We start from the raw sequence: 57,671 nt of genomic DNA on the forward strand, positions 1-57,671 counted from the left end.
GCTCCACCGCTCGTATTGTTTTCTGCTCTTTTCGCAGGTGCTTTTGGGGCAGATTTAGGTGGGCCAGCTGGAAGCTATGTGACCGCTTTATTTGCAACAGAAATTGGAAAGCTTGTCTATAAAACAACACGGGTGGATATTATTGTCACACCATTTATAACGATTGCGGCAGGATTTATTACAGGAACCTTGATTGGACAGCCGATCAATTCTTTTATGGTTTGGTTTGGAGGTTTGATTAATTGGTCAACTGAACAGCAGCCTTTTTTGATGGGGATTTTAGTTGCTGTTCTGATGGGGTGGGCTTTAACAGCTCCTATTTCAAGTGTGGCAATTGCACTCATGCTCGGTCTTGATGGGGTTGCAGCAGGTGCGGCGGCGGTCGGATGCTCTGCGCAAATGGTTGGTTTTGCTGTTTCGAGCTATCGTGAAAATGGATTTGGGGGATTGCTTGCACAAGGGATTGGAACTTCTATGCTCCAGGTACCGAATATTTTAAGAAGGCCGATTATTATCCTACCACCGACAATTGCAGGAGCAATCTTAGCTCCATTTGCAACCGTTTGGTTCAACTTAATTAATAACCCGTCTGGTGCTGGAATGGGGACGAGTGGATTTGTCGGTCAAATTATGACGTTTGAAGCAATGGGTTTTTCGTGGCAGTTGTTTTGGATCATTCTTATGTTGCACATTATTGCACCTGCTCTCATTAGCCTCGTCATTTCAGAGTGGTTTCGCAAGCTTGGCTGGATTAAGGCTGGGGACATGAAGATTGTCTATGAATAAATATAATGGTTCTTTTCTAGATTGGAATTTTTGCTTTATTTCGCTTATGCTAATGACAATGAGAAAATAGGGAGGGATGGAAGTTGGATAAATTTATGGAGCGTGCGGTAGACCTATCATTAGAGAACGTTCGTGCAGGCGGTCAGCCGTTCGGAGCAGTGCTCGTTAAAGATGGAGAAGAAGTTGCTGAAGGTGTGAATGAATTGCATATCAAGCATGATGTAAGTGGACATGCTGAATTGTTAGCTATTCGTCGTGCTCAAGAAAAATTACAGACGAATAATTTACAAGGCCATATTATGTATGCGAGCGGCGAACCATGTCCAATGTGTTATACAGCTATGTTCTTTGCTGGGATAGAAAAGGTATATTATTGTTCATCGATGGAGGAGGCAGCAGAAGTTGGACTAGATGCGTCGACCATTCTTTATCATGACTTAAAGCATCAACGAGAAGATCGGAAAACGGTTGAAATGATTTCGATGCCATTAGAAAATGGACAGGATGATCCAATGAAGCTATGGGAAAGAAAGCAGAAATAAATAGATTTACTTTCTTGAGCACACGATTTTCCGTTTAATCTGTTTTAATTTGTTCCCTGTATTTATGGGCGGATAATGGAAGATAAGAGGTTAGGGGGACATGCATGATGCTATATGAAATATTGGTTTTTATTCATGTGCTTTCAGCTATAATTGCGATTGGTCCTGGGTTTATGCTGACATTTATCGTGACGAAGGCAAAGACGATGACAGAACTAAAGCATGCCTATGAAATTCGAAGTAGGATGCATGTAGTTGTTATGGTGGGTGGCATTTTATTGCTCATCACCGGACTAGGAATGGGGCTGTTGCATCCTTTTCTTTTTGCAAAGGGATGGTTTGTCGGAAGCCTTTTTTTATTCATCGTAGCTTTAGCTATGGGACCCTTCGTTTTATCTCCGCTATCAAGACCGATTAGAGCGTTGTTAGCAGAACATGAGGGAGAAGAGATTCCAACGGATTATAAGCTCATGTCAAAAAAGCTCTTTTTAGCGGAGCATGTTGAAAATAGTATGCTATTTATTATCGTTATATTAATGCTATGGAAACCATTTTAACATTGGAAAGGAACGTTTTTACAAAGTGATGTAAAGCGTTCTTTTTTATTTAATGATTTTTTTAAAAAAGTTTGAAACATCTAAAAAACGGGAACTATATATTGCAATCATTTATTGAACATGCTATATTCGATAACAATATATTTTGTTCAATTCACTAATTGTATTTCCGCTTAATAGGTTATAAAAGGGGGTTGAAGCAAATGAGAAAGGTATCATTGGAAGAAGTGTTTACACATCCGATAACACAGAAATATTTAAAACGTTCTGGGATAGCACATGCAGTTGCAGTAACAGAATACGCCTATATTTTTGCCAAGCGCTTTAATGTAAATCCTGATCATGCAACGAAAGCAGGTCTACTCCATGATATTGGTCATTATACATGGTATCGTGATGGCGAATGGGATTATGAGCTTTATAAGGAAAATGATATTCATGCAATTAAAGGTGCGAACCGAGCGCACAAGCTGTTAATTCGTGTTGGTGAAGATCGGCATGCGGCAAAGGAAATTGCGGTGGCCATTTTACTACACACAGATTCCTATTTACCAGAAGGACAGCTCGAGCTTAAACCATTGCAACGAATTGTTAGTCTTGCTGACGAAGCAGATGAAGAATCAGGTGGAAACCACCATTATCGAACAATCGAATTTCACGTCGCTTTAGAACGGATACGTGCCTTAGATAATAAAATTGAAAACGATGAACTTAAGCGTATCTCTCATTCTAAAAAAGAAATGGCTTAGGCTCATCGTTTTATTCATACATCCATCAATGCCGTATTTACGTTCTTTATCATTTGCGTGCGTTTAATTTAGCTTTTCTACGTATTCTTCAAGTGTGAGCTTATTGTCCGTGATTTCCTTTGCTGCTTTTTTACCAACAAAGCGGAGGTGCCATGGCTCATATTGATACTTTGTAATTTCCTCTTTTCCTTTTGGATAGCGAATAATGAATCCAAATTCGCTTGCGTGCGTTTGAATCCATTTCCCTTCCGGAGTTTCTCCAAATTCAATAATTAGATCAAAGCTAACAGCTGGGCTTGTAACATCCATCGTTAAGCCGGTTTGATGTTCACTTTCTCCAGGTCTTGCACTATATTTATTGGCGGCTTCTTCCCCGTTTTTGCTAACGTTCGCTGCAAAAATACTTTGTTGTCTTGTAAACGAACGATATCCGGATTGAGCAAATAAATCAACTCCTGCTTTATCTGCAGCTGCAAACATTTTCTCTAACGCTTCTGCCGCAGGCTTTCGCATTTGCTTTTTAGGGAGATCCTCTGAAAATGGAAAGCGAACAGCTGGTGTTACCAAATCCTCTGGAATAAATGTTTCAGGCAATGCATGTGATTTATTTACTAAAACGAGAATCTCATAAGGATTCGAAACTTCTACCTTTTTATCTGCAGTTAGCTCCGACTTTTTCCACGGTAAAGCCTTACCAGGTGTAATTGCTAGTTGATTAGCTAACACCTTCTCCAAAAGCTGCTTCGTTTTCAACGTATAAATTCCAGTAATCATTTCTTTACTTGTTTGCATTTGAAAATCAGTTATAGCCCAAACTGTTTCCGAATCATATACGTCTGTATTTTTTATAGCATAGCCTGCTTGTATGAGCACCTGCTGTAAATTTGATACTTGTTTTCCGGTATCTCCTTTCTGTAATTCCGAGAAAGGAAGCGTTGGTTTATTTGTTGTATCATCCTGTTTGTCAACTTGCGGGTTTTGCTGTGAATCTGGATTTTTAGGGGTAGCTGTTTCCGAAACGTTTTCCTTCGTATCGGTAGGCTCGTTGGGTGTCGCATTGCAAGCTGTGGCAATGAGTATAGTTAAAGCCATTAGAATGAAGGTGCGACAATACTTGTTGAACATAATCATTATCTCCCTGCTGTTGTTACGGTATCACCGTAAATCATACTTTTCTCTGACATGTAACTGGCAGTACCACCCTTTTATGAGGATAAGAGGGAAAACTGAAAGTCACATGTTCGATTGTATTCAACTAACAATCAGTGGATGAAAGAAGTCCCTTGATTGAAGTTTCATTGTATCTCTAACTTATATTTTCTCACATATATTTAGCTTTCTGCAATAGGCATAATTAGGCAAAAAAGAGTAGCTGCTTTGCATTTCTTTTGCCAGCGGGTTAAATTTAAATTATATCTAAAGGAAAAGGAAGGGAAGCTATGAAGCATTTTTATAAAAAGGGACAGGATGAACGAAAACCAACCTTGCTCTTATTGCATGGAACTGGCGGTACGGAGAATGATTTACTACCAATCGCCGAAATTATCGATCCAACTGCGTCAATTCTTGGTGTGCGAGGAAATGTATCTGAAAATGGAATGAATCGATATTTTAAACGAATTGCTGAAGGCGTTTTTGATGAAGAAGATTTGCTTTTCCGAACAAAGGAGCTATCCGATTTTTTGGATTATGCCGCTGAACAGTATGAATTTGATCGGAACAATATCGTAGCGATGGGCTATTCAAATGGAGCCAATATTGCAGGAAGCTTACTTTTTCATTATAAGAATGTATTACAGGGTGCTATTTTACTGCATCCGATGGTACCGAGAAGAGGTGTAGATTTACCGCTTATGAAGAATCTGCCTGTTTTTATTGGTGCAGGAAAGAATGACCCAATTTGCCCTGCGCAAGAAACGGAGGATTTAGCTGCTTTGCTTTCCGAAGCTGGCGCATCCGTTCAAGTATATTGGGATGAACAAGGACATCAACTGACAAGAGGAGAGATTATTGAAGCTGCGAAATGGTATAAGCGCTTATTCAAATAGCTAATGAATAAAAAAGGATTGTTAAGTCCTTGTGCATGAAGAGGGAGATGCACAACTCCGCTTTTTATTCATACATATATAGGAAAAAGTATGGGTGGGAATCGGAGTGACATCGAGTGAAGCTTCACGTCAGCAAGCGCACCAAATGAATTTTTCGTTATATACGATACTGTTCTTTTGGTGTGCACTTGTGATTGTCTCAAGCGTATATGTGACGACGCCACTTTACAATGTGTTTTCTCTTACATATGAAGTGGGTACAGCAACTTCTACGTGGGTGAGTGGAAGTTTTTCCTTTTGTTATGCAATTGGATTCCTATTTTTTGGGATTCTTGCTAACCGTCTTGGGAGTAAAGAGATCATTGTTCTAGGCCTCGCATTGCTTACACTCATCACCTTTATAATCGGATTTATCGATCATTTTGTGTGGCTCGTTATTTTAAGAGGGATACAAGGATTTGTCGCCGCCACCTTCGCACCAACAGCACTTGCATATGTATTTGAACTTTTTCCGGCTCGATTTCGGATCACTGCGATAGGTTTTATGAGCTTTGGCTATGTAACCGCAGGAATCTTCGGTCAAGTTATTGCTGAAATCGTAAACACCCTGTTTCATTGGCAAGCAGTATTTTTATTGTTTGGCTGTTTCTATTTTGTTACTTATGTTGCTGTAAGACGAATTCTACCGAAAACTGCGCATACGAGTAAAGAAGCAGGACTGCAACAATTTGTTCAGGGGTCGGCAAAAATTTTTCAGCAACGTGATTTTCAGTTATGCTATGGAATTACCTTTTTGCTCCTGCTTACATTTATCGGGATGTATACGGTCTTAGAGGCTACTTTAACGAATGCTCCCTATTTTCTGTCAGACCGGCAAGTATTATTTGTTCGGGCTATTGGGATTATTGGCATGGTGGCTTCGCTTGTTGCGAATCATTTTGTTCGTAGACTGGGGATTGTGCGAGCACTTCGAATGGCTATCGGAATTGCTGTGCTGGGACTGCTTTGTATGGGATTAGGACAAATAGCTGCAATCGTTGTTGGAGCAAGTGTTGTATTTGTCTTCGGTATTTCATTAGTATTTCCTCTTATTATGATGTACATCGGTAAAATAGGGGGAGAACATCGAGCAATTAGTAATGCATGGTATGCGTTTATTCTTTTCGTTGGAGCTACAATTGGTCCTCTCATCGCTGTTACATTAATGGAGATGGGGAGTATTTCCAGTACTTTTGTTGGTCTGGCTGCTATTTTATCAGTTGGCCTTGTTTTGTCGGCTTTGTTAAAAGAATAACGCAAATGCAATGGCATCCACGAAAGGTGAATGCCATTAATGAACCAGTGTTTATCGCCGCTTCTAGTTCTATTTTTCTGCATACAGCTTGCAAATTTCTACAACCGTTTGTGCTGCCTTTTCCATGTTATCTACTGAGATGTATTCAAATTTTCCGTGGAAATTTTCTCCGCCAGTGAAAATGTTCGGTGTTGGCAGTCCCATATAGGAAAGCTGTGAACCATCTGTGCCGCCACGAATTGGCTGAACAATTGGAGTGATGCCGATATTTTTCATCGCTTGATATGCAATATCTACGATTTCTTTAACAGGCTCAATTTTATCCCGCATATTATAATATTGATCTGTTAATTCAAGCTCTACACTTTTTTCACCATAGCTTTCTTTCATTTCTTGAACAAACCGTGTGATGGTTGTTTTTCGGTTCTTAAAGCTTTCTTTGTCAAAATCACGAATAATATAAGAAATGATTGTTTTTTCGACGTCACCATGAATGGAAGATAAATGATAAAATCCTTCATATCCTTCTGTATGCTCTGGTGTTTCCTGGTCTGGTAGCTTACTTATAAATTGCGCTGCCATTCTACCAGCATTCACCATTTTATTTTTGGCTGTCCCTGGATGGACACTATTGCCATGAAAGGTTATCTTGGCAGCGGCTGCATTAAAGCTTTCGTATTGCAGTTCGCCTAAAGGTCCACCATCAACCGTATATGCATAAGAGGCATTAAATCGCTCGACATCAAATTTGTGTGGACCGCGCCCAATTTCTTCATCCGGTGTAAATGCTACCCGGATTTTTCCGTGCTTAATTTCCGGATGCTTGATTAAATAATGCATTGCGGTCATAATTTCAGCAATGCCTGCTTTATTGTCAGCTCCTAGTAGTGTAGTACCATCCGTTGTAACCAATGTATGTCCTTTATAGCTAGGGAGCTCAGGGAAATCTCGTCCAGAAAGAACAACATGCAATGCTTCATTTAAAATGAGATCATTTCCATCAAAGTCCTCGACTACTTGTGGATTCACATTCTTCCCCGTGAAATCAGTCGCTGTATCTACATGAGCGAGAAAGCCGATTGTAGGCATTTCCTTTTCGGTGTTAGCAGGGAGGGTAGCCATCAAGTATCCATTTTCATCTAATGATACCTCTTTCATCCCGATTTCTTTCAATTGATCAACGAGTAGATGAAGTAAATCCCATTGCCCAGGTGAGGATGGAGTTGTTTCACTGTCTTCATTGGACTGTGTATCTATTTTGGCATACGTAATCAAACGTTTGATTAATTCTTGCTTCATTATGTCAGCTCCTTCTTCGTTATCAGCGATTATTTTCTTCATTTTATCATAATTAACGTAGAAGTATGTTTACGAACATCCCACTTCCATGTATGCTATTTGAAAATAACATAAAAAGAAGGGGTATGCATGATTCGGAAGATCCATGTAGAAGATGCAGAAGCGCTCACAAAGCTTATCCAAGAAGTAGAAAAAGAAAGTAGATTTATGTTGTATGGTGCCAACGAACGCGTTACAAGTGTAGCAAATCAGCGTAAATTGATCGTTTCTTTAGTTCAAGAAGAGAATGGTATGATTTTCGTTGCTGAAAAAGATACAAAGCTAGTCGGATATGTCATGGCAATTGGCAATAAAGTACCAAGAACAAAGCATCGCATGTATGTTGTCGCAGGAATTCTATCCTCACATCGAGGACAAGGAATTGGCACAGCATTATTTGAAAAACTTGATGCTTGGGCGAAAGAAGTCTGCATCCATCGTTTGGAGCTAACCGTCGTTACAGAGAATAAAGCAGCTGTAGCACTTTATCAAAAAATGGGTTATACCATTGAAGGAACAAAAAGAGATTCATTATCGATTGATGGTACTTTCTTTGATGAGTTTTATATGGCAAAATTATTGTAGGAAGATTTTAAAAATAAGGAGGAGCTACATGACGTATTTAATAAGCACAGATCGACTAAAGCGACGGATGAATAACAATACAGTGATTGTGGATACGAGATTTGAATTAGCTGATCCAGATGCTGGAAGACAAGCATATTTAGAGAATCATATCCCTGATGCTGTTTATTTAGATTTAAATCATGATTTGTCCGGAAAGCCGTTGAAGCATGGTGGAACACATCCGCTTCCTGATTTAGATCAATTTGCGCAAAAGCTCGGGAATATAGGGATAGATCATGACACAACCGTGGTTATTTATGATCAGGATAATCACATGTTTGCCCCACGGCTATGGTGGATGCTACATACGTTAGGCCATCGTAAAGCATATGTATTAGACGGAGGCTATGCACGGTGGGTTGCAGAAGGAAATGAAGTGACTCTAACTGTCCCAAGTCTAACGAAAAAACAGTTTGTGCCGCAAGTAGATGAAACGGCATTTGTTGATATTAAACAGTTAAAAGAAAAGCTAAAGGAAGATGACGCTATTTTAATTGATTCTCGATCAAAAGAGCGTTACCTAGGTCAAACGGAACCAATGTATCGTAAAGCTGGACATATTCCGGGGGCGGTTCATTACTTTTGGCAGGATGTGCTAACAGAAAAGGGGCGTTGGAAAAGTAATCCTGATTTAGCCCAGCACTTTGCAGCGTTACCTAAAGAGAAAGAAATTATCGTATCATGTGGCTCTGGTGTATCGGCAACACCGAATATATTAGCATTAAAGATGATTGGGTATCAAAATGTAACGCTTTATCCAGGCAGCTTTAGCGATTGGATTTCCTATGAAGAAAATGAAGTAAGAACAGGAGAAGAACATCATGGATAAAAAGCGCTGCGCATGGGTGACAGGGGAGCCAGTGTATATTGCTTACCATGATGAAGAGTGGGGGCGCCCGCAATATGACGATCAGAAGCTATTTGAAATGCTTTGTCTTGAAGGAGCTCAAGCAGGCCTTAATTGGCTAACAATTTTAAAGCGGAGAGAGGCGTATCGGGAGGCTTTTGCGAATTTTGATCCGTCAATCGTATGCAACTATAGTGCTAAAAAGGAAGATACACTCATGCAAAATGCAGGTATCATACGCAATAAGCGTAAGATTCATTCTGTTGTTCAAAATGCAAATGCGTTTTTTAACGTTCAAGCAGAATTTGGCAGTTTTCATGCATATATTTGGCAATTTGTTGGCGGTGAACCAATCGTTAATCATTGGAAAAATATCCATGATGTACCAACATCTACGAAAGCATCTACAGAAATGAGTAAGGATTTAAAAAAACGAGGTTTTTCTTTTGTGGGACCAACGATATGTTATGCATTTATGCAGGCTACAGGAATGGTTAATGATCACACAGATGATTGTTATTTGTCTCCTACAAATAACATAAAAACCTAAATGAGAAGAATAAGGCTGAGATATAATAGAAGCTATTGTAAGCATATGCAGTTTGAAATGGGATCGCTTTTACTACAGGCACAAGTGTGACAGTTCCAAATGCTTATAAGGCTCGTGCGTTCCCTTGGACAAGGAACGCACGAGCCGATACATCGTAAGCAGAAAAAACGATCTTTTTTATCAAGATTTCAACTGCTCACTAAATTCATTTATTTAATAAATAGAATCTACATCAAAGTTTCAACTAATTCATTTGAGTTTCTTGGATGAGACATTTTGATCTCATCCCCATTCTTTTTTACAGCTTGAATACGTTAACTTCTTCATTTAATTGCTCTGATAAATTTGCAAGCTCTTCTGCGCTATTGGACACCTCTTCCATAGAACTAGATGTTTGTTGCGCAGAAGCAGCAGCCTCTTCTACTCCAGCGGCAGATTCTTCTGAAACGGAAGCAATTTCTTCAATCAAATGATTCATATGCTCACTATTTTGTGCGATTTCTTTTAGATTTGTAGAAATATAGTTGATTTTATCCGTCATGGAAGAAACGGATTGATTAATCACTTCAAAGTTTTTACCAGTGTCTTCAATTTGATTTGTTCCTTCTTTTACAACGTTATAGCCCGAATTTAGAGAATGAACGACCTGGTCGGTTTCCGTTTGGATACGTTGAACGATCGTTGTAATTTCTCCTACCGATGATGCAACTTGTTCCGAAAGCTTTCTTACTTCATCGGCAACAACGGCAAATCCACGGCCATGCTCGCCGGCTCTTGCAGCTTCAATTGCTGCATTTAAGGATAATAAATTCGTCTGGTCGGAAATATCTTTGATAACAGATACAAGACTCGTAATTTCATTGGATTGCTTGTCTAGTCCTTGTACCATTTGTACGGATTGGGAAACAATGGCATCAATTTTTCGCATCTGATCCACGGATTTCTCCATCATGGTGGCTCCTTGCTTTGTAAGATCTAGAACCTCCTTCGAACTAGTAGCAACCTCAAGACCATTTTGCTCTGAATGATGTACCTTTTCTACAAAATCACGCATCGATTCAGAAAGATCAGCAGCACTTGTTGCTTGTGTTTCTGCACCGGATGATAGCTCCTCCATTGTCGTTGCGATTTGTTCATTTCCTTCTCGAACTTCATTTGCAGATAATTTAAGTGCATCGCTTCGAGACGAAACCGATTGAGAAGCAGATGTCACCTTAAGAAGAATGTTACGGATATTCTTCTTCATTGTGTTGACTGCTTCAGCTAGTTGTCCAATTTCATCTTTTCCTTCATAGTGCATGGATTCGATCGCTAGATTTCCGTTTGCTACTTCAGAGGTGATATCGACAACCTGCTTTAAATTAGCAGAGATTCTGCGGCTAATAAGAATCATTAGGATACTTCCTATGATGACGGCGATTGTATTTGCTATCGCCAATGTTATCGTGATAAGTGTTAAGCTAGCTTTTGTATTATTAACTGCTGTTCCTTGTTCTTTTTTGACAATATCCATAAGTTGATTTACTAAATCTACCGTTTCGGTTCGTAACTCAGAAGATTGATTTCGAATGGACATCGCCATATATTCTTGCTTATTTTCTACTGCGCTACTGATTTCACCGAAGAAAATATCATTGATCTTGGAATCATTTTCTTTAACCTTCGCAAAAATAACCTTTTCGTGCTCTGTTTTTAATTGAGGCTCTAATTTTTCTGTTAAACTGTTAAAGCTTTCCTGATAGGTTGTAAATGCCTCTACATACCGTTTGCTCCCTGTTAGCAGGTAATCGGATATTTGTACATCCTTTACTTGAATAAGTGCAGCCATTTCTGCCATGTCATTAACAAGTAAGCTTCGCTGATCAATTTTTTCAATGTTTGTTTCGGTACTATTAAGCTGTATAAATACAGTAGACCCTGCAACCATAAATAGGATGGCTACAATAAAAAATGCAGATAGATATTTTCTACCTATGCTCACGTTTTTTGCGAAATTCCTTTGTTTGAAGCGAACACGTTTTTCTTTTTGTGCTTTTTCCGTTTTTATCTTAGGTGTTTTAATTTTTCGACTCTTTTGTTTAAAAGCTTGAAATAGTTTTTTCATATAAATCCCCCAAAGTTTTATTCTCCCTTTCTTTAATATCGGCTAAATGAACTGATTATTTAGTCCTATTTAAAATTTTGCGATAATTATAGCGTTTTTATTGAAATCCCCCCATGTTTTCTAGTAAGATACATAATTGTGTGTTCAAGACAGAAGCGAATATCACGGAGCGTCCAAGGAGTTTGAGTACTTGAACGAAAGACGGAGACTCCTGCGGAAAGCGTCAGACTAGAGTGCAAAGTAATGGGTTTAAGTAATGTTTTTTAGAAACAGTGAGAAGCAATAGGTGAAAAATAGTGCCTCATCTTAATATGAGAGGAGGGATAGAATGGATACCGTCTTTTTAGAGGAAGAAAAAAGTAAAGAAGAGATAAAAAAATCACTTGATGATGTGGAACTGCAATTATTTCGTATGAAGGAGAGTATTAAAGAAATCGCTAAAAGAAATGAAGTGATTAGTATTGATCAAACGAGAAAGGACAGTTGGGTGGTTGTGTACGCGGATCGTGATGAAACGGTTTGCCAGTTAATGCTTCATGATTGTCAGCATCCATTTCGTGGGAACTGGGATTCTGCAATTCAAGCCGAGTTCCAGGATGCGCATACGATCCATATTGCAGATATTAAAGGGAAGCAAAATAGAGGCTATGGATCAGTGCTCATCAAACATTTAAAAGAGATTGCTAGAGAAGAAAATGTGCAATACATTACAGGCGATATTGCTGAACGTGATGCAGACCATTTTGATCGATTAACATATTTTTATAGAAAGCACGCATTTCAAGTAGATATTGACTATGAGGAACAGTGCGGAGAAATTCTTTGGAACGATAGTTGAGTAGTTTGAAGATTTTCGTAGTGCATACGTATTAATGTAGAATTACAATTGCGTTTGTTGGGCATTTCTGTGATAAACTAAAAGTAATTCTTTGGAGAAGGGGTGCATGTCATGAAATATGTTACATTAAATAACGGTGTGAAAATGCCACAGTTGGGATTTGGTGTTTGGCAGGTTCCAGATCAGGAAGCAACTCCGGCAGTAGAGAAAGCATTAGAGGTAGGCTATCGTTCGATTGACACGGCAAAGGTGTATGAAAATGAGGCAGGTGTGGGCAGAGCGTTGGCAAATAGTGATGTACCTCGTGAAGAACTCTTTATTACTACAAAAGTTTGGAATAGTGACCAAGGATTTAGCAATACATTAAAGGCTTTTGATGCTAGCCTTGATCGACTCGGACTAGAATATGTTGATCTTTATTTAATTCATTGGCCAACGCCTGAATTTGATGAATATGTAGAAACGTATAAAGCACTTGAAAAGCTTTATCACGATGGACGAGTGAAAGCCATTGGAGTATGTAACTTTAATATAGAACATTTACAACGATTAATCGACGAATGCGAGATTGTTCCAGCTGTAAATCAAGTAGAATGTCATCCGTATTTGCAGCAGCAGGAATTAAAGGATTTTTGCCAACAGCATGATATTTATTTAGAAGCGTGGAGTCCGCTTATGCAAGGTGGAGAAGTATTAGGCAATGGAACGGTGAAAGAGATTGCTAGTCAATATGGAAAGACACCTGCACAAATTATCATTCGTTGGCATCTTCAAGCAGACCATATTGTGATTCCAAAATCAGTAACCCCATCACGGATTGAGGAAAATTTTAACGTGTTCGATTTTGAATTAAGTGGGGAAGACATGGATAAAATTGCGAAGCTTAACCGAAATGAACGAAAAGGACCAGAACCAAACGACATGAATATGCGTTAATATAACTTGATTATCGTCTATAGCATTGAAAAAACCAGACAAGATTCGATCTACTGTCTGGTTTTTTCTGTAATCCTCTATTAAATAAGCATTAAAATAATTCGATAGAAACAATAAAATGCAAAGAGGAAAACAGTAGCTACTTTTAAATTGTTTCGTGCAACATATAAATAGGATATTAAAAATACACCAACATACATAAAGCTTGGACCTAGAGACGATAGCCAATAGTGTACTTGAATGTCCAAGATTTCCAGTGGAATCGAGGCAGCTAATAAAATTACTGGAATAATAAACGTTGCACCTAGCTTTTCCATAAAGTAATTTACAGTAAGTTTACTTCCTAATTTCTCAGCATACCATTTATAGACGGGTAAAAGTGCAGCTAAAGCGATGGCATAGGAAATGGCACGACTAAAATGATCAAAGTAATCCTCAAAGGAGGTAAAATAAGATGAAAACTCACCATATAATGTCATTGTGCCAATAAATTCGCTAAGAATAATTAAAGCAACGAATACAATCATGTTGATTAAACCAAACATATGATAGCCTTTATAATCATTGCTTAGAATTAAATCCGGTGTTTGTATTGTTTCTTTGACGAATTGGAAGTAATCTTTCGCAGTGTTGTTCTCAGAGGCCTTAGTTTCTTCTACTACGGAAGTATCCTTGTGATCTTGATTTGTTTGATTTTCCATGAATATTCCTCCCTGTTACTTTTAGCCCAAATACATAGGTTTACCTATTGTACCTTTTGTTGGAATATTTGTAAATAATTCAAAAGTAACAAATATTTTCATATAAAATCATTTTAAATTAGCATAAAAATATAGTATAGTAAAGCTAATATTGTTCATCCATTTTGAAAGGAGTGATGTTTTATGATTTTCAATAGCAAAATAAGCATGACGTTAACTTACATCAAAATGGAGGAACTGTTCGTATAAAAAAGACGCTTCCTCCATCCAATAGGGAGGAAAAAAATTGAATCCATTACACATGCTTGGATGGGACCAAGCAATATCGGTGCAAGATGAATCACAATTTGCGCGCGTTATTACTGTACAAAAAAATAGCTATCAAGTTTCCGATGGTGAAACAGAATATATTGCACATGTAAGTGGTCGTTTTTTAAATGAGGCAACAGATACATTAGATTTTCCAGCGGTTGGTGATTGGGTGAAAGTCCAAAAACTTAAGATGGAAAAGAAAGCAGTAATTACCGGGTTGTTAGCGCGTAAAAGTGCATTTATTCGGCAGGCTGCCGGATTTAAGACAGAGGCGCAAGTGGTTGCCGCCAACATGGATTATGTACTAATCGTCCATTCGTTAAATCACGATTTAAATGTGAGAAGAATGGAGCGTTATATTCTATCCACTTATGAAAGCGGTGCTAGTCCAATTATTGTATTAACAAAAGCAGACCAATGTAGTTTAGATGATGTCGAACAAGCAATAGAAAAAATAGAAGAAGTTGCAATCGGTATTCCGATAGTTCCAATAAGTAGTATTACAGGGCAAGGGTTGGAGCAGTTGGTACCATATATCGAAAAAGGAAAAACGATCGTGTTACTTGGATCATCTGGTGTAGGAAAGTCAACGCTTATCAATGTTTGGATGGAGCGTGATGTACAGGTAACACAAACAATAAGGGAAGATGATAGCAAAGGGCGTCATACTACGACGCATCGTGAGCTTTTTCTTCTTCCGAATGGCGCAATGGTAATTGATACACCAGGCATGCGAGAGCTTCAGCTATGGGATGGCGATACAGCGTTGGATACAACGTTTCAAGATATTGAAGCATTTGCAGAAGCTTGCAAATTTCGTGATTGTCAGCATGAAACAGAGCCCGGCTGTCGAGTCCAAGAAGCAATCGCTGTAGGCGAATTATCTGAAGGGCGATATCAAAGCTATTTAAAGCTACAACGAGAGCTTGCCTTTGAACAAAGAAGACAGGATCAAAAAGCAAAGCTGCTTGAGAAAAGTAAGTGGAAGCAAATTACGAAACAACAAAAATCGCACTATAAGCAAACGAAAAAGAAATAAATGAAATGACTAGCAGGTATTTGCCTGCTAGTCATTTTTAGGATGAAACACCCGTTGTATCGCTTTCTCATATTCATGGAAAAATGCGGGCGCTTTTTGATTGGAATAACCCATATACATATTTGCAGCAATTGCTTCATAATACCATTGCTGTTTTTCTTTTGGTGCATTAAATAAGTGCCACACTTTCTCCCCGATTTCATTATACTGTTTTTCAATATCTAACAAGTTATCTAATTTATCAGCAACAATGAGTTGTTTTACCTCTTCATTTGCAGTTCGAACCAGATCGATTGTATGTTGTTTCCGCTCCTGCCATGATTTCGATTTATCTTCGGTATGTGCGGCAACAAGCGCTGATACAACGGAACCGAATGCATTCTCAATATCCTCGAGCTCACAGGTAGTATCTTCTACGACATCATGCAAATACCCTGCGCAAACAAGCTCATCACGGCAACCAGCGCTTTCTAGTAATGCAGCTACACGAATTGGGTGGGTAATATAAGGAACATTTCCATGCTTGCGAACCTGTCCGCTATGGGCCTGGGATGCAAATGATTTTGCTTTGTTTTTCATTTTAGTTCTCCTTTCGGTAAGGTACAAATCGAGTGTAAGAGTTTCGAGCATTGCTTCCTTTGAGCTTTTAGAATGGTGATTTTCCTTTGGTAATGATTAACAATTTTAGGCATAATGTTATTATAGCACACATGTACTATTTTAATGGCGTGTGCTGAAGTGAATAGAGGCTGGAAGAAGGGATGAAGAGAAGCACTCACACCAGATGTAGATATTGTTTTACTCATTGTCAAGTTATTTTGAGCCTTTTTTCTTTTCAATCCATGGGTAAACAAGTAAACTAAAATAAATTATTTGTTTGGAGAGGAATACGTGTAATGGAGTTTCACTCATATCCTGCTATATATGTCGATTATATCCATTTAAAAGTGAGTAATCTAAAACGCTCACTTTCATTTTATCAAGGGGTTTTAGGATTTAATATGCTAGAAAGCAAGCAAAAAGAAGCGACTTTGACGCTTAATGGGATAGACCCTTTGTTAACTATAGAAGAAATTGAAAACCCAATTCCGAGAAATCCAGGGGAAACAGGGTTATTTCATATTGCCTATCTACTGCCAAAGCGACGTGACTTAGCTAGCACACTTTATCACCTATTAAAGACGGGTTACTCAATACAAGGAGCCTCCGACCATCTTGTAAGTGAAGCCATTTATCTTGCAGATCCAGATGGAAACGGGATTGAAATTTATATTGACCGTGCCCCCGATACATGGAAATGGAATGGACAAAGTGAAGTCAAGATGGCAACTTTGCCTCTAGATGTTGACGATTTATTGAAGGAGACAGAAGAAAGCGTGTGGTCGGGTTTGCCAAAGGAAACCAGAATTGGGCATATTCATTTACAGGTTCATGATTTAAAAGAGGTGACAGCATTTTATTCATTGGGATTTGGATTTGATGTTGTATCTAATTATGGAAAACAAGCACGATTTATCTCGACTAGTGGCTATCATCACCACATTGGATTAAATACGTGGAATAGTCTGGGTGGAAAAAAACCTCACCCTCTTTCTATAGGAATAAAATACTTTCGTGTTGCGTTGTCAAAAGAGCAAAGAGAAAAAGTAAAGCATCGTTTAGTAGATTTAGGCTATTCTGTTAACACTCAGAGTGAATATTATACTGTACAAGATCCAAGTGGAAATATTATTTTATTTTGAGATTTTCCTTGATTGCTTAACAGTTTCGAACTCTTCAATTACTTTTCCATAAATATTTGGTATGATGAAGGTAATTGTGAGGGTTCTTTTTTAAGCTAATAGAAGAAAAACATGACAATAGGATGTGACATAGATGGTGGAGGAAGGAATTAATAGACGGAAAACGGAGCACATTCGTCTTTGCTTGAATGACCAGGTAGAAGGAATAAATAAATCAACAGGCTTAGAAGGGATAGCTTTTATACATAATGCTTTACCAGAAATCAATTTTAATGATATTCAGCTAGGAACATCTTTTTTAAATAAGAAAATTTCTGCACCATTTTTAGTCAGCTCAATGACTGGTGGTTCGAAGCTTGCTACAGATATCAATCAGAATCTTGCAAGAGCAGCAGAGGAAAAAGGGTGGGCGATTGCACTTGGCTCCACTCGCGCCTTATTAGAAAGTGATGCCCATCAGGACTCCTTTCTTATACGAAAGCAAGCGCCAACGGTTCCGTTAATTGCCAACCTAGGTGCTGTTCAGTTAAATTATGGCTATGGCGTAGAGGAAGCACAACGTATTGTGGATCAAACAGAAGCGGATTCACTTGTATTACATTTAAATAGTCTTCAGGAAGTAATTCAGGATGAAGGAGATTTGAATTTTGATTCGCTCTTACCAAAAATAGAACAGCTTTGTAAGCATGTTTCTGTTCCAATTGGAGCAAAGGAAGTTGGCTTTGGTATTGATGGAACGGTAGCTGAAAAGCTTTACAATGCAGGAGTAGCTTACATCGATGTTGCAGGTGCAGGTGGTACTTCGTGGAGTCAGGTTGAAAAGCTTCGCTCACAGGATCCATTACGTAAGGCAGCAGCAGAAGCGTTTAATAACTGGGGAATTCCTACAAAGGACTGTATCGTATCAGTGAAAAGCAAGCTCGGAAATGTTCCAATTGTTGCAAGCGGTGGCATGAAAACAGGTGTAGATGCTGCGAAAGCGATAACCATTGGGGCAGATGTGATTGGCTATGCGCGTCAGCTTCTTCAAGCAGCAACAGAGTCAACAGAAGCGGTCATTCAAGCAATGGATCAAATCGAATTAGAATTAAAAATAACGATGTTTGGAATTGGTGCAAAAACGTTAACAGACTTAAAAAATACGACGCGTGTTTCGATTATGGGGAAATCCTTATTAGAGGAATAAATCATTTCCCATTGCAATGCATCGGTCAATTGGAGCTTCCATTTGACCGATGCTTTTTTAAAAAATTCTGCGCATGAAGGAATAAAATCTATAATCTTTTTCCGATAGCTCCATTCCTATAAGCACAATGATGTATTCCTAATGAAGGAATATGCTAAAATAACATACAGAAATGAGGTGCTATGATGAAAATTGAAGTGTGGTCTGATTTTGTTTGCCCATTTTGTTATATAGGGAAACGAAAACTAGAGAAAGCATTAGAAAGCTTTCCACATACAAAAAATGTTTCTATTGAGTATAAAAGCTATGAATTAAACAAAGACGGTGAAAAAAATCCTGGCATTAGCATCCATGAAGCGCTCTCTCAAAAGTATGGGGTTTCAGTTGAAGAGGCAAGAACGATGAATGAAAACATTGCAATGCAGGCAAGTGAGGTAGGCTTACAGTATCATTTTGATTCAATGAAGCCAGCAAATACCTTTGATGCCCATCGTTTAGCTAAATTTGCTGCTAAAAAAGGCAAAGGTGCTGAAATGACAGAACGATTATTAAAAGCATATTTTACAGATTCCAAGCTAATTAGTGATTATGCAACATTGGTGGATTTAGCTGAGGAAGTCGGCCTGTCACGAGAAGAGGCAGAGGAAATGCTTCATTCAGAAACCTATTCCTTCCACGTGCGTGCTGATGAAAAACAGGCAGAGGAAATTGGAGTCCAGGGTGTACCGTTTTTTGTCTTTAATGAAAAGTATGCGGTATCTGGGGCACAGCCAGTAGAGGTGTTTTCGGAAGTCCTTGAACGGGTGTGGCAAGAACAACATGAAAAGCCAGTACTACAAAGCTTGAATCCACAGCAGTCAGAAACGACTTACTGTACGGATGAAGGTTGTGAAGTAAAGCGAAAATAAAAGGATAGTAAAGACGCAATCTTTTATAATAAAAAGGTTGTGTCTTTTTTTATGTTGCAATCGTCATTTGATTAATTACAACGCTTAAATGAATAAAACTATTTATATAGACATTTCGTATGCCACTATTGACGTTCGTTTGAAATATGCTATACTCGAAATACATGTAATTGATAATGAATATCATTATTAATTAGAATGATATAAAAATAATAATCATTATAAATGGAGCCGTTTTGGGGAGAGGATTGTGGATACATTCGTAATCCTAAAACGAGAAGGACTTACTATGAAAATACGTTATTTAGTAGTTGTGCTTATTCTTTTATCAATCGCCTCCGTTTTTATCGGAGTTTCAAACATTTCTATATTCCATATTTTCTCCATGTCGGAAGAGCAGGTTCATATTCTCACGGTCAGTAGGATTCCTAGACTTATTAGTATTTTAATTGCTGGCATGAGTATGAGTATTTCTGGGCTTATTATGCAACAACTCAGTCGTAATAAGTTCGTTTCACCGACAACGGCTGGAACATTAGATGCAGCAAGACTTGGTGTGCTTGTCTCATTAATGATATTTACGGCAGCTACCCCACTTCAAAAGATGCTTGTGTCGTTTGCATTTGCTTTATTAGGAACATTTTTCTTTATGAAAATCTTGGAGAAGATTAAATTCAAAGATGCTATTTTCATTCCGCTTGTCGGTTTGATGTTCGGAAACATCATCACTTCGGTGTCTACTTTTTTTGCTTATAAAAATGATCTCATCCAAAACATGTCTTCCTGGATGCAAGGCGACTTCTCGATGATTATGAGTGGAAATTATGAAATCATGTATATTAGTATTCCAATTCTTGTGATGGCATATTTATATGCGAATAAATTTACGATCGCTGGAATGGGAGAAGATTTTGCTAAAAATCTTGGGCTTAATTATCGTCAGGTAGTTAATTTAGGGTTAATTATTGTTGCACTTGTTACTGCTTCGGTTGTTTTGTCTGTTGGTGTCATTCCGTTTTTGGGCTTAATTATCCCCAATATCGTTACCATTTATCAAGGGGATCATTTAAAGAAAAGCTTAGTGCATACCGCATTACTAGGGGCAATATTTGTTTTAGCTTGTGACATTATTGGCAGAGTGATTATTTATCCGTATGAGATTCCGATCAGTTTAACAGTAGGTGTGATTGGAAGCGGCTTATTTATGTATCTGCTAATAAGGAGAAAACGCTATGGGTTATAGAAAAAAAACAATCATATTAGCTGTTATCGCTTTGTTATTAGCTATCTTGTTCATTTTCTACGATTTACACGGTAATATTGATTATATTCTGCCGCGAAGAGTCATCAAGGTCGTAGCGATCATTCTTACTGGGGGAGCAATTGCGTTCTCGACAGCAATCTTTATGACGATTACGAACAATCGTATTTTAACGCCAAGTGTCTTAGGCTTAGATTCGCTTTACTTACTCATTCAAACAATCATTATTTTTGTTTTTGGTTCGCGCTCACTCGTGATGATGAATAGTAATGTGAATTATTTGGTCTCTATCGGATTTATGGTGCTTTTCTCACTCGTCCTCTACCAGCTTCTATTTAAAGGCGAGAAGAACAATATTTATTTTCTGTTGTTAATCGGAATGATTCTTGGTACATTTTTCGGAAGCTTTACATCGTTTATGCAAGTACTTATTGATCCAAATGAGTTTATGGTTGCACAGGATAAAATGTTTGCAAGCATTAACAATGTTAATACAAATCTCGTTTATTTATCCATGGCACTTATTATCGGCGTTACGCTGTATTTCCTCCGGTTTTATAAATATTTGGATGTGCTTGCATTAGGGAAAGATCATGCTGTAAATTTAGGGGTTCCATATGATCGCGTCGTTAAACACTTACTCATCGTGGTTGCGGTGCTTATATCGATTGCGACTGCCTTAATTGGACCAATTACATTTCTCGGACTATTAGTGGTCAATCTCGCTTATGAATTTTTAAAAACATATCGTCATTTTTATTTAATTGTCGGTTCCATGTTAATCAGTATTATTGCATTGCTTGGTGGCCAGTTTATCGTTGAAAAGGTGTTTACATTTGTGACGACGATTAGTGTTATCATCAATTTTGTTGGTGGCGTCTATTTTATATATCTTTTGTTAAAGGAGAATAAATCATGGTAGATATCAAAAACTTATTCAAGTCATACAATCAGAAAAAAGTGATTGATGATGTGTCTCTATCTATTGAAAAGGGAACAATTACATCCTTTATCGGGCCCAATGGCGCTGGTAAAAGTACATTGATATCAATGGTTAGCCGCTTAATCGCAAAAGATAATGGCGACATTACAATCGATGGCAAGGATATTATGAAAACAAAGAACAATGAGCTGGCTAAGAAAATATCGATATTAAAGCAGTCGAATGCCATCAATTTGAAGCTAACAGTTAAAGAGCTTGTTTCCTTTGGGAGATTTCCTTATTCGCAAGGGAAGCTAGGAAAAGAAGATTGGGAAAAAGTAAATGAAGCAATTCAGTACATGGAGCTTGAAGACATGCAGGATAAATTCTTGGATGAATTAAGTGGTGGACAACGACAACGTGCACATATTGCGATGGTAATCGCGCAAGATACAGAATATATTCTGCTTGATGAGCCGTTGAATAACTTGGATATGCGTCATTCCGTACAAATAATGAAAACATTACGCAGACTTGTGGATGAACTAGGAAAAACGATCTTGATTGTAATTCATGATATTAATTTTGCATCATGTTATTCAGATTATATTGTCGCCTTAAAGGATGGGAAGATTGTCAAGCAAGGTCGTACGTGTGATGTTATCGATAAATGTGTGTTAAAGGATATTTATGATATGGACATTGATATTAAGAATATCGATGACAAACGAATTTGTGTGTACTTTTAGATCACTTGTGTTGTCTGCTCGAAACGTCTCATTTGAATAAAAAAAAGCTCCTCGCAATGGAAAAATACGTATAGGAACCATTGCGTGGAACTCTCACATGTTTATTTTAACCTATTTCTACAAATAGGTAAACGCGTTTAGAGAAAAGGCAATTTTTTATATAAACCATCACGTTAAAAGGAGGAATCGATTCTTTAATTATTAAAATAGATAAAGTAAACCATAATGTGGGGCAATGCAGTTGCCAGCACAAGTGATATATATAAGCTGAAAAGGAGATGTAAGCATGAAAAAACTTCAACTGTTGTTAGTGATTGGATTATTAACTTTATTCGTTGCAGCTTGTGGCACATCAGATAAAGATGAGAAAAATGGAGCAAAAGAAGGAACTGCTGAGAAAGCAGAAACAATTACTGTAGAGCATGAATTAGATACGACGGAAGTAACGAAAAACCCTGAGAAAGTCGTTGTATTTGATTTTGGAATTTTAGATACAATGGATAAGCTTGGAATTAAAGTAGCCGGCGTTCCACAAGCAGGTGTTATTCCTTCATACTTAGAAAAATTTGCTAGTGAGGATTACGGAAATGTAGGAAGTTTAAAAGAGCCTGATTTTGAAAAAATAGCTGAAATTAATCCGGATTTAATTATTATCTCTAGTCGTCAATCTGCTGTTTATGATCAGCTAAAAGAGCTTGCTCCAACCATTTATTTAGGTGTTGATCCTACAAAATATATGGACTCATTTAAAGAAAACATGCAAGTTGTAGCAGATATCTTTGATAAGCAGTCGGAAATAGATAACGAGTTAAAAGCAATCGATCAATCAATTGCAGGCCTGCAAGAGAAAACAAAGGATATGGATGAAAAAGCGCTAATCGTTCTTGCGAATGATGATAAAATTAGTGCGTATGGTCCTAATTCACGCTTTGGTTTAATTCATGATGTGTTTGGTGTGCCAGCTGAAGATGATAAAATTGAAGCATCAACACATGGGATGAATGTATCCTTTGAATATGTGCTCGAAAAAGATCCGGCTATCCTTTATGTAGTTGATCGTGGCGCAGCAGTTGGTGGAGAATCCTCTGCTAAACAGCTCGTAGAAAATACGCTAGTAAAGCAAACAAATGCATATAAAAATGATCGTATCAAGTATTTAGATCCTGAATTTTGGTATCTTTCAGGGGGCGGACTTGTATCAGTAAAGGAAATGATTAAAGAAGTAGAAGAGAGTCTGTAATAATTGGGTGGTGATTGGGGGTGTTCTTTTGGAACAACCCCATTTTTTGAACTGTGACGAACATGTATTGCAACGGAAAAGCCAATTAAATTTGTTATGTAATTGTAAACTATGGTAGTCAAGCCTAGCGGTGCAATGCTTTGAGAGACTCGAGGTTTGTTTTCTAACTTGATTTTTTTGTTTGCGTTATGTTTGAATAGAGAAACAATGTACAAGAAGTGAGGTTATTTGAATGAAAAAAATATGGATAGCACTTGTTGCAGGCATGCTTTTACTCGTTATAAGTGCATGTGGTGATAATAAGGATGATTCTAAAAACAAGGAAGCAGCACAGCAATCGAAAAGTATTGAGATTAGTGATGCGGAAAAGGTAGAGGAAGATAAAGTTGTTGTCCATGTCAATGATCAGGAAATAAAGGGATCACATTATAATTCGATTTATGTACAAACAAAGATGCGCCTGCATCAGTTTGGACAGGATACGAGTGATAAGGAAACGTTAAAGAATCAAACATTGGACGAGCTTGTAGCACAAGAGCTTATAAAGCAAGATGCCGAGGCACAAGGCGTGAACGTGTCAGAGGAAGAGGTGAAAACGGAATTTGATACGTTTAAAGCTGAAAATAAAGAGCAGCTAGCTGCCTATTTAAAGGAATACCATTTAACAGAAGATACATTTAAGTATCAGGTAAAGCTCAATCTTATTTTAGAAAAATATGTAGATGAAACAATGCAAGTAAAAGATGTTACCGAGGATGAAATAAAGAAAACCTATGATCAATTAAAAGAACAAAACAAAGAAATTCCAAAGCTAGAGGAAATCAAACCAACGATTAAAGAACAGCTTGTAAAGCAAAAGCAGCAGGAGCAGCTACAAGCAAAATTAGAGAAACTAAAAAAGAATGCTACGATTGAAAAGTTAATATAAGCTTGTGCCATCGCTCCAAATGGACGGTGGCTTTTTTATTTATGGAAAATGCTGCTTCATTTACGGTAAAATAAAAGGAAACTGCATGGCGAGCATAATGTAGTGGAGCTCGCTTATAATGAGGGAAAACAGGGTAATAAAAGCTGTGAGATCATATTATACGAGGAGGAGGACATTGAAACGAATCTATATCATTATCACCGTCGTCATAATATCTGTCTTTCTCATCTTATTTCTAAATAGAGGAGAAAAAGAATCCCGCTCCGCGTATTCAAAAAAGATTCCAAGTGTTCCAACGGTTTTTGTGCATGGTTATAAAGGAACCCATCGCTCTTTTAATGGGATGCTGCAACGTTTTGAAAAAGAGTACCAATGGGGTGTGAAAACGTTCGTTTACCAAGTATCGCCTGAAGGGAGAATCAAGGTTGCGAATAGTAGCATGAAGACGAATAAACCGGTATATGTACAGGTTATTTTTGAAGACAATCGTGCGAGCTTTGAAAACACTTCATTTTGGTTAGCTAGTGTACTGCAACATTTGAAAAAAGAGTTTCAAATCCCGCGAATTAATATTGTTGGTCATTCTATGGGCGGGATCATTGCATTAAAATATTTGGAGGACCATGCCGGTGCTGATGCACTTCCACGCACCGAAAAATTTGTTGCCATTGGAAGCCCTTTTGCGGGTATTTACCGGTCTGATTATTTTAATGTTCATCAGGACCAAGCAGCAGTAGATTTAAAGCGTGGTTCAAAAGCGTTAGAAATGTTAAGCACCCGTAAAAATCGAATACCAAAGGAATTGCAGGTGCTCAATATAGGTAGTACAGGAGATGACATAGCGGTAACGGAAAGTGTCCAATCTCTCCAGTCCTTGGTTTCCATTGAACAATACAAAGAGATTATCATTGAAGACAAATCATTAGGTCATAGTGCATTACATGAAAGTACACAAGTAGACAAACTTATTCACGATTTTTTATATGGCACATATGATGGGATTTCAGAGTAGATTTGCCCTATGGATGTCTTGTAGACCGTTTTAAGCGAGGAAAAAACGATAATGAAGCAAGCTGCTATTATTTCCTTTCCTTTTACGAACATCTCTTTTGGTAGAATATCTTATTTTTAGAGTGGAAAGGTATTATTTTTTAGCTTACAATATAAAGGATGGGAATTTTTAATGATCAAATGAAGGAAAATGACTAAAGGAATGGTTTAATTGATAAATCATCATGTGTATGAAGAACTAGTTCGCATTGCATCTAAGCAAAACGTGTTGGTGAATGAATGTTTAAAGGATCATCTGTACACGAAGCTCGGGGGCAAGGCTGATTTTTTTGTCACACCAGAAACGTATGAGCAAGTACAGCAAATTGTAAAGCTAGCAAACAAAGAAAACATTGCGTTTACGCTTTTGGGTAATGGCTCGAACTTAATTATTAAAGATGGCGGTATCCGTGGCATTGTGATGAACCTCGGAAAACTGAACAAAATCGCTGGAAACGGTTTGAAAATTACGGCGCAAAGTGGGGCGCGCATTATTGATACTTCACGCGAAGCGCTACACTTACGATTGACAGGATTAGAATTTGCTTGCGGTATCCCCGGCTCTGTTGGAGGAGCGTTATACATGAATGCAGGTGCATATGGCGGAGAAATAAAAGACGTGCTAGAAAGCTGTATTGTCGTCGATCGGAATGGGGAGCTACTGAATTTGGCTGCCGAAGAATTAGCACTAGACTATCGTACGAGCAATATTCCGGACAATGGTTACATTGTATTAGAAGGAACCTTTGCTTTACAAGCAGGTGACTATGAGGAAATAAAAGCAGTGATGGATGATTTGACCTTTAAGCGTGAATCAAAACAGCCGTTAGAATATCCATCCTGTGGTAGTGTGTTTAAACGACCACCAGGATACTTCGCAGGGAAATTAATTCAGGATAGTGGACTGCAAGGAAAGCAAATAGGTGGTGCACAGGTATCCTTAAAGCATGCCGGCTTTATTGTAAATAAAGAGAATGCTACCGCTACGGAATACATTGAATTGATTCAACATGTTCAAGCAACGGTAAAAGAAAAATTCGGTGTCCGTCTAGAAAGAGAAGTTCGTATTATTGGCGAGGATTTAGAGAAATAACAAAGCCAGTACCATTCCATTTAATAATCGGAGTGGTACTGGCTTTTGCATCACTGTTTATAACTAAGAACGGAATCTACTTAAGAAGCTAGCAAGCCGTTCATTTTTAGAGTGCTCTAACACTTCACTTGGTGAACCTTCTTCTGCAATGACACCATTATCAAGAAATACGATACGATCGGCGATTTCCTGAGCGAATTCCATTTCATGTGTTACAAGAACCATTGCCATTTCTCCTTCGCGGGCAATATCTCGAATTACTTCAAGCACTTCACCAACAAGCTCGGGATCAAGCGCAGAGGTAACCTCGTCAAACAGCATAATCTTCGGCCGCATGACAAGTGCACGCGCCATTGCAACACGTTGCTTTTGACCACCGGAAAGCTGGTTAGGGTAATTATCTAGCTTATCTCCAAGACCAACCTTTTCAAGCATTTCGATGGAGCGTTGTTTTGCAGAGGCTTTGCTTTCCTTTTGCACATGAATTGGCGCTGTCATACAATTTTCTAAGATTGTCATATGTGGAAACAGATTGAAATGCTGAAATACCATACCAATGTTTCCTCGAACGGCTCGTAAATGCTTTTCGTTGGCTGGAACTAGCTGACCATTTTTCTCCATGTGCCAGAGATTTTTGCCATCTACAATTATTTCTCCAGATGTCGGCTCCTCTAATGTCATGAGCATACGAATAATCGTTGTCTTTCCAGAGCCACTCGGTCCGATAAGGGCTACTTTTTCTCCAGGTCGAATGTCCAAATTAATGCCTTTTAATACTTCGACATCGCCAAATGCTTTATGGATATCTTCGTATTTCACAATGGGTTCCATTTGAGAAAAATCTTGTTTTTTTATCTCTTTTTTAATCGTAGTATCTGTCATTACACTACAGCTCCTTTACTTTCTTGTAGGGCTTCATCCTTATCAAAACGGCGATTGATTTTTTGTTCTAGCTTCCGAATCATAATAGCAGAAGGATAGCTTAGAACAAGGAATAAAATCGCTACAATCGTTAGAGATTCTAAATATCGGAAATGCTGTGCACCGAATTCATTGGCAATATGCAGCATACCTGTAACACCAATCGTCGCTGCAAGGGGAACTTCCTTAAACATAATAATTAAATAGTTTCCTAGCATTGGAATGGTAGGTGGAACTGCCTGTGGAAGAATAATCTTTCTCCATTTCTGTATGGTAGAGAAATTTAACGCTTTAGAAGCCTCCCATTGCCCTTTATTTACACTTTCAATTCCTGAACGATAAACCTCACCAATATACGTACTATAATGTAGACCGATTCCAAGCACCGCACTTAAAAATGCTGGTAGCGATACCCCAATTCCAGGAATCATTGGCCAAGCATAATAAATAAAAAACAACTGAACAAGTGGAGGGGTGGATCGGATAAACTCCATCACCCATGTTACCGTCCAATGAACGATTTTAATAGGGATACGTCTTAAAAATGTCCAAGCGAATCCAAAAATGAGTGCAAAGAGATAGCAAGCGATTGTCAGTGCTACGGTAATACTAAGCCCTTCTAGAATGAGTGGGAATGCATCAAAGAATAAGTCCCATTTCCAATTCATTGACTAGCCACCCCTTTCTTTGAAATGCTTTCCATTTTTCTAGTAAGAAAGATCAATGGTAAAGCAAGTATAAAATAAAATACGAGCACGAGAAAATAAATAGTTGGTGCCATGGATAGTTCTGAGCTTCGTAGTAGATTTCCATGATATAAAATATCTGTCATACCGATTAACGATACAAGGGATGTAGCTTTTAGCATCTGAATTAAATAATTGCCAAACTCCGGTAGCATCATTTTAATTGCTTGAGGTAAAATAACGAGTCGCATCTTCTGAAAACGATTCATATTAAGTGCAGTTGCAGCTTCGGTTTGTCCGTTTGCCACAGATAGGATCGAGCCACGAACAACCTCTGACATATAAGCACCATAATTTAGGGCAATTGCTAATACACCTGCTAATAGGTCATTCCCTAGATTTATATTAAATAGCATCGGGATGGCATAATAAAACCAAAAAAGCTGTACAATCAACGAAGTGCCTCGAAACACTTCAACATAAACGCCAGTAAATTTCCGTAAAAATACATTGTTTGATAGGCGGCACAGTCCTGCAATAAAGGCAAAAAGATAGCCTAAGGCAGCAGATAATACGAGAACAATAATTGTAATATTCATCCCTTTAAGCAGGACGGGAAATACTTCCGTTATTGTATTCAATGTAAATCACTCCTTTTAGAATGTTTTTTATGGCGTCAAACGAAGCAAGTTCAATGCGAAGTAAAACATGCTTCTATCGAAGATGAATATAACGTGTTATCCATCTGGAGAGACGCGGGTAAGGAGAAGGAGGTAGAAAAGGAGATTAATGAAAGCACGCTACACACAAAAGAAATGGGTCTGACTCCCCTGGGTAAGGGAGCCGGACCCTGTGGAGTTTTCTATCATTTTTTCTTTTCTAGTTAAGTAGGATGAAACCGTTTATTCAATTTCTCCTTTACATACTTTCTCTGTTGTAATAGTATCTGGAACACTATTTAATTCTCCGTCAAAGTAGTTATTGTTCAATATTTCAGCAATCGTTCCATCTTCTTTTAGCTTTGCAAGTTCCTTGTTGTAAGCTTCGCGTAAGGCGTTATCTTCCTGATGGAAGGCAGCGGCACCATAGCTTGGCACACCTTCTATATCTGGTTGCTCAAAATCGGCAACAAATTCTAGCTTATCGGAGTTTGCTGATTCTAAAGCCATCCGTACAGTTGCTTCTGTCCCCGTTGTTGCATCCGCTCGGCCTGATTCAACTGCTGCAAATGTAGCCGGGATGTCTGGCGCGTTTTGGATTTGGCTTGGGTCGACTCCTTCACTTTTCAAGAAATCATTTTCAGTTGCTCCTGACATAACAGATACGACGGCCTCCGGATTAGCTGCAATATCTTTATAGCTTTTCAAATCGAGAGGATTTCCTTTTTGTACGATAAGTCCTTCCCCATATTTCATTTCTGGATCACCAAAGGCCACATTTTCACAACGATCTGGTTTAATGGCCATTCCAGCAGTGACAACATCGAACTTTCTAGCATTAAGTCCAGAAACTAACTGACCAAATTCCGATAGTTTTCCATCAACTTCTTCAATGCCAAGTTCTTTGAAAACAGCCTTTGCTATATCTACTGCGGCACCTTTTAGTTCTCCATCTTCTTCATATGCATACGGCTTTTCATTGGCAAAGCCGACAGTTACCTTACCAGCTTCTTTTAACTTTTCTAGTGAGTTGTCCTCTCCATCTCCACTTGTATCAGAACCACAAGCAGCAAGTAGAAAGAAGGACATCCCTAATATTGAAGCAATGACTATTTTTTTCACCTTATAAAGACCTCCCTTTTTTTCTGTAACGTCTGCGTTTCACATGATATGGAAAACGAGAGCTTCCCACGCAGACACACTTTAATACTATCGATATTAGAATTATCATTCAAACGTAGTATATTTGGATAATTCGAATATATTTTCGGTATAAAGGGATTGAGAAAGATAGGCTTGTGTATACTGAAACATCCTCCCATATTGTTAATTTTGCTCTTAAATACCAATGAATTGCTATAATTTCCTTTTAACTGGATGTTGATGATTGGGGAAGGAAGTTATATGGATGTTTGGTATAATAAAATTATATAAAGTGTTTGGCTAGTGAAGCTCTGGTGGAGACATTCAGATAGCTGGCAATGGGGAAAGGGGGAGTAGTGATGATTGGTTGGATTATTGGGATGATTGCAATCTGTGTTGTTATTTTAGTTTTATCATTATTTACTATTTCGAAAGGGTACGCATATAAGCATACGATTGATCCGCTCCCAGATAATGATCAAGCGGGCAACGCATCGGAAGGTAATAATACACCTTAAAACAACTCTAAAAAAGGGATCAATCATCGTTTATTGGTGAATCGACCCCTTTTTTGTTTACAACGTTATTATGAAGTAGCATATTTCGTTTTGAATAATGAAAGGAATTGCTAAAGCAAAAACGTGAAACCTTTCGTTTACCCTTACAGTATAATAGAAGAAAGGAGGGAAATAATGATTGTACTTTTCGTTTGTGTGATCGGTTATCTCTTTGGCTGTTTGCATGGATCTCAGTTAGTTGGAAAGCTAAAGAAAATTGATATTAAAAGCGCAGGAGTTAAAAATGCTGGCGCGTCTAATACAACTATCCTCTTAGGCTGGAAATATGGGATTTTGGTCGGACTTATAGATATTTTTAAAGGCACGTTAGCAATCTTACTTGTTTTATTTCTTTTAAATGAAAATGGAATTACTGGAGATACAAGAAATTTGCTAGTTTATGTTACCGCACTTTTTGTTATTTTAGGACATAATTATCCGGTTACTATGAAGTTTAACGGTGGAAAGGGAACAGCTTCACTTGTTGGCATTCTCCTGGCAATCGATTGGAAAATAGCCGTTATTGGAATTGGTATTCTTCTATTATTAACGTTTACAACAGATTATCTTGTCATTGGTGTTCTTTTTATGTATGTTTCATTTTTAATTACGACGTATTTCTTTTTCGGCATAGAGCCAGCACTCATTGTTGTTATATTATCTTTTTTAAGTGTGATGAAGCATCTGGATAATTATAAACGGATTCGAACAAAAGAAGAAACGAGAATATCGAGCATGTTTGGGAAAAAGGCTAGTTAGGAGATGAAGAAGATACATGTTGCATAGCATCATTTGGATATTAATTGCATTATTATTTATCGGTAGTTTTATCGGATTGGTTTTTCCAATCATTCCTTCCGCGCTGTTTATATGGGTAGCATTTATTTTATACCATTTCATTATTGACACAACGGTGCTTAGTGTTTCCTTTTGGATTATCATGGTCATCCTTACAGCCATTTTGTTCGGTGCAGATATCATCACAAACCGTTTTTTTGTAAAGCAGTATGGAGGGAGTAAGTGGGGAGAACGCGTTGCGGCATTAGGTGTTATTGTTGGCTCTTTTATCCTTCCTCCGTTTGGTATTCTGCTCGTCCCATTCATTGCTGTTTTATTCGTGGAAATGGGTCAAAAAAGAACGAGCAGTGAAGCAGTTAAAGCGGCTTTTGGTTCGCTTTTAGGGTTTTTAGGAGGTACATTTGCAAAATTCGTTCTGCAACTTATTATGATTACTTGGTTTTTGATTGTTGTTTTATTTTAACGATTTATTTGATGAAGCGGCTGGAACACGAAGTTTACTTCGTTGTTCGAGCCGCTTTTTGAGAGAAGGGAGGAGGAGCTACTTCTGATATTAAGCATCTGAGTCTAAAAAATCCTCCACTTGTTTTTCATAAGGTGTCATATCATAGTTAAAATAAAGCTTTGTCGCTAAGCGAATGGGGTCACCGAAGAAGAATCGTTCGTATAATGCTTCACGTGTTCCAAAAGAGCTCATAGATACATCCCATGCGAGTCGGAAAAGCCTGACGCGATCTTTTGCATTTTTCGTTGCAGCTTGTAAATAATGCTCGAGATCTTTGCTGTTTTCAGAATGAAATGCTTGCTCCGATGGAATAGACATTAAGCCACTTGTACCTAATTGCTGTATAATCTCGACAAAACGAGGATATGCACGTGGGAATATGTTGCTAGCAATTTGTAAAACTGTTTGATCAGGACGCATGAAGCCTGAATCATCTAATTTTGCTTGTGCTTCTGATTGAAGTAACAATGCTTTCATAGTTTCTAAAGCGATAATTATTTCGGACGCTTTCTCCTGCACGTGCTGATATTCTTGGATTTGAATCGTTTTAATGATGGATTGCACAATGCCTAAAATAAATTCTGTTTTGATAACTTGTCGGGAAACGACTTGGTGAAGCGCGAAGGCATTAAAAGAACTTGCCGGAATAAACCGATTTGAGATGGGCAAGTTGTCATAGTAGAAAACGCGCTCCCATGGAACGCATACATTGTCGAATACAACGATTGTATCCATCTCCTCATATTTTGAGCTTAACGGATAATTAAAGGTGTTCTCACCAAGAACAAATGATTCGCGACAAATAAAGGATAAGCCACTCGTATTACTCGGAATGGCAAAAGCAAATCCGTTTGCTTTATCTTGAATGCCACCGGCTGAGAAAACCATGATTTCATCGGTTATTCCTCCTTGTGTCGCAAGAAGTCGAGCTCCCTTAATGATTAATCCTTCTTCATTTTTATCCACTACTTTTGCAGCAATCGGTGCATCGTTTTCTTCAATATAAAACTGGGCTCGATTTACTTGGGGATCAACAAATGTATGTGTGATAGATAAGTCATTTTCTCGTGCAAATGCATAGAATTGATGGATATTTTCTGGAAAGCAGTTTTCCTCTCCATTCAACAAATCACTAGAAGCAGCGAATGCCATTAATACGGTGTTCATGTAATCTGGACTTCTGCCCATCATCCCATTCGTATGCTTTGCCCATTGCTGAATCATTTGTCTTCTTTTAGTAAGCTCTTCTTTTGTTTTTGGTTGTAAAAAAGAAAGTCCCACAGGCTCCCCGCTTAGAGGAGACGTGTACGTCATGGACTCCTGTTGTGTTGTAGCATGCTGTAAATCATACAATGCTGCTTGTGTCTTCATCACGCCTTTAAAAGCAGGATGCTCTGATTTTTTTCCGGTTACGCGTTTCCCGTCAATCCATATCCTTGTATTTAAGCTATCAATTCGGTTTATATAGTCATTTCCGGTTATAGCAGGCATGTTTTCACCTCTAATATGGTAGTTAGTATTTGTTTTTAGTTTATTGATTGTGATTAAATTTTGTTACAAAGGTATGGAATGGAAACTTTAACTATGTCGAACGTAATTTATGCTAAAAAATAAGCTTAAAAATCCATCTGCTCTTTTTTCCATGCTATAATGACGATAGCAAATAAGCGGAACTAAAAATAAATCGAGGAGGCAATCTTATGGGAAAGCGTGCATTGCTTAATGTTGACTATACGGTTGATTTTGTGGCTGATGAAGGAAAGCTTACCTGTGGTTTACCTGGACAAGAACTAGCAACATACATTGCGGATGAAACAGAGGCATTTATTGAGGCAGGTGATTTTGTCGTATTCGCGATTGATGCACACAAAGAGGGAGATCAGCTTCATCCGGAAAGTAAGCTATTTCCGCCGCATAATATTATTGGCACAACTGGTCGTGATTTATATGGCAGATTAAAAGCGGTCTATGATACACATAAGGAAGCTCCAAATGTTCATTATATGGATAAAACACGATACAGTGCCTTTGCAGGAACTGACTTAGAGCTAAAGCTGCGTGAACGCGGGATAACAGAGTTGCATTTGGTCGGAGTTTGCACCGATATTTGTGTTTTGCATACGGCAGTGGATGCCTTTAACAAGGGTTTCGATATTGTTGTTCATAAAAATGGTGTTGCCAGCTTTAATCAAGCAGGTCATACATGGGCATTAGCTCATTTTAAAGAGACATTAGGAGCACGCGTCATATAGACGACGGGAGGTGTTGTGCATGTCGCAATCAATTTTTATATCGAATCAGTTTGATGCCTATCCATTGCGAAAAGCAACGCCTTCGGATGCAGATGCTGTAATTCGTATATTGAAGGATGCTGCGGTATGGATTCAGGCGAAAGGCATTTCCCAATGGGAGTATTTACGCGCTGGTGGCGAAGATAATGAGATTATCCAAGATATTCACAAAGGTACGACATATGTTGTGGAAGCGAAAAACGGACAAATTAAGGCATCGTTTAATCTTTCCGATATACAGAATGCTTGGGATCTTGAAATGTGGGGTGAAAAGCATGACCACGCTTATTACTTACATCGCTTGGTCGTTCATCCAGAATATCGTCATCGGCAGCTGGGAAAAAAACTACTCGCATGGATTGATCAAAACCTTGGAGGGAACAATAGCTGTATCCGGCTAGATTGTGTTGGCAGGAATGACGTGTTAAACAAGTTTTATCAACAGGCTGGATATACGTATATTGGAAAAGCAGGCGTTGGCGAAGATGCTTTTTCTTTATATGAAAAGCGATTGCTGCGCAGTTCTTGACTTTACAGTGCGCCCCCTTTATATTAGGATTAATGAAGCTTTACGAGTTTTATCAAATGCTCGTTTAATTAAATAAGAAAACGTTGAAAAGGATTAGTACAGATAGTGTCTATGGTAGAGAGGGAATGGCTGGTGAAAATTCCTATAGACGATACTGGAACCTGCCTTGGAGTTTCGCACTCAGATGCTATTATGCTGAAGAGCTGCGCGGTTTTTACCGTTATCAAATGAAGTGTGCATGTTGTTTGTTTTAAATGGAATCGACAGCTGCAAACAAGGGTGGTACCACCAATCCTCGGTCCCTTACAGGATGGGGGTTTTTTTGTATGCAAAAGCGTGTAATGAGAGATGAAATAAATATTATATTGAGGTGCTAAAGATGGGAAAAAAGAACAAGCAATTTGTAGAAAAAGTAACGGCAATGGAGGACGACTTTGCCCAATGGTATACTGACGTGGTAAAGCAATCAGAGCTCGTTGATTATGGCTCTGTTCGTGGAACAATGATTATTAAACCATATGGCTTTGCAATCTGGGAAAATATTCGCGATGAATTTGATCGTCAGTTTAAGGAAACAGGACATTCCAATGTTTATTTTCCTTTATTTATTCCAGAGAGCCTATTACAAAAGGAAAAGGATCACATCGAAGGCTTTGCTCCAGAAGTAGCGTGGGTAACCCACGGAGGTGACGAAGAACTTCAGGAACGACTTGTTGTTCGTCCAACATCGGAAGTGCTTTTTGGTGAATATTATGCAAAGAATATTCATTCATATCGTGATCTTCCAATGCTTTATAATCAATGGGCAAATGTCGTACGCTGGGAAAAAACGACGCGACCATTTTTACGCTCTTCTGAATTTTTATGGCAGGAAGGACATACGTGTCACGCTACACGTGAAGAAGCTCAAGAAGAAACGAATAAAATGCTTGGAGTCTATGCGGATGTATGCGAAAACTACCTGGCAATTCCTGTACTACAAGGGCAAAAAACTGAAAAAGAAAAATTTGCTGGGGCAGAGTACACATTAACGATTGAAAGCTTAATGCACGATGGAAAGGCATTACAATCGGGAACCTCCCATTACTTAGGAACAGGTTTTGCGAAGGCATTTGATATCCGATATCTTGATAAAAATGGCGATCAACAGCTTGTTCATCAAACATCGTGGGGTGTATCTACGCGAATTATGGGCGCATTGATCATGGTGCATGGAGATAATCGTGGGTTAGTTTTACCACCAAAAATTGCCCCAACTCAAGCAATTATTGTTCCGATTGCACAGCATAAGGAAGGTGTGCTTGATAAAGCATATGCATTAAAGGATGCGTTAAAACAGCATGTCCGTGTAGATATCGATGCAACAGACAAAATGCCTGGCTGGAAATTTAATGAGTATGAAATGAAAGGGATTCCTGTTCGTATTGAAATGGGACCAAAGGATATAGAGAAGGAACAAGTAGTTCTTGTACGCAGAGATACGGGAGATAAGGAATTTGTTCCATTAACGGAATTAGAAAGTCGATTACCAAAATTATTAGAAGAAATCCAACAAAATATGTATGATAAAGCATTGGCCCATCGTCAAGAGATGACTTCCGTTGCTACAACAATGGATGAGTTTTCTTCTGTGTTAGAAGAAAAAGGCGGATTTATTAAAGCAATGTGGTGTGGAGATCTTGCTTGTGAAGAGAAAATTAAAGAGGATACATCGGCTACCTCTCGTTGTATTCCTTTCGAGCAAGAACGTGTATCTGAAACTTGTGTTTGCTGTGGCAAGCAAGCAAAAGAAATGGTTTACTGGGCAAAAGCTTATTAATCGTTCAAGTTGTTGCTTGGTTTTTCCACAATAGAAATAAGATGATGTTTTTCCGAAGCGGAACCATCATTCATGCGAATAAAAAGTCCGGAAAGGGCTTTTTATTTTTGCGCAAAAAAAGAAAAACGGCAATTAATTTTAAAAAGTAGTTGCATTTTTATTGTATATCATGGTATAAATATACATAATAACTTATAAAAATACATGCAGGTGAATAAAAATGAAAACAAAGCTAAAAACAGAACTAGAAAACATAAAAGAAGCATTGATCGAGATGAGTGATCATTTATATGCAAATCCAGAGCTAGGAGATGAAGAGTATGCATCAATGCAATTGCTCACGGATTATCTCCAAGCACATGGATTTCATATCGATAAAGGAATTGTTGATCGGCCGACAGCTTTTCAAGCAGTGTATAAAAGTCCAAAGGCAGGACCGACGATAGCCTATTTAGCAGAGTACGATGCACTTCCAGGTGTTGGACATGGATGTGGTCATAACTTAATTGGAACGATGAGTGTTGGGGCAGCTGTTACGCTAAGTAAAGTGCTGGAGGAAGTTGGAGGCACTGTCATTGTCTTTGGAACACCTGCTGAAGAAACAAATGGTGCAAAGGTGCCAATGAGTGAGAAAGGCATTTTTAAAGGCATTGATGCGGCAATGATTCTGCATCCAAGTGATCAATCCTACCAAAGCGGAGAATCGTTGGCGATGGATGCGATCCAATTCGCCTATACAGGAAAGTCCGCACATGCTGCTGCTTCACCAGAAAAAGGAATTAATGCACTGGATAGTGTGATTCAATTATTTAATGGCATCAATGCATTACGGGAGCATGTGCCATCAGATGTACGGATGCACGGAATCATTGCTGAAGGAGGAAAAGCTGCAAATGTCGTCCCAGATTATGCTGTTGCACAGTTTTATATTCGCGCGAAGGAACGCGTGTTATTAGATGAAATAGTTGCAAAGGTAAAGGCTATTGCAAATGGTGCAGCATTGATGACCGGTTCAAAGCTAGAAATCTCAAACTATGAATTAAGCTATGACAATATGGTAACAAATGAAGCATTGTCACATGCATTTACTGCGAACTTAGAAATGATAAGTCCTTATCCAATTGAAGCAGCAAAAATGGGGTCAGGCTCAATCGATATGGGAAATGTGAGCCATGTTGCCCCAGCAATTCACCCTTATATTGGAATGAACCAACCAGGGTTGGTTGCCCATACGACAGCATTTGCAAATCAAACAATTACGGATGAAGGACACCGCACCCTCGTTGATGGTGCTTTAGCTTTAGCTTATACCGGCTATGACCTATTATCGGATCGTGCATTATTACAAAAAGTAAAAGATGAGTTTCATAGAAAGTAAAGGGAGAGAAGAAAATGAAAAAATCAATGATAACTGGAATTTTATTTATTTTATTTGTTAGTTTGTTAACTGCGTGTGGATCATCAGAACAATCGAAGAAAGGTGAACAAGGAGAAGAAAAAGTGTTGAAAATGGCGACCTCTGCTGATTTTCCTCCATTCGAATCACGTGATAAGGAAGGGAATTTTGAAGGCTTTGATATTGATTTAGCACAGGCGATTGCCGATGAACTAGGTTATAAGCTAGAAATTGAAGATATGAAGTTTGATGGATTAGTAGGAGCGCTGCAATCTAAGCGTGTGGATATGGTATTAGCTGGAATGAGTGCGGATGAAAAGCGGAAAAAGAATGTGGATTTCTCCAAGGAATACAATCGTTCAGGAGAGATGTTCATAAGTAAAGCGGATCAGTTTGCATCTGATTTAACAGCCTTAAAAGGAAAAACAGTAGGTGTTCAGCTTGGTACGATTCAAGAAGAAGGAGCAGACAAGCTTGCAGAGGAATATGGATTTCAAGTTAAGAAGGTTGATAATGCTAGTGTTTTAATTCAAGAGCTGCAATCGAATCGCATTGATGTTGCTTACATGGATAAAACCGTTGCAAAAGGATATATCGATTCACAAGGTCTGAAAGGATTTGATGATCCCACAACAAGTTCACCTGGCATGGGAGTTGCCTTTCCAAAGGGCAGTGATTTAGTAGAGAAAGTAAATAACATCCTTGATAAATTTGAAAAAGATGGCACCATCGATGCATTAAAGAAAAAGTGGCTTACAGAAGATCAGATATAAACGAAAGGTGAGGTGTGAGGCATGAATTTGGACTTTAGCCAAATCGTGCCTTATATTCCTTTTATGTTAGAAGGAATATGGGTAACGTTAAAGTTTGTAAGTGTTTCGATATTGGTTGGTTTTATTCTTGGTACACTACTCGCATTGTGCAAGATTACGAAGCTGCCTTTTCTAAAAGGCTTTGCCGATGCGTATACTTCTATTTTTAGAGGTACGCCACTTATCTTGCAATTAATGATTATTTACTTTGCAGTTCCACAATTAACTGGCTATGACATTTCGGCATTTTTATCCGCTGTCCTTGCATTTGGTTTAAATTCTGCAGCATATGTGTCTGAAATTATTCGCGCAGGTATTATGGCAGTAGATCGCGGACAAACAGAGGCCGCGGAAGCACTTGGTGTTCCGTATAAAGACATGATGATGCATATCATTCTCCCACAGGCAATAAAAAATATCCTGCCTGCATTGATGAATGAATTTATTACATTAACGAAGGAATCTGCCATTGTTTCTGTTATCGGATACCTTGATCTGATGCGTCGTGCGCAAATTGTTGGTGCCGACATTTATCGGAATTTTGAACCGTTGCTATTTGCGGGGCTTATTTATTGGGTCATGGTGTTCGTCTTAACACAAATCGGTAAGGTTGTAGAACGGAGGCTTCGTTACAGTGATTAACGTAAATAATTTAACAAAAAAGTTTGGAAAAACAACTGTATTAAATAATATTTCTACTTCGATAAATCGGGGCGAGGTAGTAGCAATTATCGGTCCTTCTGGATCAGGAAAATCAACATTTCTTCGCTGCTTAAACCAGTTAGAGCAGCCATCCTCCGGAGAAATATGGATAAATGGAAAAGAAATTGCACAGGAGAAGAATAAGGCGCTTATCCGCAAAAACATTGGGATGGTGTTCCAGCATTTTCATTTATTTCCGCATATGACCGTGTTGAAAAATATAACGTATGCACCGCAAACCGTGAAGAAGATTAGTGAAAGTGAAGCGAAAGAAAATGCATTGGAGTTGTTGAAAAAGGTTGGATTAAGTGAGAAAGCAGAAACCTTTCCGAATCGATTATCAGGAGGACAAAAACAACGTGTAGCAATTGCTCGTGCATTGGCAATGGAACCCGAAATTATGTTATTTGACGAACCAACATCTGCGCTTGATCCAGAAATGGTAAAAGAGGTACTAGACGTCATGAAGGATCTTGCCAATACCGGAATGACAATGGTGATTGTAACTCATGAGATGGGGTTTGCTCGTGAGGTAGCAGATCGTATCTTGTTTTTAGATGAAGGACAATTAATGGAAGATGAAAAGCCAGATTCCTTTTTTACCCACCCAAATACCGAGCGTGCCCAAGCATTTTTAGAGAAAATATTGTAGTCTAAACGAAATAAAAACACGTAGCTAACTAACTACGTGTTTTTTAATGCTTCTTCTATCGAAGCTTTGAGTTTTTCTGGTTTTGTTTGTGGAGCAAATCGATCCAAGATTTCCCCATTACGTCCAATAAGGAATTTTGTAAAGTTCCATTTAATTTGATTGGTAAGCATTCCTTTTGTTTCCTTTGTTAAATACTGAAACAAAGGATGGGCGTTCTCACCTTTTACATCAACTTTGCGAAACATTGGAAATGATACACCATAATTTTTCTCGCAAAATTGGGCAATTTCCTCATCCGTGCCTGGATCCTGATTAGCGAATTGGTTGCAAGGAAATCCGAGAATGGTTAAGCCCGCATCACTAAATTCCTCATGTAATGCTTGCAATCCTTCAAACTGCGGGGTAAAGCCACATTTACTTGCAGTATTCACAATAAGCAGTACATTGCCTTGATAATCCTTTAAGGATTTTTCTTCTCCAGTAATCGTTGTTACGGAATAATCGTATAACCCCATTTTGATCATCTCCTCTTAACCGTATGATAGCGAAGTAGCGGATACACGTCAAAGCATAATGCTTCGTTATATAAGCTGCTAGTTATCCAAAAAAGAAAATACAAATTTATGTGGGACACACATAAAAAAACAAATCCAGATGTCTTCCAAGAGAAGACATCTGGATTTTAGTTAGATTGCTGCTTGTGTAGTTTCTTGTTCAATCGAATCAAGTCGTTGTTGAATTTCTTCATCTGTTAAGTTGTGTTCTTTTACATAAAGATTGCGAGGAGTTACACGGCATTCATGTGTACAGCCACGCATATATTTATGCTCATTTTCCTCTGAGCAAAGAATTTGTTTGTTACATTCTGGGTTAGCACAGTTAACATAGCGTTCACACGGTGTGCCATCAAAATAATCTACCCCAACAATTACATGTTCCTTTTGGTTAACGGGAACAGAGATACGCTCATCAAAAACATAGCATTTTCCATCCCAAAGCTCTCCTTGAACTTCAGGATCCTTCCCATACGTAACGATTCCGCCATGCAGCTGATTTACTTCATCAAAGCCCTCGCGTTTTAACCAACCGGAAAACTTTTCACAGCGTATTCCACCAGTACAATACGTTAAAATGCGTTTACCTTCAAGCAACTCTTTATTTTCTCTTATCCAATCTGGTAATTCGCGGAATGTATGGATGTCTGGGCGAACAGCACCACGGAAATGACCAAGATCATATTCGTAATCATTGCGGGCATCGATGACAATGGTATTTTCATCCTGCATCGCTTCAAAGAACGCTTTGGGCTCTAAATAATTTCCAGTGATTTCTTTCGGATTAATATCATCTTCTAAACGAAGTGTTACTAATTCTTTTCGTGGACGAACGTGCATTTTTTTGAAAGCATGGCCTTCATGAAGATCCATTTTAAATACCATTTCCTTGAAGCGTGGATCGTTATGCATCATTTCCATATACGCATCCGTCTGCTCGATTGTACCCGAAACCGTCCCATTGATTCCTTCATGTGCTACCAGAATACGGCCTTTTAAACCCGTTTCCTTACAAAATTGAAGATGCTCAGCAGCAAATGCTTCTGGATCCTCAATCGTTACATAATGGTAGTAAAGTAACACACGATATTCTTTCTTGTTCTCCATCTTTTTTCCACCTATCATTTATATTTGCAAGATACAAATGTGTGGGGTTTATTTGTAAATCATTCTTGCATAAAGGTTATTATAACAACCTTTATGCGTAATTTCAAAGTAAAATTTCTATCCGCTAAACATTAAAGCCTGCAACCGTTAAGGGGCAAGTTCTGATATCGTTGGTATCTTCTCCCTTTAACTAGTTAGTTGATTTCCATTAAATGTATATAAGCAGACTACAATTGCCCGCTTCTAATTTAAACAAAATGAACATAATGTGAATTATTTCACAAAAAGAACATGATTTAATGTTTTTATTATTTTTTTATGTGAGTAAGAGCGATTATTTATCTAATGATGACAATATTTAACGTGAAATTTCGCAGGCAAAGTATAAAGACATTACATACGAACGATTAATATAATTAACTTGTACAAACGAACGGGGGGCTGCTTATAAGGACATGCCAAATCGAGGCATTTTGATTTCAGAGTTTATAGCGTTTCTGTGAATAGTGGATTGATAGACATTCTATACATCGTAGATCGCACATCTCCAAGCCTGTAACTATTCTCTGCACTTATTTTCGAATTAAATGTAAAGGCTTGGGTAATTTATAAAGGATGGTTATCCATTAATAGGAAGGTGTTCCTTTCTCACGCAGTACCTCTAAAACACAGCAATTAAAAAATATTAAATGATATGGAGGAAACGATGATGAAAAATAAGAAAAGAAATGTATTTTCTGTCATTGCAGCATTATTGTTTATGCTTATTTCAGGCTTTCAAGTATTTGCTGCAGAAGCAACTGCAGAAATTCAAACACCAACAGGGTTTTATGCTGTTTTGGTAATTGTTCCGTTAATCGTTATTTTAACGTTATTATTCTTGAAGGTAGATATGTTAGCTGCCGGTTTTGTTGGTGGTACATTGGCAATGCTAATTGGTGGTATTGGATTAGCGCAGGCAAATGAACAATTCTTATCTACAATCCCTGGCATGCTATCTATTACTGTTCCGATTATTAACTCGGCAATCGCGATGGCTGTATTTAAATCAGGTGGTTACACTGCAGCACTTGCACTAGTAAGACGTAAAATAGGAAATAAAGGAGAGTACATGGCTGCATTTATCGTTATTTTGCAAGCGGCAGCTACGTATATGTCTGGTATTGGTGGCGGAAGTGCAATGGTTATTGCGCCATTGGCCTTTGCTGCAGTAGGGGCTATTCCTGAACTTATCGCAGCAATGTCTATCGCAACCGCTGTTTCCTTTACGACATCACCTGCTTCGCTTGAATCTGGAATCGTATCAAAGCTTTCTGGAATTCCAGTTGCAGATTATGTAGCAGAGATGCGCATTTTCACCCTAATTTTTGTTGTTCTATCCGTAATATTAGGATTCTATGGAGCTAAAAAACGTAAAGTTGTATTTAAAGGTGAAGAAAATAGTGAATTTGCTAATTTAAATAATGGCCAATTGTTTAAGATTACGATTCCAGCAATTTTTATGCTTGCTGCTGTAATTCTTGGACCATTTGTAAATAAAGCAATTGGCTTTGGATTAATTAATCCGCTCGTATATACAGTTGTTACCGTTGCTTTAATCTATGTATGTACAAAGTTTAACCTGAATGAATCAATGGAAGCAGTCGTTGATGGTTCAACTTATATTCTTACTCGTTTATTTGCAGTAGGTATTTTCTTATCCTTCATCAATATCATTGGTGACACAGGAGCGTTTCAAGTAATTGCCAGCTTGGCAGAAGCCGCACCTGCTGCTTTAGTTGTTCCTGCAGCTGTTTTAGCGGGTATTCTAGTAGGTATTCCTGCCGGTGCTTATGTAGGATCAATTCTTGGTCTTGTATTGCCGGTTGCTGTTTCGTTAAATTTCTCACCAGTTGCCTTAGGATTCGTAGCAATGGGTGTTGGATTAGGTAGTCAATTAAGCTTTGTTAATATTACGATGCAAGCATTATCAGCTGGTTTCCAAATTCCGATTATTCAAGTTGTAAAAGGAAACGGAAAATGGGTTGGAATGGCAATGGCATTACTTTTAGTAATCGCATTCTTCTTAGGATAAGTTTAAAATTAAAAACGAATGTTGGAGGGGATTTTAGATGGATATTTTAATTAGACAAGCAAGATTGGAAGATGATGCACCACTTAAAGATATTGCAATTAAGGATGGTAAGATTGTTGCAATTGAAGCACAGATCGATGCAGAGGCAGCGCGTGTTATCGAAGCGAATGGAAAAGTATTAATCCCAGGGCTTGTGGAAAGCCATATTCACTTAGACAAGGCGTTAATTGCTGATCGACTTCCAAACAAGTCTGGTACACTACAAGAAGCATTAAGTGTAACTGCTGAACTAAAACCAACCTTCACGAAAGAAGACATTGTGGATCGTGCAGAACGTACATTAGAAATGCTTATTAAACATGGAACAACACATGTACGTACCCATTCAGAATTTGATCCATCGCAAGGATTCACTGGATTTGATGTTGTCATGGGTCTGAAAGAGAAATACAAGAACCTTGTAGATATTCAGGTTGTAGCTTTTCCACAGGAAGGAATTTATAAGGCGCCAGGTACAGAAGAAATGATGTACCAAGCAATGGATGCGAATGCGGATGTTGTTGGAGGTATTCCATATAATGATACACCTGCGGATAAGCATATTGATTTAGTTTTTGAAATTGCGAAGAAATATGACAAGCCAATTGATTTTCATCAGGATTTTAAAGATGATGCAGAAGGCATGACGATTGAATATCTTTGTGATAAAACAATTGCAGAAGGCTACCAAGGACGCGTTTCTGTAGGTCATTTAACGAGCCTAGGCGCACTTCCAAAGGAACGTCTAGAGCCCATTATTGAAAAGATGGCTAAGGCACAAATTAGTGTCATGAGCTTACCTGCTACAGACCTGCATCTTGGTGGTCGTAGAGATGAATTTAATGTTCGCCGTGCATTAACACCAATTCGTGCGCTTCGAGACGGTGGGGTCAATATGTGTATCGCAACGAATAATATTCGGAATGCGTTCACTCCTTATGGAACAGGAGATTTACTGCAAACAGCAATGCTTGCAATTCCAACTGCTCACTTAGGTGGAGCAGCAGATCTTCCAACCGTATTGCCAATGCTAACAACAAATCCTGCTAAAGCGCTTGGATTAACAGATTATGGTATCGAAGTAGGAAAAGCAGCAAATGTTGTACTCCTAGATACAGAATCAGTAACAAATGCGGTAATTGATCTTCCTACAAGATTGTTTGTAGTAAAAGATGGGAAAATCACCGTTGAAACAGAAAAAACAGTGCATGTTTATCGCTAATATTTCAATGCAAAAACGGCTCCTGCATAAATGGAGCCGTTTTTTGTTAACGTTGCAAAAAGCCTCTGTTTATTTTAGTATGTCGTGAAGAAACGTGCGAATTGACTCGATATTTCCGAGCACTTCTTGTTCTAGCTTTTGATCATGTTCTAGCTTTTTCAAAGCTTTGGCTAATATTTGTTTTTCTTGCTCTTGTGGGACAACAACAACACCATCTGCATCGCCTACAATAATATCGCCGGGTTTAATTGGCATACCCCCACAAGAAATCGGCTGATTTAATTCGCCGACACCAATTTTATTACTAGCAGCAACTGTTGTACCTTTGCAAAACACAGGGAAGTTTAATGCGCGCACAGCCGCTTTATCACGAATCACACCATCTGCTACAACCCCTTTAATTCCTAGCTTTTGTGCCATTCCAAGATATAAATCGCCTGCGACTGCACGATACGTATCGCCCTTTGCATCGATAACTAACACATCGTCCTTCTTTGCTCCATTAATTGCTTTTAAAACTGCTAAGTTATCGCCAACAGGTATTTTTACCGTGAATGCACGACCAACAAGCTTATAGTCATCGTGTAATGGCTTAATGTCAGAATCAAGATTATACAAGCCTTTTGTTGCATCAGATATACATGTGGTTGGAACGGATTCAAATTGCTTTAAAATAGATTCAGTCATCAGTATGTCTCCTTTACGTATAACGTTTATTAAATGAAACCACGCTTTGGTTCAAGACGTCAAGACAGGAAAGGCAAACATAGAAAAAATGAATAACAAATGTGTCAAAGCGTTGAAATGTTCTTTCATATAGCATAAGATAAAACGTTTTTAGAGGTTTACGATGTATAATATCCTAATACTACCAACTAAATTTGATTGTTGTCTTATCGCAATCTATCGGATTTGTGGTAATCTAAATAAGTGCTATTCGAAAAGAAAAGATTAGCATTACTTAGAATATTACGATTAACTCTTTTTATACAACATACAAAAAAATTCGTGTTATTCATTTCATGTATACTAAAATAAAAAGAGCAAATTTGGATTGGGGTGATTGATATAGAATTTACCGTCAGAGATTTAATGAAAATGGAGATTATGAAGGATGCAAGATATATAGGAGATAGTGATGGCTACCAGCATAAGGTTTCGGGAATTACGGTACTGGACACACCAGAAATATCTACGTGGTTAAAGGGTGGAGAGCTTCTTATTACGAGCTTGTATCCAATAAGGAACCATACGGACCATGAGATTTCTGACTGGATGCAGCACTTATCAACAAAGAAAATAAGTGCACTCATCATTAAAATACAAAAAGTCTTTGATGAAATTCCTGCAAGCATTTTAACAGCAGGCAGAACTTATCACATTCCAATTATTCAAATCCCAGTTAATATGCCCTTTATTGATGTGATGTATCCGGTCATGGAAGAGCTTCTTAATAATAAAGTAACGAAGTTAAAGTATTTTATTGAAGTGCACGATCGTTTTACAAGTTTATCGCTTGCAGATTCAGGAATAGAAGGCATTATTGAAGCGCTAGATGAATTGTTAGGGAATCCGGTAGTCGTTTATGACCGAGATTTTCGTCCGATTGTTGCATCTGATCAAGTAACGATGACATTCTCAGAATTGGAAACACTCCAAAGCCAATCCGAAGTATCAACAAAATTTCCACTCTACCGTAAGCTAGTTACTTTTCCTGCTTTACCAGAACGCACATATCAACAAATAGTTGTACCTATTGAAACGATAAATAATATTAAAATCAACCTCGTAGTAAATGAAATAAATAAGCTGATTACGGAATTTGATTTTATTGCAATTGAAAGTGCTGCAACAGCGCTATCTTTAGAAATGGTAAAACAAATTGCCGTAGCAGAGGTAGAAAAGAAATTTAAAAATGATATCGTAGATGATTTGATATCAGGAAAAATTAAATCGTTAACAAACCTATATAATCGTGCAAATATTATTGATCTTAAATTAGAGGGGCGTTATGCGGTCGTTTTATTCCACTTAAATGTACCAAAAGAAGATGAAGAGAACAGGGTATCACACGATAAAAACAACCATAAGCAACAGCAAAAGTATTATCAGCTTTTAAGTGAAGCGATTCATTACGCTTTTCCAAGTGCCATTATTCGCAGTCGAAGCGATGTTATCATTGTGCTTTGGCAAACAGATGCAGGGGCAGAAAGCAATAAAGGTGAATTAGAAAAAATAAAAGCGAAAGCACAAGACATTGTACGGAAATTTCACACCAATACAACCGACTATCATGTCCAAATTGGCTTGGGCAATGTTGCGAAGTCCATCATTGACCTACCTAAAAGCTACCATGAAGCTCAAGACGCGTTAGAATTAGGACAAATATATAATCATTCAGATTTTATTGTTAGCTTTAGTGAACTCGGAATATACAGGCTCTTGTATCAATTTGAGGATGTAGCTGCCTTAAAAAAATTCATACCAGATTCATTAACAAAGCTGTTAGCCTATCAGCATTCACATAAGAATGATTTAATTGAGACATTAAAAGTATTTTTGCAATGTAATCAAAATGCGGCAAAAGCAGCTAAATTACTTTATGTGCATTATAAAACGATTACCTACCGTTTAGAACGGATAAAAGAGATTACGGGGTTAGATTTTGATGATTCTGAAGAGATGCTTTCTATCCAAGTAGGGTTGCGCATTTTAGATATACTGGAAAAAGAAAATAAAAAAAATACTTACTAAATGAAAATATCCCATTCCAAGGGATATTTTTTTTATGCGCGGTTAAAGTAATACTAGCTTTTTTCCTTATTTAATGAAGTTTTAAGATTTGTGAACAGCATTTGCAAAACATCGGATAAGTTTTATCTAAAGTAGATAAAACACTAACCGATTTTTATCTACTATACACATGGTAATTTGCTTTGTGAAGGTTTACAATTTGTGATAGATAAAGTGATACGCGTTTCATGTGTATCAGTTTACTTTATGAGTGAAAGGATGCTTGGAACAAACGATTAGCGTAATCACTTTTTCCGGTTCATTTATTCTTAAACCATCATTTTTTGCGAATGAATTGTTTTAGGATTTATGTGTGAAACGTTCATGTTGCAAGCTTTCACTTTATTGTGGAAAGGAGATGTATTTCTTGAAGGTTACGAAGCAGGAGCTGAAAGAGCTTATTAAGACAAAGCTACACCGAGCAGGGCTTCAAGAGCATCATGCTGATGGCGTGGCAGATGTACTCGTGCATGCAGATGCAAGAGGTGTGCATTCCCACGGCGCGATGCGAGTGGAATATTATGCAGAGCGAATTGCGAAAGGTGGCATTAATACAAACCCTAACTTTCAGTTTGAAAAAACTGGTCCATCTACAGCTGTTTTTGACGGAGACAATGGTGTTGGACACGTTGTAGCCAAAGAAGCGATGGACGAAGCTATTCATATGGCAAAAGCTAATGGAATCGCTGCTGTAGGTGTTCGCAGAATGAGTCATAGTGGTGCATTATCTTATTTTGTGCAACAAGCTGCAGAACAAGATTTGATTGGGATTTCAGTATGTCAATCAGATCCGATGGTCGTTCCGTTTGGAGGGGCAGAGCCTTACTATGGTACAAATCCAATAGCATTTGCAGTTCAAGGAAAGAATAATGAAATTATTACAATGGATATGGCTACGACAGTTCAAGCTTGGGGCAAAATATTGCACGCAAGATCCAAGCAAGAAACAATTCCAGATTCTTGGGCAGTAGATAAAGAAGGAATGCCAACTACCGATCCGTTTTCTGTAAACGCATTACTTCCAATTGCTGGTCCAAAAGGCTATGGATTAATGATGATGGTCGATATCCTTTCAGGCATATTACTAGGCCTTCCATTTGGTCGTAATGTTTCTTCCATGTATGAGGATTTGACAGCATATCGTAATCTTGGTCAGCTTCATATCGTCATTAACCCTGCGTTCTTTACTGGACTTGATGGGTTTAAAGATAGCTTAACGGCTTCTATGGAAGATTTAAACAATATCACACCAGCACCAGGCTTTGATAAAGTATATTATCCTGGTCAGCGAAGTGCGATAAGAGAAAAGAACAGTGAAGAGAATGGCATTGAAATTGTAGATGAAATTTATGAGTATTTAGTTTCTGATGTGGTTCATAACAACGCTTATGATCATAAAGATCCATTTGCGAAATAATATAAAATTTATTAGAGGTGATTGGAATGCTTCATACAATTATTAAAAAGAATTCTTATCAAGATTCTGTAAACCTAATGCTCCTCACAAACGCAGTGTCTGTTATTGAAGGGGTTAATAAAATCCAAATCATGATGGGTACACCTGCAAACAAAGATATTTTTAAGGGTGCTGGTTTATACACAGAAGAACTAGAAGCTGCAGCAGCAAATGATATGTGTATCGTCCTTGACACAGATTCAGAAGACAAAATCGACGAAGTGTTAAAGGCTGTTGATGATTACTTAAAAAACCAAGCGATCAGTAAAACAGGAAGCGAATTTGAAACTGTTCGTACTTGGGATCGTGCTTTAAAAGAAATGCCAGACGCCAATCTAGCAGTTATTTCAGTGCCAGGTCAAAGTGCAGCTGACGAAGCACATAAAGCACTTGATAATGGACTTAACGTGTTTATGTTTAGTGATAACGTATCCTTCGAAGATGAGTTAGCTCTAAAGCAAAAAGCACATGACAAAGGCTTACTTGTAATGGGACCGGATTGCGGAACAGGTATCATTTCAAGTATTCCAATTGCATTTACGAACGTTGTAAAAGAAGGAAAAATTGGTATTGTTGGTGCATCTGGAACAGGAATCCAAGAAGTTACTACGATTATTGATCGACTAGGAGAAGGTGTAGTACACGCACTAGGAACAGGTGGACGTGACCTATCTGATAAAGTCGGTGCCATTACAATGATGGATGGTATCCGTGCATTGGAAAATCATAGTAAAACAGAAGTGATTACGATTATTTCCAAGCCACCAGCAAAAGAAGTGCGTGATCGCGTTGTTCAATTGCTTCACAGTTTGTCGAAGCCAGTTGTTACGATTTTCCTTGGTGAAAAACCAACACAGCATGAAGGAAATGTTTATCAAGCATATACTCTTGAAGAAACAGCTCGTATTGCGGTTGATTTAGCAAGAGGAAATGAAATTAAAGAAGATTACAGCAAATTTGATCAAGATGTTACCGATGTGAAATTAAATCCAGAGCAAACTACTATTAAAGGACTTTATTCTGGTGGAACACTTGCATATGAAGCTGCAACACTTATTTCCGATGCGTTAGAATTGAAAAAAGGAGAAGCAGCATCTGAAGGCTTTGTTTTACGTGCAAATGGTCATGAAGTAGCGGATCTTGGTGATGATGTGTATACCCAAGGAAAGCCTCACCCAATGATTGATCCAGATACACGTGTGAAATTCATGGAAAAAGCTGCAGCAGATGAAACAACAGCGGTTATCTTATTTGATGTTGTTTTAGGCTACGGTTCTCATGAAGATATGGCTGGTGCATTGCTACCATCGATTCAAAAAATCAAGGCAAACCTTGAAGAACAAGGTAGAAACATTTACTTTGTAGCAACGGTTTGTGGAACAGAGCAAGATCCACAAAGCTATAAAGAGCAACGCGAAAAGCTTGCACAAGCTGGTGTTATTTTAAGAGATAGTAATAACGAAGCTGTTCGTACTGCATTAAGTGTTCTTGGTCTTCATGTTCATGATGTTACAAAGCAACACGTTGATTATACCGAAGAGAAGAGTCAAGAGGATCTATCTATTTCACCACAAATTGAACAACTAATTAATCAGAAGCCAGTTGTTATTAATGTCGGCTTAAAGAAATTCACAGATTCCGTCGTGAAGTATGGTGGACGCGTTGTTCAATACGATTGGCGCCCAATCGCTGGTGGAAATGAGCGTATGAGAAAAATCTTAAGCTTATTGAAGTAATTTGATTGTACAAACCGAAAACTACATTATCGAGGGAGAGATAACAATGAAATACCAATCCATTGATGAAGCAAACCGCGCAGTTCTTGATAAGATTGTTGGTTCAGCACCGTTTTTAACAGATGTTGTACCTGCGAAGTCTGTTATTAAGGAATTAGAAGAAAAAGTAATTCTTCATGCTGGACCACCGATTAAATGGGATGACATGACAGGTCCAATGCAAGGCTCTTGTGTAGGTGCTACTTTATTTGAAGGCTGGGCACAAACAGAGGATGAAGCAAAACAAATGCTTGCAAATGGTGAAGTGGAATTTATGCCATGTCACCATGTTAACGCAGTTGGACCAATGGGAGGAATTACAACAGGTAATATGCCTGTATTTGTTGTAGAAAACCGCTCAGAAGACAACCAAGCATATTGTATTATGAACGAAGGTATTGGTAAGGTGCTACGTTTTGGTGCTTACTCGAAAGAAGTAATTGATCGTTTACATTGGATGAAGGATGTACTTGGACCAACTTTGTCTAAAGCACTTCAAAAAACAGAAGCAGGCTTAAACATTAATGTAATGGTTGCAAAAGCAATTACAATGGGTGACGAATTCCACCAACGTAATATTGCTGCTTCCCTAATTTTCTTGAAGGAAGTTGCTCCATTAATCGTTCAAGTGGATATGGATGAAAATGATCGCAAGGATGTTATGCAATTCCTAGCTGATACAGATCAGTTCTTCTTAAATATTATGATGGCAACTGGAAAAGCTGTACTTGACGGTGCTCGTAAAATTCAAGAAGGTACAGTTGTAACAGCAATGTGTAGAAACGGGAAAGACTTCGGAATTCGCATTAGTGGTATGGGTGATGAATGGTTCACAGCACCAGTTAATACGCCACAAGGCTTGTTCTTCACTGGTTATACGCAAGAAGATGCAAACTCTGACATTGGCGATAGTGCTATTACAGAAACCTTCGGTGTAGGTGGTTTCGCAATGATCGCTGCTCCTGGTGTTACTCGATTTGTTGGCGCTGGTGGCTTTGATGATGCACTATCTACAAGTAATGAAATGATGGAAATTTGTATTGATCAAAACCCTAACTTCACGGTTCCAACTTGGGATTTCAACGGAATCTGCCTTGGCATTGATGCTAGAAAAGTAGTAGAAACAGGAATCGAGCCAGTTATTAATACTGGGATTGCACATAAGGAACCAGGTGTTGGTCAGATTGGTGCTGGTACCGTACGTGCTCCATTAGCTTGCTTTGAAAAAGCGATTGAAGCATATGCTCAAAAATTAGGATTAATTTAAGTAAGTGATGATGGAAAGCATTATTGAAGCAAAGGAATATCATAAAGATATTCCTTTGCTACTCTTAAAAGATACGACTGGTTCTATTCACAGTATTTTTCAAAACGGATTGAATATCCGAGTAGGAGATGGATTGATCTTTATTGGAAGTTTAAAAAATGGTCGTCTACCGTTTGGAATTCATACAGGTGAGGATGATATACAGCAATTGCTGTATATTGCTCATAAACAACCGTATGTTAAAATAGAAAAAGATTCGTTACTTTTTGTAGAGGAGAATAAAACCTTAACCTTAGATTTACGTAAAGGAACTGCATTCTTTTATCCAATTGAAAAAAAGGATAAGACGAAGGAATACTTTCCATCATTCTCCCTATTTCTTGAACGATTAATGCTTGAAGATAAAACAATTGGAATAGAAGAACTATCCATTGTCGAATTTTTAGAAGATTATGTACAAGACACTTCAGACAAGGACAAGGAGTTGATTAGAAAGCTCTATCAATTAATGGATGCCGTCTTCTCAGATGACCCCATTTTTATTGAGCAAACGCTTCGGTACTTTCTTGGTCGTGGGAGTGGATTAACTCCTTCAGGAGATGATTTACTCGTAGGTGTTCTTGCCATTAATCAATATTCAAATGCATTTCATTCTTCATTTATGGATGGAATGAAAAAAATATTGCAAACTTCATCTGTCACAACGGATGTAAGTAAAGCTTACTTAGAAAGCGCTTTGCAAGGTAAATACAGCTCGGTTATTGCAAATATGGTTAATGATATAGCTGAAATTAACAGCGAAAAAATAGTACAACATTTTCATGAGTTAGTAAATGTCGGACACAGCTCGGGAATAGATTCCGCGTTCGGTATATTAATTGGAATGTTGGCGATTAGGAGGAAAAGTGAATGAAAGAAAAAGTAGTAATTGCCTTAGGTGGAAATGCTATTCTCCAGCCTGGTCAAGAGGCAACATATCAAAATCAGCTTGATAATGTATCAAAATGCTCTAAAATCATTGCCCAAATCGTAAAGCAAGGCTATGAAGTTATTGTTACACACGGTAATGGTCCACAAGTCGGAAACATTTTACGCCAGAATGAAGAAGCAAAGGATGTCGTTCCTCCGTTTCCACTTGATGTTTGTAGTGCAGAATCACAAGGATTTATCGGCTACATGATGGAGCAAACGTTACGCAATGAGCTTCGTGAACTCGGATTAGATAATTCTGTTGTATGTATGCTAACAGAAACGGTTGTATCTCCAGAAGATCCAGCATTCCAAAATCCAACGAAGCCAATTGGTATTTTCTATAGTGAAGAAGAAGCGAATCGTCTTGCAAAGGAAAAAGGCTGGGTAGTAGCTGAGGATGCTGGTCGTGGTTGGCGTCGTGTCGTACCATCACCAATGCCTACATCCATTCTCGGTTCAGATGTAATCAAAACGTTAACAGATGCAGGCACAATTGTAATTGCATCTGGTGGTGGCGGTATTCCAGTAGTAAAGAAAGAAAACGGTACCTTTGAAGGAATTGAAGCGGTAATTGATAAAGATCGTAGTGGATTGAAGCTTTCTCAAGAAGCAAATGCGGATGTTTTTATGATCTTAACAGATGTAGATAATGTATATGTGAACTATGGTAAGCCAGATCAAAAAGCACTTGAACAAGTGTCTGTTGACGAGGTTAAAAAGTATGTAGAAGAAGGACAATTCTCTGCTGGAAGTATGGGACCTAAAGTCGAAGGAGCACTTGCATTTGCTGAATTCGGCGGAAAAGCAATTATCTGTTCATTAGCTAAAGCAGCTGAAGCACTAGAAGGAAAATCTGGTACTACTATTAAAAAATAATAAAGGAAAAAGGAGCATCCCGAGTTTGTCGAGGAGCTCCTTTTTTGGATTAATATGGAGTATCTAATCATTTTCGCGTTTAATGGTTCCGTGGCTTATCTGTGAAAAGGTGCTTCATTAATAGGGCCGTTCGAAGCCTTAATGAATAGTCTGGTTCTTGGATGTTATATTGTAATATCTCTTCACATTTTGCAATACGGTATTTCACGGTATTACGGTGGACCCCTAGCAGTTTAGAGGTTTCGGTAATTTCACAATTTTGATCAAGATACACATGTAATGTATTTACAAGATCTGTTTCTTCCTTTGATTTTGGGAAGGCAAGCGAGCGCAATGTCTCCTCATAAAAATCAAGAAAGCTATCTGAAGGAATCATTTTTAATAATTCTTTTAGTTCCTTTGGCTTATAAAAGCCAACATATTGTTTTTGATTTAGTGATAATCCAGCAAGAAGTGCATCGACTGCCTCGCGAAATGTAATTGACAAATGTGCTATATCATTAATAAAGTTACTAATGCCAAAGGAGATGGAAAGCTGCAACTCCTGTTCAACCTTCCTTTGGAATTGATTAATTAACTGTAAAATGGTTTCTTTAAGCTTCGGGTTGAACTTTAATGGAAATTGTAATACGGTAACAAAATACGCATTTTTTCTAAAAATAAAATGTTCGATATGATGTGCATGCAATGCATTTCCAAATAAATCATAAAAATAATATGCTAAATGGTTTAAGTTACTTTCAATGATGTGTGGTGATTGTTTTTTATCAGCATCCACCTGGCATACAATGCATGCATATTTGCGATCATCAAGTAAACCGTATATGTCGCCTCGAGAGACAATTTCTTCTCTTGTACGAATGCTTCCATCCACTACAGCTGTAAAAAAGTTGTTTTTGCTAAGCCGTTCATGTTGCTCAACCGCTTCTTTTTCAACAAGAAGTTGATGAAGGATACTGCGTATAAAACTTGAAATTTGGAATTCCTGCTCATTACTATCCACAACTGCTAGCATGTATGGAAGTGGTTGTGTTGTATGGATAAGGCAAAGCTCCAATGTTACGGGCTGATTATTCCAATCTAGTTGTTTCCGAATGAAGCTCTGATTGGCACGCGCATTATTTGCTTGGACATCATGAAAGGTTTTTTCGATTTCGTAAACAGCAGGTAGTAGGCCGGAACTTGAAAATTGTGCACTAAAGGAAGAGTTACCAAATGGATTGTATAAGTAAATCGGGCTGTTCATTAACGCAGCCAAATCATCGATGATGAGCTTTATACATGTTTCTTTTCGTAAAAAAGACATTAACCTAGTTTGAAATGCAATCGTATCTCCTGTGAAAGCAAGCTTACTTCCCCATAGCTCGGATATTAAATATTGTTTAATTGCGTGCATAGAAACAGCGTCTGGTAATGAAATGATTGGGAAATCGATTGAATCTGCTCGTTCCAATGTATCTTGTGAAATACGTTCATTTGATTGGATAACTAATCCAGCACATTCCAGCATATTTAATTGCACAATTTCTTTCGTCAAATCAATAGGCTGTTGGTTATTATCACTCGTCTGTAATAAAAGGATTGCATGTTTATCGGTAAATGAAGATTTTGGATTCCAATAGTCGATTGTTTCTACAGGCCGATCTAGTCCATCTTCTCCTGCAAGTATTGTTAGGTTGATGTTACTTATTGATAGTAAATTTCGCATTACTTTAGCCATGATATATTCCTCATTTTCAAAAAAATTACTTCATAGAAAAATTACTTTGACTCGAATACATCTTATTATACAATATTCATACTGCTTATGTTAGTCATAATTGACTTAGATATACTGTTGTATGATATTTTGAGTTTTAGTCATTGATAAATTGGAAAAAAATAGGACTATAGAAGGATTTCTGAAAAAAATTATTAAATAAGTGGATATTTACTTGCATTTTTCTTCATAAAAAGGTAAAGTTAAAGATGCAAAAGGAAATTGAAATTTAAGCAATACTTTACGATCTCTTTAACAAGTGGTGTAAAAGTATTCAGATTCAATTACTTTGCACGATATTTGTATAAGGAGGTCATATAACATGACTGGTAAAGTAAAATGGTTTAACGCAGAAAAAGGCTTTGGTTTTATCGAGCGCGAAGACGGCGACGATGTATTCGTACACTTCTCAGCTATCCAATCTGACGGCTTCAAAACTCTTGAAGAAGGTCAAGAAGTTGAGTTCGAAATCGTTGAAGGTAACCGTGGACCACAAGCAGCTAACGTTACAAAGCTATAATTCATAAATTAAAAGGCTTATCTCAAATGAGATAAGCCTTTTTTTATGATTTAATGAAACGTCATAATTGTTCTATTCTTGAACAGGACGTGATATACTCTCATCGATTACGAATAAATGATCAAGCGGATAAAAGGGGGATCTTTCGTGACAGGTTTTGACTGGCTTCAAGCATCCCAAAAACAATGGGATGAACGTGCATTATTCTGGAGTGAACGAAGTAAGAATATGTGGGATAATGGAAGCAGGAAAAAAATTATCCCTTTTATTAACCAACACCTTAATGCAGGAGATCATGTGCTAGATATTGGCTGTGGCGATGGGTATGGTACACATAAGCTACACCAAGCAGGATACAAAGTAACTGGGATGGATATCTCAAGTAATATGATTGCTTTTGCACAGGAACGTTGGAATGAAAATGGCCTTTCATTTAAGCAAGGTGCGGTTGAATCTCTCTCCCAATCTCCAACGAAATTCCAAGCGATTATGGCGATAAATGTTTTAGAATGGACAGAAATACCAGCAGATGCAATAAAACAGATTAAGAACCACTTAGAGACGGACGGACTGTTTTTTGCGGGGATTTTAGGGCCTACTGCGGGACCACGAGCAAATGGCTATTCCAGATTATATGGCGAGAAAACAATTGCCAATTCAATGATGCCTTGGGAATTTTTACAGTTGGCTCAGGAACTAGGCTTTACATATAATGATGGCTTTGGAGTATATAAAAAAGGTGTAAATGATAATCATCTTGAAGGGCTACCACTTGAGCTCAAACAAGCATTATCGTTTATGTGGGTTTTTTGTTTGAAAAAAGGTGGTGAATGAATGTGACTCCTAATGAAAAAAGTAAACAGGTGATTGAAAATTATCAGCGAGACGAAAAAATGATGATTCTCATTTATGCACAATGGTGTATGAACCATGGAATCGATGCGTGGGAACTTTATACTGAGGCCTATCCTGAGCAGAAAGCAAATGATGCATTACAAGAAGCTCTTGAATTAACCGTTCCACAAAATGAGGCAATGGAAATTGCAGATGAAACGTTACTCCAAGCATTGCAGCTATTCGGAAATGAAGATTTAGCCTTTGCCGTACAAAAAAAGATGGAGCAACGAAAAGGAGAGCATTCTAATTAAATGCTCTCTTTTTCATTGCTTACGTTATTCGCATGAGCTAGCAGTAAAGCAAAGCTCTCCTTTATGCTTCGAATAATTTAATTAAGGCTTGCGTGCCACTGTCTCCTTCGCCAGTTTCGGCTAGCTGCTGATAAAGTTCCAAGGAAAGAAGAAGCCCTGGAGTAGCTAGTCCCATTTCCTTCGCTGATTCAAGTGCAATGCGCATATCTTTAATAAAGTGTTTTACATAAAATCCAGGTGCATAATTCTCTTGAATCATTCGAGGACCAAGATTTGCTAAGGACCAGCTTCC

General features: G+C 38.1%; 58 protein-coding genes and 1 other annotated feature (2 of these 59 cut by a window edge). Of the genes, 43 read left to right on the top strand and 15 right to left on the bottom strand.

Annotation, left to right across the window (positions count from 1 at the left end; translation table 11 throughout):
* The 4 genes from SPK86_RS10920 to SPK86_RS10935 all read left to right on the top strand — a co-directional run.
* Window positions 1-786: the 3' portion of a PTS transporter subunit IIC gene (locus tag SPK86_RS10920; RefSeq protein WP_284140822.1), read on the top strand. Its footprint begins 252 nt before the window's first position; only the last 786 of its 1,038 coding nucleotides appear in the window; its start codon lies beyond the left edge, outside the window; the stop codon is at window positions 784-786.
* A gap of 83 nt (window positions 787-869) precedes the next feature.
* Window positions 870-1,328, top strand: a complete 459-nt coding sequence (locus SPK86_RS10925) for a nucleoside deaminase (RefSeq protein ID WP_330949356.1) — start codon at window positions 870-872, stop codon at window positions 1,326-1,328.
* A gap of 104 nt (window positions 1,329-1,432) precedes the next feature.
* Window positions 1,433-1,885, top strand: a complete 453-nt coding sequence (locus SPK86_RS10930; protein WP_284140824.1) for a DUF2269 family protein — start codon at window positions 1,433-1,435, stop codon at window positions 1,883-1,885.
* Between the two features lie 203 nt (window positions 1,886-2,088).
* Window positions 2,089-2,634 carry an HD domain-containing protein gene (locus tag SPK86_RS10935; protein ID WP_284140825.1) on the top strand — a complete coding sequence of 182 codons (546 nt, stop codon included), beginning with the start codon at window positions 2,089-2,091 and terminating at the stop codon, window positions 2,632-2,634.
* A 63-nt stretch (window positions 2,635-2,697) separates the two neighbouring features.
* Here SPK86_RS10935 and SPK86_RS10940 read toward each other — a convergent pair whose 3' ends face one another.
* Window positions 2,698-3,759, bottom strand: coding sequence for a D-alanyl-D-alanine carboxypeptidase family protein (locus tag SPK86_RS10940; RefSeq protein WP_284140826.1), 1,062 nt, complete (start codon window positions 3,757-3,759; stop codon window positions 2,698-2,700).
* Window positions 3,760-4,073: 314 nt separating this feature from the next.
* On the opposite strand from SPK86_RS10940, the gene SPK86_RS10945 reads away from it, so the two are divergent.
* Both SPK86_RS10945 and SPK86_RS10950 read left to right on the top strand, forming a co-directional pair.
* Window positions 4,074-4,682 carry an alpha/beta hydrolase gene (locus tag SPK86_RS10945; RefSeq protein WP_330949357.1) on the top strand — a complete coding sequence of 203 codons (609 nt, stop codon included), beginning with the start codon at window positions 4,074-4,076 and terminating at the stop codon, window positions 4,680-4,682.
* Window positions 4,683-4,788: 106 nt separating this feature from the next.
* Window positions 4,789-5,976: an MFS transporter gene (locus SPK86_RS10950; protein WP_330949358.1), complete on the top strand. Its 1,188-nt coding sequence runs from the start codon at window positions 4,789-4,791 to the stop codon at window positions 5,974-5,976.
* A gap of 69 nt (window positions 5,977-6,045) precedes the next feature.
* Here the strand turns inward: SPK86_RS10950 and pepT are convergent, their stop codons facing one another.
* Window positions 6,046-7,275 (bottom strand): peptidase T, encoded by a 1,230-nt coding sequence (pepT, locus tag SPK86_RS10955; RefSeq protein ID WP_330949359.1) that lies wholly within the window; start codon window positions 7,273-7,275, stop codon window positions 6,046-6,048.
* Window positions 7,276-7,404: 129 nt separating this feature from the next.
* Between pepT and SPK86_RS10960 the strand changes: the two genes are divergently transcribed.
* From SPK86_RS10960 to SPK86_RS10970, 3 genes are read left to right on the top strand one after another with little or no spacing between them, the layout of a single operon-like run.
* The gene (locus SPK86_RS10960) at window positions 7,405-7,899 is read left to right on the top strand and encodes a GNAT family N-acetyltransferase (protein WP_284140830.1); all 495 of its coding nucleotides are present in this window, start codon (window positions 7,405-7,407) and stop codon (window positions 7,897-7,899) included.
* Between the two features lie 28 nt (window positions 7,900-7,927).
* A complete protein-coding gene (locus SPK86_RS10965; protein ID WP_330949360.1) occupies window positions 7,928-8,770 on the top strand; it encodes a sulfurtransferase in 843 nt (280 codons plus the stop codon).
* On the top strand, window positions 8,763-9,338 hold the full coding sequence (locus tag SPK86_RS10970; RefSeq protein WP_330949361.1) for a DNA-3-methyladenine glycosylase I: 576 nt from the start codon (window positions 8,763-8,765) through the stop codon (window positions 9,336-9,338). The genes SPK86_RS10965 and SPK86_RS10970 overlap by 8 nt, the downstream gene beginning before the upstream one ends.
* Window positions 9,339-9,636: 298 nt before the next feature.
* Here the strand turns inward: SPK86_RS10970 and SPK86_RS10975 are convergent, their stop codons facing one another.
* Window positions 9,637-11,442 (bottom strand): methyl-accepting chemotaxis protein, encoded by a 1,806-nt coding sequence (locus SPK86_RS10975; RefSeq protein WP_284140833.1) that lies wholly within the window; start codon window positions 11,440-11,442, stop codon window positions 9,637-9,639.
* A gap of 328 nt (window positions 11,443-11,770) precedes the next feature.
* Here SPK86_RS10975 and SPK86_RS10980 point away from each other — a divergent pair, with 328 nt between their 5' ends.
* Window positions 11,771-12,280 carry a GNAT family N-acetyltransferase gene (locus SPK86_RS10980; RefSeq protein ID WP_284140834.1) on the top strand — a complete coding sequence of 170 codons (510 nt, stop codon included), beginning with the start codon at window positions 11,771-11,773 and terminating at the stop codon, window positions 12,278-12,280.
* A 111-nt stretch (window positions 12,281-12,391) separates the two neighbouring features.
* Window positions 12,392-13,216, top strand: a complete 825-nt coding sequence (locus SPK86_RS10985; RefSeq protein ID WP_284140835.1) for an aldo/keto reductase — start codon at window positions 12,392-12,394, stop codon at window positions 13,214-13,216.
* Between the two features lie 80 nt (window positions 13,217-13,296).
* Here SPK86_RS10985 and SPK86_RS10990 read toward each other — a convergent pair whose 3' ends face one another.
* A complete protein-coding gene (locus SPK86_RS10990) occupies window positions 13,297-13,917 on the bottom strand; it encodes a hypothetical protein (protein WP_284140836.1) in 621 nt (206 codons plus the stop codon).
* Between the two features lie 301 nt (window positions 13,918-14,218).
* Between SPK86_RS10990 and rsgA the strand changes: the two genes are divergently transcribed.
* The gene (rsgA, locus tag SPK86_RS10995) at window positions 14,219-15,268 is read left to right on the top strand and encodes a ribosome small subunit-dependent GTPase A (RefSeq protein WP_443089776.1); all 1,050 of its coding nucleotides are present in this window, start codon (window positions 14,219-14,221) and stop codon (window positions 15,266-15,268) included.
* Window positions 15,269-15,295: 27 nt separating this feature from the next.
* Here the strand turns inward: rsgA and SPK86_RS11000 are convergent, their stop codons facing one another.
* Window positions 15,296-15,847 carry an HD domain-containing protein gene (locus SPK86_RS11000; RefSeq protein ID WP_330949364.1) on the bottom strand — a complete coding sequence of 184 codons (552 nt, stop codon included), beginning with the start codon at window positions 15,845-15,847 and terminating at the stop codon, window positions 15,296-15,298.
* A gap of 317 nt (window positions 15,848-16,164) precedes the next feature.
* Between SPK86_RS11000 and SPK86_RS11005 the strand changes: the two genes are divergently transcribed.
* From SPK86_RS11005 to murB, 10 genes are all read left to right on the top strand, one after another.
* Window positions 16,165-17,010: a VOC family protein gene (locus SPK86_RS11005; RefSeq protein WP_284140838.1), complete on the top strand. Its 846-nt coding sequence runs from the start codon at window positions 16,165-16,167 to the stop codon at window positions 17,008-17,010.
* A gap of 136 nt (window positions 17,011-17,146) precedes the next feature.
* A complete protein-coding gene (fni, locus tag SPK86_RS11010; protein WP_284140875.1) occupies window positions 17,147-18,196 on the top strand; it encodes a type 2 isopentenyl-diphosphate Delta-isomerase in 1,050 nt (349 codons plus the stop codon).
* Window positions 18,197-18,381: 185 nt separating this feature from the next.
* The gene (locus SPK86_RS11015; RefSeq protein WP_284140839.1) at window positions 18,382-19,104 is read left to right on the top strand and encodes a DsbA family oxidoreductase; all 723 of its coding nucleotides are present in this window, start codon (window positions 18,382-18,384) and stop codon (window positions 19,102-19,104) included.
* A gap of 289 nt (window positions 19,105-19,393) precedes the next feature.
* Window positions 19,394-20,347 carry an ABC transporter permease gene (locus SPK86_RS11020; RefSeq protein WP_284140840.1) on the top strand — a complete coding sequence of 318 codons (954 nt, stop codon included), beginning with the start codon at window positions 19,394-19,396 and terminating at the stop codon, window positions 20,345-20,347.
* Entirely contained in the window at window positions 20,337-21,287 is a 951-nt protein-coding gene (locus SPK86_RS11025) for an iron chelate uptake ABC transporter family permease subunit (protein ID WP_330949365.1), read from the top strand. The genes SPK86_RS11020 and SPK86_RS11025 overlap by 11 nt, the downstream gene beginning before the upstream one ends.
* Window positions 21,281-22,036 carry an iron ABC transporter ATP-binding protein gene (locus tag SPK86_RS11030; protein ID WP_284140842.1) on the top strand — a complete coding sequence of 252 codons (756 nt, stop codon included), beginning with the start codon at window positions 21,281-21,283 and terminating at the stop codon, window positions 22,034-22,036. Before SPK86_RS11025 ends, SPK86_RS11030 begins: the two co-directional genes overlap by 7 nt.
* Before the next feature lie 286 nt (window positions 22,037-22,322).
* Complete coding sequence (locus tag SPK86_RS11035; protein ID WP_330949366.1) at window positions 22,323-23,276, top strand: siderophore ABC transporter substrate-binding protein; 954 nt, start codon at window positions 22,323-22,325, stop codon at window positions 23,274-23,276.
* Between the two features lie 232 nt (window positions 23,277-23,508).
* Window positions 23,509-24,204: a SurA N-terminal domain-containing protein gene (locus SPK86_RS11040; RefSeq protein ID WP_284140844.1), complete on the top strand. Its 696-nt coding sequence runs from the start codon at window positions 23,509-23,511 to the stop codon at window positions 24,202-24,204.
* A 175-nt stretch (window positions 24,205-24,379) separates the two neighbouring features.
* Window positions 24,380-25,216, top strand: coding sequence for an alpha/beta fold hydrolase (locus tag SPK86_RS11045; RefSeq protein ID WP_284140845.1), 837 nt, complete (start codon window positions 24,380-24,382; stop codon window positions 25,214-25,216).
* Between the two features lie 210 nt (window positions 25,217-25,426).
* On the top strand, window positions 25,427-26,347 hold the full coding sequence (murB, locus tag SPK86_RS11050) for a UDP-N-acetylmuramate dehydrogenase (protein WP_330949367.1): 921 nt from the start codon (window positions 25,427-25,429) through the stop codon (window positions 26,345-26,347).
* 63 nt (window positions 26,348-26,410) lie between these two features.
* Here the strand turns inward: murB and ehuA are convergent, their stop codons facing one another.
* From ehuA to ehuB, 4 genes are all read right to left on the bottom strand, one after another.
* On the bottom strand, window positions 26,411-27,178 hold the full coding sequence (ehuA, locus tag SPK86_RS11055) for an ectoine/hydroxyectoine ABC transporter ATP-binding protein EhuA (RefSeq protein ID WP_443089777.1): 768 nt from the start codon (window positions 27,176-27,178) through the stop codon (window positions 26,411-26,413).
* A gap of 50 nt (window positions 27,179-27,228) precedes the next feature.
* Window positions 27,229-27,936 (bottom strand): ectoine/hydroxyectoine ABC transporter permease subunit EhuD, encoded by a 708-nt coding sequence (gene ehuD, locus SPK86_RS11060; RefSeq protein ID WP_284140848.1) that lies wholly within the window; start codon window positions 27,934-27,936, stop codon window positions 27,229-27,231.
* Window positions 27,933-28,595 (bottom strand): ectoine/hydroxyectoine ABC transporter permease subunit EhuC, encoded by a 663-nt coding sequence (ehuC, locus tag SPK86_RS11065; RefSeq protein ID WP_284140849.1) that lies wholly within the window; start codon window positions 28,593-28,595, stop codon window positions 27,933-27,935. Before ehuC ends, ehuD begins: the two co-directional genes overlap by 4 nt.
* 261 nt (window positions 28,596-28,856) lie before the next feature.
* The gene (gene ehuB, locus SPK86_RS11070) at window positions 28,857-29,735 is read right to left on the bottom strand and encodes an ectoine/hydroxyectoine ABC transporter substrate-binding protein EhuB (RefSeq protein ID WP_284140850.1); all 879 of its coding nucleotides are present in this window, start codon (window positions 29,733-29,735) and stop codon (window positions 28,857-28,859) included.
* Between the two features lie 380 nt (window positions 29,736-30,115).
* Between ehuB and ytzI the strand changes: the two genes are divergently transcribed.
* The 3 genes from ytzI (at window position 30,116) to SPK86_RS11085 (ending at window position 31,574) form a co-directional block, all read left to right on the top strand.
* Window positions 30,116-30,274, top strand: coding sequence for a YtzI protein (gene ytzI, locus SPK86_RS11075; protein ID WP_284140851.1), 159 nt, complete (start codon window positions 30,116-30,118; stop codon window positions 30,272-30,274).
* Window positions 30,275-30,448: 174 nt separating this feature from the next.
* A complete protein-coding gene (locus SPK86_RS11080) occupies window positions 30,449-31,072 on the top strand; it encodes a glycerol-3-phosphate acyltransferase (protein WP_284140852.1) in 624 nt (207 codons plus the stop codon).
* A 16-nt stretch (window positions 31,073-31,088) separates the two neighbouring features.
* Window positions 31,089-31,574 (top strand): DUF456 domain-containing protein, encoded by a 486-nt coding sequence (locus tag SPK86_RS11085; protein ID WP_330949368.1) that lies wholly within the window; start codon window positions 31,089-31,091, stop codon window positions 31,572-31,574.
* A gap of 90 nt (window positions 31,575-31,664) precedes the next feature.
* On the opposite strand, the gene hpaB is transcribed toward SPK86_RS11085, so the two are convergent.
* The gene (gene hpaB, locus SPK86_RS11090) at window positions 31,665-33,107 is read right to left on the bottom strand and encodes a 4-hydroxyphenylacetate 3-monooxygenase, oxygenase component (RefSeq protein WP_330949369.1); all 1,443 of its coding nucleotides are present in this window, start codon (window positions 33,105-33,107) and stop codon (window positions 31,665-31,667) included.
* A 209-nt stretch (window positions 33,108-33,316) separates the two neighbouring features.
* Between hpaB and SPK86_RS11095 the strand changes: the two genes are divergently transcribed.
* The 7 genes from SPK86_RS11095 to SPK86_RS11125 all read left to right on the top strand — a co-directional run bounded on the left by SPK86_RS11095 (window position 33,317) and on the right by SPK86_RS11125 (window position 39,817).
* A complete protein-coding gene (locus SPK86_RS11095) occupies window positions 33,317-33,868 on the top strand; it encodes a cysteine hydrolase family protein (RefSeq protein ID WP_330949370.1) in 552 nt (183 codons plus the stop codon).
* A gap of 19 nt (window positions 33,869-33,887) precedes the next feature.
* Window positions 33,888-34,436 (top strand): GNAT family N-acetyltransferase, encoded by a 549-nt coding sequence (locus SPK86_RS11100; RefSeq protein WP_330949371.1) that lies wholly within the window; start codon window positions 33,888-33,890, stop codon window positions 34,434-34,436.
* 74 nt (window positions 34,437-34,510) lie between these two features.
* Window positions 34,511-34,743 (top strand) — a binding site (T-box leader).
* Window positions 34,744-34,815: 72 nt separating this feature from the next.
* Window positions 34,816-36,255 carry a proline--tRNA ligase gene (gene proS / locus SPK86_RS11105; RefSeq protein WP_284140857.1) on the top strand — a complete coding sequence of 480 codons (1,440 nt, stop codon included), beginning with the start codon at window positions 34,816-34,818 and terminating at the stop codon, window positions 36,253-36,255.
* Window positions 36,256-36,475: 220 nt separating this feature from the next.
* Window positions 36,476-37,633, top strand: coding sequence for a M20 family metallopeptidase (locus SPK86_RS11110; RefSeq protein WP_330949372.1), 1,158 nt, complete (start codon window positions 36,476-36,478; stop codon window positions 37,631-37,633).
* A gap of 14 nt (window positions 37,634-37,647) precedes the next feature.
* Window positions 37,648-38,424 carry a transporter substrate-binding domain-containing protein gene (locus SPK86_RS11115; RefSeq protein WP_284140859.1) on the top strand — a complete coding sequence of 259 codons (777 nt, stop codon included), beginning with the start codon at window positions 37,648-37,650 and terminating at the stop codon, window positions 38,422-38,424.
* Window positions 38,425-38,445: 21 nt separating this feature from the next.
* On the top strand, window positions 38,446-39,105 hold the full coding sequence (locus SPK86_RS11120; RefSeq protein WP_284140860.1) for an amino acid ABC transporter permease: 660 nt from the start codon (window positions 38,446-38,448) through the stop codon (window positions 39,103-39,105).
* Window positions 39,098-39,817: an amino acid ABC transporter ATP-binding protein gene (locus tag SPK86_RS11125; protein ID WP_330949373.1), complete on the top strand. Its 720-nt coding sequence runs from the start codon at window positions 39,098-39,100 to the stop codon at window positions 39,815-39,817. Before SPK86_RS11120 ends, SPK86_RS11125 begins: the two co-directional genes overlap by 8 nt.
* Before the next feature lie 32 nt (window positions 39,818-39,849).
* On the opposite strand, the gene SPK86_RS11130 is transcribed toward SPK86_RS11125, so the two are convergent.
* On the bottom strand, window positions 39,850-40,332 hold the full coding sequence (locus SPK86_RS11130) for a glutathione peroxidase (RefSeq protein WP_330949374.1): 483 nt from the start codon (window positions 40,330-40,332) through the stop codon (window positions 39,850-39,852).
* Window positions 40,333-40,503: 171 nt separating this feature from the next.
* The gene (gene trhO, locus SPK86_RS11135) at window positions 40,504-41,478 is read right to left on the bottom strand and encodes an oxygen-dependent tRNA uridine(34) hydroxylase TrhO (protein ID WP_284140863.1); all 975 of its coding nucleotides are present in this window, start codon (window positions 41,476-41,478) and stop codon (window positions 40,504-40,506) included.
* A 706-nt stretch (window positions 41,479-42,184) separates the two neighbouring features.
* On the opposite strand from trhO, the gene SPK86_RS11140 reads away from it, so the two are divergent.
* Both SPK86_RS11140 and SPK86_RS11145 read left to right on the top strand, forming a co-directional pair.
* Complete coding sequence (locus tag SPK86_RS11140; RefSeq protein ID WP_284140864.1) at window positions 42,185-43,552, top strand: citrate transporter; 1,368 nt, start codon at window positions 42,185-42,187, stop codon at window positions 43,550-43,552.
* A 37-nt stretch (window positions 43,553-43,589) separates the two neighbouring features.
* Window positions 43,590-44,813, top strand: a complete 1,224-nt coding sequence (locus tag SPK86_RS11145; RefSeq protein WP_284140865.1) for an amidohydrolase family protein — start codon at window positions 43,590-43,592, stop codon at window positions 44,811-44,813.
* Window positions 44,814-44,882: 69 nt separating this feature from the next.
* Here the strand turns inward: SPK86_RS11145 and SPK86_RS11150 are convergent, their stop codons facing one another.
* The gene (locus tag SPK86_RS11150; RefSeq protein ID WP_330949375.1) at window positions 44,883-45,500 is read right to left on the bottom strand and encodes an RraA family protein; all 618 of its coding nucleotides are present in this window, start codon (window positions 45,498-45,500) and stop codon (window positions 44,883-44,885) included.
* 411 nt (window positions 45,501-45,911) lie between these two features.
* Between SPK86_RS11150 and SPK86_RS11155 the strand changes: the two genes are divergently transcribed.
* From SPK86_RS11155 to arcC, 6 genes are all read left to right on the top strand, one after another.
* Entirely contained in the window at window positions 45,912-47,567 is a 1,656-nt protein-coding gene (locus SPK86_RS11155) for a PucR family transcriptional regulator (protein WP_330949406.1), read from the top strand.
* A gap of 406 nt (window positions 47,568-47,973) precedes the next feature.
* Window positions 47,974-49,023, top strand: coding sequence for an ureidoglycolate dehydrogenase (gene allD, locus SPK86_RS11160; protein WP_284140867.1), 1,050 nt, complete (start codon window positions 47,974-47,976; stop codon window positions 49,021-49,023).
* Between the two features lie 26 nt (window positions 49,024-49,049).
* Entirely contained in the window at window positions 49,050-50,798 is a 1,749-nt protein-coding gene (fdrA, locus tag SPK86_RS11165) for an acyl-CoA synthetase FdrA (protein WP_284140868.1), read from the top strand.
* Window positions 50,799-50,844: 46 nt separating this feature from the next.
* Entirely contained in the window at window positions 50,845-52,104 is a 1,260-nt protein-coding gene (locus SPK86_RS11170) for a DUF1116 domain-containing protein (protein WP_284140869.1), read from the top strand.
* Window positions 52,105-52,111: 7 nt separating this feature from the next.
* A complete protein-coding gene (locus SPK86_RS11175) occupies window positions 52,112-53,017 on the top strand; it encodes a DUF2877 domain-containing protein (RefSeq protein ID WP_330949407.1) in 906 nt (301 codons plus the stop codon).
* The gene (gene arcC / locus SPK86_RS11180; RefSeq protein WP_284140870.1) at window positions 53,014-53,952 is read left to right on the top strand and encodes a carbamate kinase; all 939 of its coding nucleotides are present in this window, start codon (window positions 53,014-53,016) and stop codon (window positions 53,950-53,952) included. The genes SPK86_RS11175 and arcC overlap by 4 nt, the downstream gene beginning before the upstream one ends.
* A gap of 79 nt (window positions 53,953-54,031) precedes the next feature.
* On the opposite strand, the gene SPK86_RS11185 is transcribed toward arcC, so the two are convergent.
* Window positions 54,032-55,672, bottom strand: a complete 1,641-nt coding sequence (locus tag SPK86_RS11185; RefSeq protein ID WP_330949376.1) for a helix-turn-helix domain-containing protein — start codon at window positions 55,670-55,672, stop codon at window positions 54,032-54,034.
* A 361-nt stretch (window positions 55,673-56,033) separates the two neighbouring features.
* Here SPK86_RS11185 and cspD point away from each other — a divergent pair, with 361 nt between their 5' ends.
* The 3 genes from cspD (at window position 56,034) to SPK86_RS11200 (ending at window position 57,379) form a co-directional block, all read left to right on the top strand.
* The gene (cspD, locus tag SPK86_RS11190; protein WP_284141676.1) at window positions 56,034-56,231 is read left to right on the top strand and encodes a cold-shock protein CspD; all 198 of its coding nucleotides are present in this window, start codon (window positions 56,034-56,036) and stop codon (window positions 56,229-56,231) included.
* A 147-nt stretch (window positions 56,232-56,378) separates the two neighbouring features.
* Window positions 56,379-57,065 (top strand): class I SAM-dependent methyltransferase, encoded by a 687-nt coding sequence (locus SPK86_RS11195; protein ID WP_330949377.1) that lies wholly within the window; start codon window positions 56,379-56,381, stop codon window positions 57,063-57,065.
* Window positions 57,062-57,379, top strand: coding sequence for a hypothetical protein (locus SPK86_RS11200; RefSeq protein ID WP_284141678.1), 318 nt, complete (start codon window positions 57,062-57,064; stop codon window positions 57,377-57,379). Before SPK86_RS11195 ends, SPK86_RS11200 begins: the two co-directional genes overlap by 4 nt.
* 61 nt (window positions 57,380-57,440) lie before the next feature.
* On the opposite strand, the gene SPK86_RS11205 is transcribed toward SPK86_RS11200, so the two are convergent.
* On the bottom strand, window positions 57,441-57,671 hold the 3' portion of the coding sequence (locus tag SPK86_RS11205; RefSeq protein ID WP_330949378.1) for an NAD(P)-dependent oxidoreductase. It continues 645 nt past the right edge of the window; 231 of the gene's 876 nt are visible here — the last part of the coding sequence; its start codon lies off the right edge, out of view; its stop codon occupies window positions 57,441-57,443.

This window comes from Virgibacillus sp. MG-45 (genome assembly GCF_036409425.1).
Lineage (GTDB): Bacteria > Bacillota > Bacilli > Bacillales > Amphibacillaceae > LDC-1.

Bases quoted from the DNA above. Each gene is read 5' to 3' on its own strand.
- SPK86_RS10930 (WP_284140824.1), top strand. From the start codon at position 1,433: ATGATGCTATATGAAATATTGGTTTTTATTCATGTGCTTTCAGCTATA.
- SPK86_RS10935 (WP_284140825.1), top strand. From the start codon at position 2,089: ATGAGAAAGGTATCATTGGAAGAAGTGTTTACACATCCGATAACACAG.
- SPK86_RS10940 (WP_284140826.1), bottom strand. From the start codon at position 3,759: ATGTTCAACAAGTATTGTCGCACCTTCATTCTAATGGCTTTAACTATA.
- SPK86_RS10945 (WP_330949357.1), top strand. From the start codon at position 4,074: ATGAAGCATTTTTATAAAAAGGGACAGGATGAACGAAAACCAACCTTG.
- pepT (WP_330949359.1), bottom strand. From the start codon at position 7,275: ATGAAGCAAGAATTAATCAAACGTTTGATTACGTATGCCAAAATAGAT.
- SPK86_RS10960 (WP_284140830.1), top strand. From the start codon at position 7,405: ATGATTCGGAAGATCCATGTAGAAGATGCAGAAGCGCTCACAAAGCTT.
- SPK86_RS10965 (WP_330949360.1), top strand. From the start codon at position 7,928: ATGACGTATTTAATAAGCACAGATCGACTAAAGCGACGGATGAATAAC.
- SPK86_RS10970 (WP_330949361.1), top strand. From the start codon at position 8,763: ATGGATAAAAAGCGCTGCGCATGGGTGACAGGGGAGCCAGTGTATATT.
- SPK86_RS10975 (WP_284140833.1), bottom strand. From the start codon at position 11,442: ATGAAAAAACTATTTCAAGCTTTTAAACAAAAGAGTCGAAAAATTAAA.
- SPK86_RS10980 (WP_284140834.1), top strand. From the start codon at position 11,771: ATGGATACCGTCTTTTTAGAGGAAGAAAAAAGTAAAGAAGAGATAAAA.
- SPK86_RS10985 (WP_284140835.1), top strand. From the start codon at position 12,392: ATGAAATATGTTACATTAAATAACGGTGTGAAAATGCCACAGTTGGGA.
- SPK86_RS10990 (WP_284140836.1), bottom strand. From the start codon at position 13,917: ATGGAAAATCAAACAAATCAAGATCACAAGGATACTTCCGTAGTAGAA.
- rsgA (WP_443089776.1), top strand. From the start codon at position 14,219: ATGCTTGGATGGGACCAAGCAATATCGGTGCAAGATGAATCACAATTT.
- SPK86_RS11000 (WP_330949364.1), bottom strand. From the start codon at position 15,847: ATGAAAAACAAAGCAAAATCATTTGCATCCCAGGCCCATAGCGGACAG.
- SPK86_RS11005 (WP_284140838.1), top strand. From the start codon at position 16,165: ATGGAGTTTCACTCATATCCTGCTATATATGTCGATTATATCCATTTA.
- SPK86_RS11015 (WP_284140839.1), top strand. From the start codon at position 18,382: ATGAAAATTGAAGTGTGGTCTGATTTTGTTTGCCCATTTTGTTATATA.
- SPK86_RS11020 (WP_284140840.1), top strand. From the start codon at position 19,394: ATGAAAATACGTTATTTAGTAGTTGTGCTTATTCTTTTATCAATCGCC.
- SPK86_RS11025 (WP_330949365.1), top strand. From the start codon at position 20,337: ATGGGTTATAGAAAAAAAACAATCATATTAGCTGTTATCGCTTTGTTA.
- SPK86_RS11030 (WP_284140842.1), top strand. From the start codon at position 21,281: ATGGTAGATATCAAAAACTTATTCAAGTCATACAATCAGAAAAAAGTG.
- SPK86_RS11035 (WP_330949366.1), top strand. From the start codon at position 22,323: ATGAAAAAACTTCAACTGTTGTTAGTGATTGGATTATTAACTTTATTC.
- SPK86_RS11040 (WP_284140844.1), top strand. From the start codon at position 23,509: ATGAAAAAAATATGGATAGCACTTGTTGCAGGCATGCTTTTACTCGTT.
- ehuA (WP_443089777.1), bottom strand. From the start codon at position 27,178: ATGGAACCCATTGTGAAATACGAAGATATCCATAAAGCATTTGGCGAT.
- ehuD (WP_284140848.1), bottom strand. From the start codon at position 27,936: ATGAATTGGAAATGGGACTTATTCTTTGATGCATTCCCACTCATTCTA.
- ytzI (WP_284140851.1), top strand. From the start codon at position 30,116: ATGATTGGTTGGATTATTGGGATGATTGCAATCTGTGTTGTTATTTTA.
- SPK86_RS11080 (WP_284140852.1), top strand. From the start codon at position 30,449: ATGATTGTACTTTTCGTTTGTGTGATCGGTTATCTCTTTGGCTGTTTG.
- SPK86_RS11085 (WP_330949368.1), top strand. From the start codon at position 31,089: ATGTTGCATAGCATCATTTGGATATTAATTGCATTATTATTTATCGGT.
- hpaB (WP_330949369.1), bottom strand. From the start codon at position 33,107: ATGCCTGCTATAACCGGAAATGACTATATAAACCGAATTGATAGCTTA.
- SPK86_RS11095 (WP_330949370.1), top strand. From the start codon at position 33,317: ATGGGAAAGCGTGCATTGCTTAATGTTGACTATACGGTTGATTTTGTG.
- SPK86_RS11100 (WP_330949371.1), top strand. From the start codon at position 33,888: ATGTCGCAATCAATTTTTATATCGAATCAGTTTGATGCCTATCCATTG.
- proS (WP_284140857.1), top strand. From the start codon at position 34,816: ATGGGAAAAAAGAACAAGCAATTTGTAGAAAAAGTAACGGCAATGGAG.
- SPK86_RS11110 (WP_330949372.1), top strand. From the start codon at position 36,476: ATGAAAACAAAGCTAAAAACAGAACTAGAAAACATAAAAGAAGCATTG.
- SPK86_RS11115 (WP_284140859.1), top strand. From the start codon at position 37,648: ATGAAAAAATCAATGATAACTGGAATTTTATTTATTTTATTTGTTAGT.
- SPK86_RS11120 (WP_284140860.1), top strand. From the start codon at position 38,446: ATGAATTTGGACTTTAGCCAAATCGTGCCTTATATTCCTTTTATGTTA.
- SPK86_RS11130 (WP_330949374.1), bottom strand. From the start codon at position 40,332: ATGGGGTTATACGATTATTCCGTAACAACGATTACTGGAGAAGAAAAA.
- trhO (WP_284140863.1), bottom strand. From the start codon at position 41,478: ATGGAGAACAAGAAAGAATATCGTGTGTTACTTTACTACCATTATGTA.
- SPK86_RS11140 (WP_284140864.1), top strand. From the start codon at position 42,185: ATGATGAAAAATAAGAAAAGAAATGTATTTTCTGTCATTGCAGCATTA.
- SPK86_RS11145 (WP_284140865.1), top strand. From the start codon at position 43,590: ATGGATATTTTAATTAGACAAGCAAGATTGGAAGATGATGCACCACTT.
- SPK86_RS11150 (WP_330949375.1), bottom strand. From the start codon at position 45,500: ATGACTGAATCTATTTTAAAGCAATTTGAATCCGTTCCAACCACATGT.
- SPK86_RS11155 (WP_330949406.1), top strand. From the start codon at position 45,912: ATGGAGATTATGAAGGATGCAAGATATATAGGAGATAGTGATGGCTAC.
- fdrA (WP_284140868.1), top strand. From the start codon at position 49,050: ATGCTTCATACAATTATTAAAAAGAATTCTTATCAAGATTCTGTAAAC.
- SPK86_RS11170 (WP_284140869.1), top strand. From the start codon at position 50,845: ATGAAATACCAATCCATTGATGAAGCAAACCGCGCAGTTCTTGATAAG.
- SPK86_RS11175 (WP_330949407.1), top strand. From the start codon at position 52,112: ATGATGGAAAGCATTATTGAAGCAAAGGAATATCATAAAGATATTCCT.
- arcC (WP_284140870.1), top strand. From the start codon at position 53,014: ATGAAAGAAAAAGTAGTAATTGCCTTAGGTGGAAATGCTATTCTCCAG.
- SPK86_RS11185 (WP_330949376.1), bottom strand. From the start codon at position 55,672: ATGGCTAAAGTAATGCGAAATTTACTATCAATAAGTAACATCAACCTA.
- cspD (WP_284141676.1), top strand. From the start codon at position 56,034: ATGACTGGTAAAGTAAAATGGTTTAACGCAGAAAAAGGCTTTGGTTTT.
- SPK86_RS11200 (WP_284141678.1), top strand. From the start codon at position 57,062: ATGAATGTGACTCCTAATGAAAAAAGTAAACAGGTGATTGAAAATTAT.